Source organism: Amycolatopsis thailandensis (assembly GCF_002234405.1).
In the GTDB taxonomy this organism is placed as follows: Bacteria; Actinomycetota; Actinomycetes; order Mycobacteriales; family Pseudonocardiaceae; genus Amycolatopsis; species Amycolatopsis thailandensis.
Map to the genome: position 1 here is coordinate 1 of NZ_NMQT01000082.1, position 45,326 is coordinate 45,326.

At 70.1% G+C, this 45,326-nt stretch carries 48 protein-coding genes; 25 read left to right on the forward strand and 23 right to left on the reverse strand.

The features are described 5' to 3' along the window. Together CFP71_RS22710 and CFP71_RS22715 are read right to left on the reverse strand one after the other, a co-directional pair. A partial coding sequence (locus CFP71_RS22710) for a serine/threonine-protein kinase (RefSeq protein ID WP_244199793.1) occupies nt 1–422 on the reverse strand: 422 nt, incomplete at its 3' end. 180 nt (nt 423–602) lie between these two features. Continuing rightward, nucleotides 603–1,289, reverse strand: coding sequence for a TVP38/TMEM64 family protein (locus CFP71_RS22715; protein ID WP_093935962.1), 687 nt, complete (start codon nt 1,287–1,289; stop codon nt 603–605). Nucleotides 1,290–1,313: 24 nt separating this feature from the next. Between CFP71_RS22715 and CFP71_RS22720 the strand changes: the two genes are divergently transcribed. After that, nucleotides 1,314–1,871 carry a GNAT family N-acetyltransferase gene (locus CFP71_RS22720; RefSeq protein ID WP_093935963.1) on the forward strand — a complete coding sequence of 186 codons (558 nt, stop codon included), beginning with the start codon at nt 1,314–1,316 and terminating at the stop codon, nt 1,869–1,871. 28 nt (nt 1,872–1,899) lie between these two features. After that, the gene (locus tag CFP71_RS22725; protein WP_093935964.1) at nt 1,900–2,919 is read left to right on the forward strand and encodes a DNA polymerase domain-containing protein; all 1,020 of its coding nucleotides are present in this window, start codon (nt 1,900–1,902) and stop codon (nt 2,917–2,919) included. Between the two features lie 270 nt (nt 2,920–3,189). On the opposite strand, the gene CFP71_RS22730 is transcribed toward CFP71_RS22725, so the two are convergent. The 3 genes from CFP71_RS22730 to CFP71_RS22740 are packed head-to-tail and all read right to left on the reverse strand — an operon-like array spanning nt 3,190 to nt 5,527. Further along, nucleotides 3,190–4,557: an MFS transporter gene (locus CFP71_RS22730; RefSeq protein ID WP_093935965.1), complete on the reverse strand. Its 1,368-nt coding sequence runs from the start codon at nt 4,555–4,557 to the stop codon at nt 3,190–3,192. Continuing rightward, nucleotides 4,554–4,988 (reverse strand): MarR family winged helix-turn-helix transcriptional regulator, encoded by a 435-nt coding sequence (locus CFP71_RS22735; RefSeq protein ID WP_093935966.1) that lies wholly within the window; start codon nt 4,986–4,988, stop codon nt 4,554–4,556. Before CFP71_RS22735 ends, CFP71_RS22730 begins: the two co-directional genes overlap by 4 nt. A 50-nt stretch (nt 4,989–5,038) precedes the next feature. Continuing rightward, nucleotides 5,039–5,527 (reverse strand): Rv1352/Rv1906c domain-containing protein, encoded by a 489-nt coding sequence (locus CFP71_RS22740; RefSeq protein WP_244199792.1) that lies wholly within the window; start codon nt 5,525–5,527, stop codon nt 5,039–5,041. A gap of 183 nt (nt 5,528–5,710) precedes the next feature. On the opposite strand from CFP71_RS22740, the gene CFP71_RS22745 reads away from it, so the two are divergent. From CFP71_RS22745 to CFP71_RS22755, 3 genes are all read left to right on the forward strand, one after another. Then, a complete protein-coding gene (locus tag CFP71_RS22745) occupies nt 5,711–6,103 on the forward strand; it encodes a DUF6221 family protein (RefSeq protein ID WP_093935968.1) in 393 nt (130 codons plus the stop codon). 7 nt (nt 6,104–6,110) lie between these two features. After that, on the forward strand, nt 6,111–7,169 hold the full coding sequence (locus CFP71_RS22750) for an LLM class flavin-dependent oxidoreductase (RefSeq protein ID WP_093935969.1): 1,059 nt from the start codon (nt 6,111–6,113) through the stop codon (nt 7,167–7,169). Between the two features lie 151 nt (nt 7,170–7,320). Beyond that, complete coding sequence (locus CFP71_RS22755; protein ID WP_093935970.1) at nt 7,321–7,557, forward strand: S1 RNA-binding domain-containing protein; 237 nt, start codon at nt 7,321–7,323, stop codon at nt 7,555–7,557. 73 nt (nt 7,558–7,630) lie between these two features. Here CFP71_RS22755 and CFP71_RS22760 read toward each other — a convergent pair whose 3' ends face one another. Next, complete coding sequence (locus CFP71_RS22760; RefSeq protein WP_093935971.1) at nt 7,631–9,145, reverse strand: PucR family transcriptional regulator; 1,515 nt, start codon at nt 9,143–9,145, stop codon at nt 7,631–7,633. Between the two features lie 206 nt (nt 9,146–9,351). Here CFP71_RS22760 and pruA point away from each other — a divergent pair, with 206 nt between their 5' ends. Both pruA and CFP71_RS22770 read left to right on the forward strand, forming a co-directional pair. Beyond that, the gene (pruA, locus tag CFP71_RS22765) at nt 9,352–10,989 is read left to right on the forward strand and encodes an L-glutamate gamma-semialdehyde dehydrogenase (RefSeq protein ID WP_093935972.1); all 1,638 of its coding nucleotides are present in this window, start codon (nt 9,352–9,354) and stop codon (nt 10,987–10,989) included. Between the two features lie 16 nt (nt 10,990–11,005). Further along, nucleotides 11,006–11,935, forward strand: coding sequence for a proline dehydrogenase family protein (locus CFP71_RS22770; protein ID WP_093935973.1), 930 nt, complete (start codon nt 11,006–11,008; stop codon nt 11,933–11,935). A gap of 84 nt (nt 11,936–12,019) precedes the next feature. Here CFP71_RS22770 and CFP71_RS22775 read toward each other — a convergent pair whose 3' ends face one another. Further along, a complete protein-coding gene (locus tag CFP71_RS22775) occupies nt 12,020–12,376 on the reverse strand; it encodes a thioredoxin family protein (RefSeq protein WP_039917837.1) in 357 nt (118 codons plus the stop codon). 90 nt (nt 12,377–12,466) lie between these two features. Here CFP71_RS22775 and CFP71_RS22780 point away from each other — a divergent pair, with 90 nt between their 5' ends. After that, nucleotides 12,467–12,709, forward strand: coding sequence for a DUF2630 family protein (locus tag CFP71_RS22780; protein WP_093935974.1), 243 nt, complete (start codon nt 12,467–12,469; stop codon nt 12,707–12,709). 90 nt (nt 12,710–12,799) lie between these two features. Here CFP71_RS22780 and CFP71_RS22785 read toward each other — a convergent pair whose 3' ends face one another. The 10 genes from CFP71_RS22785 to CFP71_RS22830 form a co-directional block, all read right to left on the reverse strand. Then, nucleotides 12,800–14,320, reverse strand: a complete 1,521-nt coding sequence (locus CFP71_RS22785; protein WP_093936002.1) for an alpha/beta hydrolase — start codon at nt 14,318–14,320, stop codon at nt 12,800–12,802. A 107-nt stretch (nt 14,321–14,427) separates the two neighbouring features. Then, complete coding sequence (locus CFP71_RS22790; RefSeq protein WP_093936003.1) at nt 14,428–15,507, reverse strand: ATP-dependent DNA ligase; 1,080 nt, start codon at nt 15,505–15,507, stop codon at nt 14,428–14,430. Between the two features lie 28 nt (nt 15,508–15,535). Next, a complete protein-coding gene (locus tag CFP71_RS22795) occupies nt 15,536–16,123 on the reverse strand; it encodes an Asp23/Gls24 family envelope stress response protein (RefSeq protein ID WP_093935975.1) in 588 nt (195 codons plus the stop codon). Then, a complete protein-coding gene (locus CFP71_RS22800) occupies nt 16,120–16,656 on the reverse strand; it encodes a DUF6286 domain-containing protein (protein ID WP_093935976.1) in 537 nt (178 codons plus the stop codon). Before CFP71_RS22800 ends, CFP71_RS22795 begins: the two co-directional genes overlap by 4 nt. Before the next feature lie 10 nt (nt 16,657–16,666). Beyond that, entirely contained in the window at nt 16,667–17,023 is a 357-nt protein-coding gene (locus CFP71_RS22805; RefSeq protein WP_093935977.1) for an Asp23/Gls24 family envelope stress response protein, read from the reverse strand. Further along, the gene (locus tag CFP71_RS22810; protein WP_005157087.1) at nt 17,020–17,196 is read right to left on the reverse strand and encodes a hypothetical protein; all 177 of its coding nucleotides are present in this window, start codon (nt 17,194–17,196) and stop codon (nt 17,020–17,022) included. The genes CFP71_RS22805 and CFP71_RS22810 overlap by 4 nt, the downstream gene beginning before the upstream one ends. Then, nucleotides 17,196–17,645, reverse strand: coding sequence for an Asp23/Gls24 family envelope stress response protein (locus CFP71_RS22815; protein ID WP_037343835.1), 450 nt, complete (start codon nt 17,643–17,645; stop codon nt 17,196–17,198). The genes CFP71_RS22810 and CFP71_RS22815 overlap by 1 nt, the downstream gene beginning before the upstream one ends. A gap of 339 nt (nt 17,646–17,984) precedes the next feature. Next, nucleotides 17,985–18,410, reverse strand: coding sequence for an Asp23/Gls24 family envelope stress response protein (locus tag CFP71_RS22820; protein WP_093935978.1), 426 nt, complete (start codon nt 18,408–18,410; stop codon nt 17,985–17,987). Next, nucleotides 18,410–18,967, reverse strand: a complete 558-nt coding sequence (locus CFP71_RS22825) for an RNA polymerase sigma factor (RefSeq protein WP_093935979.1) — start codon at nt 18,965–18,967, stop codon at nt 18,410–18,412. The genes CFP71_RS22820 and CFP71_RS22825 overlap by 1 nt, the downstream gene beginning before the upstream one ends. Then, entirely contained in the window at nt 18,964–19,710 is a 747-nt protein-coding gene (locus CFP71_RS22830; protein WP_093935980.1) for a pyrimidine reductase family protein, read from the reverse strand. Before CFP71_RS22830 ends, CFP71_RS22825 begins: the two co-directional genes overlap by 4 nt. A gap of 98 nt (nt 19,711–19,808) precedes the next feature. On the opposite strand from CFP71_RS22830, the gene zapE reads away from it, so the two are divergent. Then, complete coding sequence (gene zapE / locus CFP71_RS22835; protein ID WP_093935981.1) at nt 19,809–20,843, forward strand: cell division protein ZapE; 1,035 nt, start codon at nt 19,809–19,811, stop codon at nt 20,841–20,843. On the opposite strand, the gene CFP71_RS22840 is transcribed toward zapE, so the two are convergent. Continuing rightward, the gene (locus CFP71_RS22840; protein WP_093935982.1) at nt 20,797–21,405 is read right to left on the reverse strand and encodes a phosphatase PAP2 family protein; all 609 of its coding nucleotides are present in this window, start codon (nt 21,403–21,405) and stop codon (nt 20,797–20,799) included. The two genes, zapE and CFP71_RS22840, sit on opposite strands and share 47 nt — an antisense overlap. Before the next feature lie 64 nt (nt 21,406–21,469). On the opposite strand from CFP71_RS22840, the gene CFP71_RS22845 reads away from it, so the two are divergent. Continuing rightward, complete coding sequence (locus tag CFP71_RS22845) at nt 21,470–22,345, forward strand: FAD-dependent oxidoreductase (protein ID WP_093935983.1); 876 nt, start codon at nt 21,470–21,472, stop codon at nt 22,343–22,345. A 443-nt stretch (nt 22,346–22,788) separates the two neighbouring features. On the opposite strand, the gene CFP71_RS22850 is transcribed toward CFP71_RS22845, so the two are convergent. Together CFP71_RS22850 and rocD are read right to left on the reverse strand one after the other, a co-directional pair. Next, nucleotides 22,789–24,150, reverse strand: a complete 1,362-nt coding sequence (locus tag CFP71_RS22850; RefSeq protein ID WP_093935984.1) for a DUF2252 domain-containing protein — start codon at nt 24,148–24,150, stop codon at nt 22,789–22,791. A gap of 31 nt (nt 24,151–24,181) precedes the next feature. Beyond that, complete coding sequence (gene rocD, locus CFP71_RS22855; protein WP_093935985.1) at nt 24,182–25,384, reverse strand: ornithine--oxo-acid transaminase; 1,203 nt, start codon at nt 25,382–25,384, stop codon at nt 24,182–24,184. 156 nt (nt 25,385–25,540) lie between these two features. Here rocD and CFP71_RS22860 point away from each other — a divergent pair, with 156 nt between their 5' ends. Genes CFP71_RS22860 through CFP71_RS22870 form a run of 3 tightly spaced genes read left to right on the forward strand, consistent with a single transcriptional unit; the run spans nt 25,541 to nt 29,475 of the window. Further along, nucleotides 25,541–26,395, forward strand: a complete 855-nt coding sequence (locus tag CFP71_RS22860; RefSeq protein WP_093935986.1) for a PPK2 family polyphosphate kinase — start codon at nt 25,541–25,543, stop codon at nt 26,393–26,395. Between the two features lie 12 nt (nt 26,396–26,407). After that, nucleotides 26,408–28,525 (forward strand): S9 family peptidase, encoded by a 2,118-nt coding sequence (locus CFP71_RS22865; RefSeq protein ID WP_167406239.1) that lies wholly within the window; start codon nt 26,408–26,410, stop codon nt 28,523–28,525. Continuing rightward, the gene (locus CFP71_RS22870) at nt 28,522–29,475 is read left to right on the forward strand and encodes an LLM class F420-dependent oxidoreductase (RefSeq protein WP_093935988.1); all 954 of its coding nucleotides are present in this window, start codon (nt 28,522–28,524) and stop codon (nt 29,473–29,475) included. Before CFP71_RS22865 ends, CFP71_RS22870 begins: the two co-directional genes overlap by 4 nt. A gap of 295 nt (nt 29,476–29,770) precedes the next feature. Here CFP71_RS22870 and CFP71_RS22875 read toward each other — a convergent pair whose 3' ends face one another. Further along, nucleotides 29,771–30,847 carry an NAD(P)/FAD-dependent oxidoreductase gene (locus tag CFP71_RS22875; RefSeq protein ID WP_093935989.1) on the reverse strand — a complete coding sequence of 359 codons (1,077 nt, stop codon included), beginning with the start codon at nt 30,845–30,847 and terminating at the stop codon, nt 29,771–29,773. An 87-nt stretch (nt 30,848–30,934) separates the two neighbouring features. Between CFP71_RS22875 and CFP71_RS22880 the strand changes: the two genes are divergently transcribed. Further along, nucleotides 30,935–31,360 carry a MarR family winged helix-turn-helix transcriptional regulator gene (locus CFP71_RS22880; RefSeq protein WP_093935990.1) on the forward strand — a complete coding sequence of 142 codons (426 nt, stop codon included), beginning with the start codon at nt 30,935–30,937 and terminating at the stop codon, nt 31,358–31,360. 16 nt (nt 31,361–31,376) lie between these two features. Here CFP71_RS22880 and crcB (CFP71_RS22885) read toward each other — a convergent pair whose 3' ends face one another. Both crcB (CFP71_RS22885) and crcB (CFP71_RS22890) read right to left on the reverse strand, forming a co-directional pair. After that, complete coding sequence (crcB, locus tag CFP71_RS22885) at nt 31,377–31,751, reverse strand: fluoride efflux transporter CrcB (RefSeq protein WP_093935991.1); 375 nt, start codon at nt 31,749–31,751, stop codon at nt 31,377–31,379. Continuing rightward, a complete protein-coding gene (gene crcB / locus CFP71_RS22890) occupies nt 31,748–32,158 on the reverse strand; it encodes a fluoride efflux transporter CrcB (protein ID WP_093935992.1) in 411 nt (136 codons plus the stop codon). Before crcB (CFP71_RS22890) ends, crcB (CFP71_RS22885) begins: the two co-directional genes overlap by 4 nt. Nucleotides 32,159–32,329: 171 nt before the next feature. On the opposite strand from crcB (CFP71_RS22890), the gene CFP71_RS45390 reads away from it, so the two are divergent. The 11 genes from CFP71_RS45390 (at nt 32,330) to CFP71_RS22940 (ending at nt 45,173) form a co-directional block, all read left to right on the forward strand. Beyond that, on the forward strand, nt 32,330–32,461 hold the full coding sequence (locus CFP71_RS45390) for a hypothetical protein (RefSeq protein ID WP_005157133.1): 132 nt from the start codon (nt 32,330–32,332) through the stop codon (nt 32,459–32,461). Continuing rightward, nucleotides 32,462–33,643: a cupin domain-containing protein gene (locus tag CFP71_RS22895; RefSeq protein ID WP_093935993.1), complete on the forward strand. Its 1,182-nt coding sequence runs from the start codon at nt 32,462–32,464 to the stop codon at nt 33,641–33,643. A gap of 85 nt (nt 33,644–33,728) precedes the next feature. Continuing rightward, entirely contained in the window at nt 33,729–34,691 is a 963-nt protein-coding gene (locus tag CFP71_RS22900) for a sucrase ferredoxin (protein WP_093935994.1), read from the forward strand. Nucleotides 34,692–34,780: 89 nt separating this feature from the next. Beyond that, entirely contained in the window at nt 34,781–36,688 is a 1,908-nt protein-coding gene (locus CFP71_RS22905) for an intein-containing Rv2578c family radical SAM protein (protein ID WP_208636016.1), read from the forward strand. 223 nt (nt 36,689–36,911) lie between these two features. Continuing rightward, nucleotides 36,912–37,490: an organomercurial lyase gene (gene merB, locus CFP71_RS22910; protein WP_093935995.1), complete on the forward strand. Its 579-nt coding sequence runs from the start codon at nt 36,912–36,914 to the stop codon at nt 37,488–37,490. A 117-nt stretch (nt 37,491–37,607) separates the two neighbouring features. Beyond that, on the forward strand, nt 37,608–39,380 hold the full coding sequence (gene aspS / locus CFP71_RS22915; RefSeq protein ID WP_093935996.1) for an aspartate--tRNA ligase: 1,773 nt from the start codon (nt 37,608–37,610) through the stop codon (nt 39,378–39,380). Next, nucleotides 39,380–40,321: a DUF389 domain-containing protein gene (locus CFP71_RS22920; RefSeq protein ID WP_093935997.1), complete on the forward strand. Its 942-nt coding sequence runs from the start codon at nt 39,380–39,382 to the stop codon at nt 40,319–40,321. Before aspS ends, CFP71_RS22920 begins: the two co-directional genes overlap by 1 nt. Nucleotides 40,322–40,400: 79 nt before the next feature. Further along, nucleotides 40,401–41,588, forward strand: a complete 1,188-nt coding sequence (locus tag CFP71_RS22925) for a phosphotransferase (RefSeq protein WP_093935998.1) — start codon at nt 40,401–40,403, stop codon at nt 41,586–41,588. Nucleotides 41,589–41,663: 75 nt separating this feature from the next. Further along, the gene (locus CFP71_RS22930) at nt 41,664–42,512 is read left to right on the forward strand and encodes an SGNH/GDSL hydrolase family protein (protein ID WP_093935999.1); all 849 of its coding nucleotides are present in this window, start codon (nt 41,664–41,666) and stop codon (nt 42,510–42,512) included. Nucleotides 42,513–42,555: 43 nt separating this feature from the next. Beyond that, on the forward strand, nt 42,556–43,926 hold the full coding sequence (locus tag CFP71_RS22935; RefSeq protein ID WP_093936000.1) for a replication-associated recombination protein A: 1,371 nt from the start codon (nt 42,556–42,558) through the stop codon (nt 43,924–43,926). A 191-nt stretch (nt 43,927–44,117) separates the two neighbouring features. Next, nucleotides 44,118–45,173, forward strand: coding sequence for an ALF repeat-containing protein (locus CFP71_RS22940; RefSeq protein ID WP_093936001.1), 1,056 nt, complete (start codon nt 44,118–44,120; stop codon nt 45,171–45,173). Nucleotides 45,174–45,326 lie beyond the last annotated feature (153 nt).

Below are 45,326 nucleotides of genomic sequence, written 5' to 3' on the forward strand. Positions count from 1 at the left end.
GCGCGCGAGATGCCGAAGTCGGTGATCTTCGCGGTACCGGACTCGTCGATCAGGATATTCCCTGGCTTGACGTCGCGGTGCACGATCCCGGCGCGGTGCGCGGCGACCAGCGCCGACGCGACCTGCTCGCCGATCTTCGCGACGCGTCCCAGTGGCAGAGTGCCCTCTTCGGAGATGATCGCCGAGAGGCTCGGGCCGTTCAGGTACTCCATCACCAGGCAGGGGTCGCCGCCGTGCTCGGCGATGTCGAACACCACGATCGCGTTCGGATGCTGGAAGCGGGCCGCGTTCTTCGCCTCGCGCATGGCACGCTGGCGCATGTTGTCGCGTTCGGCCTCTGAGACACCTGGCTGCGGGAGGATCTGCTTGACCGCCACCGAGCGCTCGAGGCGGACATCGATGGCACGCCAGACCACCCCCATGGCACCGCTACCAATTTGCTCGACCAGGCGGTAATGCCCAGCGATCAGCTGACCGGTGTCGATGGCGACTGCTCCTGACACATTCTTTGACGAACACATCCCGGGTGATGGTGGCGTTCCGCGGCCTGAGAGGCCCCGCGCACCCGATCGAGTGTAGCGGGCGGCGGTTTCGGCTCCCCGTCAGCTCGCCGGTGCGGAGGCGGGCAATTCTTCCTCGCCGCTCGATTCGGGCGCCGGAACGGCCTTCCGCCGGAAGACCTTGACCAGCCCGATGGCCCCCGCGGCGGCGAACACGGCGTAACAGATCAGCAGGGCGGGAGGCGTTTCCCCGGTCAGCGCGTCACCGAGGACGACGACCGCGACCGTGCCCGGCAGGCTGCCGAGCGCGGTCCCGATCAGATACGGGGCGAAACGGACCGATGACACTCCGCACAGGTAACTGAACGGAGCGAACGGCACCATCGGGATCAGCCGCAAGGAGGTGATCGCCAGCACCCCGCCGTCCGAAAGCCGGTCGTTGACCGCGCGGACCTTGGCCCGGTGCAGGTGCCGGGTGACCAGATCGCGGCCGAGCGCCCTCGAAAGGGCGAACGAGAGCCCGGAGGCGACCGTGGTGGCCAGGATGCCGACGACGATGCCCGTCGTGGCGCCGAGCAGCAGCCCGCCCGCGAGGTTGAACACGGTGCGCGGGATCGGCGCCACGGTCAGTACCGAATAGACCAGGAAGAACACCAGCGGCGTGGCCGGGCCGGTCTCGGCCGCCCAGGCCCGCAGTCCGGCCGGGCTCGGGATCGGCAGCAGCACCGCGGCCGTCACGAAGAGGGCGAGCACGGTGAGCGCGAGGATTAATTTGGTACGGCCGGACACTGCGTCCACCGTACGGTATTCGCCGTGGTCGACATCGAGGCGCTGCGGACGCAGCCCGAACTCACCGGCGAGAACGTCTTGCTCACGCAGCTCGACGAAACGTACTTCGAGACCGGGTGGGAAGCCCTGCGCGAACCGGAAAGCCGCAGGCTGACCGGTACGCACACCGATTTCACCGAAGAACAGGTCCGGACCTGGCTGGCCGGTCGGCCGGGCCTGGCCGATCGGGCGGATTACGCGATCGTGCGTAAGGAGGATCGCGTCCATGTCGGCGATCTCGCGCTCACCGACGTCGACAAGGACAACCGCTCCGGATCGTTCCGCATCGCGCTGAACGGCCCGGAGTTCTTCGGCAAGGGCTACGGCACCGAGGCGACCAAGCTGCTGCTGGCCTACGCGTTCGACGTCGTCGGCCTGCACCGCGTCTCGCTCGAGGTCTTCGACTACAACCCGCGTGCCCAGCGCGCCTACGAGAAGGCCGGGTTCGTCCGCGAGGGGCTCCAGCGGGAGGCCCTGTGGTGGGACGGCGAGTGGCATGACGTCATCACGATGGCAATTTTGAAGAACGATCCGCGGCCCTGAGCGGCGCCGGACTGGCTACGGTGGGCGCATGCCCAAGAACGGTGAGCCGATCGAGGTCGAGGTAGGCGAGCGCAAGGTCCGGGTGTCGAGCCCGGACAAGGTGTACTTCCCGGCCCGGGGGATCACGAAGCGCCAGGTCGTCGAGCACTATGTCGCGGTCGGCGAGCCGCTGCTGCGCGCGGTCGGGGAGCGGCCGACGACGCTGAAGCGCTACGTCGACGGCGTCGAGGGCGAGTGGTTCTACGCCAAGCGCGTGCCGAAGGGCGCGCCGGAGTGGGTGGAAACCGCGAAGATCACCTTCCCGTCGGGCCGCACGGCCGAAGAGGTCTGCCCGACCGAGCCCGCCGTGTTCGCCTGGGCGGCGAACCTGGGCACCTTCGACTTCCACCCGTGGCCGGTGCGGCGGCCCGACGTCGATCACCCGGACGAACTCCGCATCGACGTCGACCCGCCGGACGAGGCCGGGTTCTCCGACGCGGTCGAGGTCGCCGGCGTGGTGCGCGAGGTCCTCGACTCGGCGGGGCTCGTCGGCTATCCGAAGACCTCGGGCGGCCGCGGCGTGCACGTCCTGGTGCGGATCCGGCCGGAATGGGACTTCATCGACGTCCGGCACGCGGTGATCGCGCTGGGCCGCGAGGTCGAGCGCCGGATTCCGGACAAGGCGACCATCGCGTGGTGGAAGGAAGAGCGCGGCGGCCGCGTCTTCATCGACTACAACCAGGCCGCGCGCGACCGCACGGTGGCGTCGGCCTGGTCGGTGCGCGGAACCGCCCGTGCGACGGTGTCGACCCCACTGACCTGGGACTTGCTGACCGAGGTCGACCCCGACGACTTCGACGTCCTCACCGCGGGCGCCTTCTACGCCGAGCGCGGCGACCTGCACGCGCCGATGGACGAGCAGGCGTTCGGCATCGAGTCCCTGCTGGAGTGGTACGCGCGGGACGAGCGCGACCACGGCCTCGGTGAGATGCCGTATCCGCCGGACTACCCGAAAATGCCCGGGGAGCCGAAGCGGGTGCAGCCCAGCAAGGCGCGGGACGACACCTAAGCCTCCCGAGGGGCATCAGGTCGACGTGTTCTCGGGGTGGTCGTGAGTGATAAGTGTCGTTAGAACGACCCAAAACACTCACGACCACCCCGGCCGACGCCACACCTGCCTCGGCGGTCCCATCGGCCCCATAAACGCTCGCCGCAGCCAGTCGTGGTGCACCTGCGGCGCGGAGGGCATCAGGCCTGGAGCGAAGGGGACTTTCCGCGCATGGGATGCGGGGAAAGTCCCCTTCACGCCGTGCGGCACGCCACGCTCGGCCGGTAGCTCTTAATGAGCCCGGCCGACGCGGGAAAGCGAGCGGTCGGCGACGGTCAGCGCGAGGAACAGCACGCTGACCACCAGCATGAACGCGGCCAGATGGTGCAGCCCGGCGCTGTCGGCACGCTGTCCGAAGAACGCGCCGCCGGCCGCGGACGCGACGATGGCGCCGAGGTAGCCAAAGGTGCGCAGCAACCCGGCCGACGAGCCCATCCGTTCGGCGTGGGCCTGGTGGTACACGGAATTCTGCAGCGCGAGGTTGTTCAACCCCTGCGGGACCCCGAGGACGATCACGACGGCCAGCAGTGTCCACAGCGGACTGCCGTCGTTCAGGAACAGCAACAGCGCGCAGGCGACGACCTGGCCGAGCGAGCCGACCAGGAGCTTGCCGCGGACGGCTTTGCTGCGCCCGGTGACGGTGGAGGCGATGATCCCGACGCCGAACAGCGGGAGCAGCACCAGTCCGGCTTCCGACGCGGACAGCCCGTGGCCCTGCTCCATCCACTGCGTGTAGCCGTAGAGGAAGGCGTAGCTGACGACGAAGCTGAGCAGCGCCCGGCCGTAGGTGGCCAGTAGCGGCAGGTTGCCGCCGAGCAGGCGCACGTCGATGAACGGCTGCCGGGTCCGCAGTTCGCGCCAGGTGAATCCGGCGGCCGCGACGACGGTCACGGCGAGCAGCCACCAGTCGCCGCCTCGCGGGTCCATCAGGAACAGCAGCAGGCAGACGAGCGCCGCGGCGAACAGGCCCATGCCGGGCAGGTCCAGTTCGCGAACCAGGCCGTCGCGGCGGGTGACAGGCGTCGTGGGGAGACGGCGGAAGCCGAGGTACAGGCCGGCCAGGGCGAGCGGGATGTTGATCGCGAGTGTGGCGCGCCACCCGCCGATCCCGATCAGCAGGCCGCCGAGGCTGGGCCCCACGACGGCGATGGTCTGTGTGGTGATGGCGAGCGCCGTGAGGACCCCGGCGGGGCTGTCCTTCCCGGTGCGCTGGGCCTCGCTCCGGATGAGGTACATCGCCGCGGGATAGCCGGCGCAGGTGCCGAAACCGAGAAGCACCCGGGAAGCGACGAGCACGCCGAAGCTCGGCGCGAGCATCCCGGCGACGCCGGCGATCCCGGTCAGCGCCGCGCCGGCCAGGAACAGGCGGCGGGGGCCGAAGAGGTCGATGAGCCGCCCCACCACGGGCTGACCGATCGCGGTGGCCAGGTACAGCGCGGAAACCAGCCAGGCCGTCTCGGCGGGCGGCGCCCCGAAGGCCACACCGATCGGCACCAGGGACACGGAGATGATCGACGAGTTGACCGGGTTGAGGGCCGCGCCCAGCATCATCGGGGGCAGGAGCCGCCGTTCGAAGCCCGTTTCCGGCACGGTGCTCACCGCCGCACCACCCGTTCCAGCAGCGCCGCCGCTTCGATCAGCGTGCGGCGCTCGGCCTCGGTGCACCGCGTCTCCAGAACCTGCGCGAGCCAGCCCTCCCCGGCGCGGCGGCGCTCTTCGAGGAAGGCGTGACCGCTGTCGGTGACGAAGATCAGCTGACGCCGTCCGTCCTCGGGATCCGGGCGGCGGGCGGCGAGTCCTCGATCCACGAGGACACCGACGGTGGTGGCGATCGATTGATGGCGGATGCCTTCCAGCGCCGCCAGATCGCTGACGGACGCTTCACCGTCCTTGTCGAGCCGGCTGAGGACGGACGTCTGGGACGGCGTGAGGTCACCGCTGCCGTAGTTCTCCCGCAGGCGGCGCCGCAGCCTGCTGAAGGCGACGCGGATGTCGTGGGCCGCGCGGGCGCTGGAGGCGTTCTCGGTCATGTTCGCAGGCTAACTTGCGCAGTTCAGGCTGCGCAATTTTGCCTGCGTATCTAGCCGCGGGTGAACTCGCAGCCCGCGACCTGCACGTACTCGCCCCTGCGCGCGGCGAACCGGGCGGCGCCCGAGGTCAGCTGGTCGGCCACGATCTTGGACGCGCCGGTGGCCCGCAGTCTCGCCCAGTAGCAGTGCCCGTTACCGTCCGGCGCCGGTCCGGGGGAGTGGTACGAGCCCGCTTCGATGTCGGTGCCGACCAAGTAGGTCCCGTCGGCGAACCGGTCCGCCGGGGTGGTGGCGGCGGTGTGTCCCGAAGTGACCGGCGGCGCCGGGACCGTCACCGTCGGCGCGGGCGCGGCTTCGGCCGTGACGGTCACCGTCGCGGGGGCCGCCGGGGCCGTGGTCGTGTCGGGTGATCTCGGGTGAGTGGCCGCCACCACACCGACACCCGCGCCCAAAGTGAGCGCGACGGTGAGCCCGGCCACGAGCGGGAACGCATTTCGTGACGACGCGTGCGGCGTCGGTGACCAATTCGTGCTCGGCATCCGTCTCTTCAATCGATTTGCTCGCGGAGTGATTGCGCTTTCGTGTCGATCTAGAAACCTGTTACCGCTCCGCGGCGGACCGATACGAGACTGTGTGACGCACGGGACCTTGCCGTAACGGCAAGCTTCCTGCCAGCGACAGTTCCCTCCGAACACTAAGCTGGGGGAGACGAAGGAGTACCTGTGGACGACCTGATCGCCTTTCTCGCCGCGCGTGTGGGGCAACGCCAGGCGCTGATCATGCAGGCGGTCAAGAAAACCGAGATCAGCGAATCGCTCAATCGTGGTGAGACCAAGGTCGTCATCGAAAAGAAGATCCGTTCGCTGAACGACATCGAACTCGACGCGGTCAATCAGATGATCAACGAGATCGAAGCGACCCGGCGGCTCATGCAGGCGCATCGCACCACGGTTTCGGAGAAGGTCCCGGGATTTCCCCTGTACGGCAACGAGTATTGGTGCGAGACCTGCCACGTGCCCGCCGACGAGGCCGGGACGAACTGGTGCCTGACCCTGCGGCTGCTGGCTCTCCCGTACGCCGACCACGCGGACTACAGCGAGCGCTGGCGTCCCTGAGCGGGGAATGCCCGCCGGGCCGGGACGCGTTGACCCGGAGGTGATCACGCTTTCGGTACTGGACCGGTCCCCGACCCGCCGCGGCGGCGACGCGCCCCGCGCCCTGCGGGACACGGTCGCCTTCGCGCGTGACATCGAAGCGCTGGGTTACCACCGGTTCTGGGTCTCCGAACACCACAGCGTGCCCGGTGTCGCCGGATCGGCACCCACCGTGCTGGCGGCCGCCGTCGCCTCGGCGACCGAGCGGATCCGGGTCGGTACGGGCGGGGTGATGCTGCCGAACCACCGGCCGCTGGTGGTCGCGGAACAGTTCGGCGTCCTCGAATCCCTCTTCCCCGGCCGGATCGACATGGGGCTGGGCCGGTCCGTCGGGTTCACCGGCGGGGTCCGGCAAGCGCTCGGGCACGAGAAGGACGACGCCGACCGGTTCGGCGACCAGGTCCGGGAGCTGCTGGGGTTCCTCGCGGGCGACCAGACCGCGTATCCGGGCGTGCACGCCATCCCCGCCGAAGGTCTTCACGTGCCCGCGTTCCTGCTGGCCACCGGTGCCGGCGCTCGGCTGGCCGCGGAACTGGGGCTGCCGCTGGTGATCGCGCCGGTCCGGGGCGAGGGTCCGCTGCTCGAAGCCATCGAGGGCTACCGCTCCGGCTTCCGTCCCTCCGCGCGGGCTTCGCGGCCGTACGTCGTGGTGTCCACGGCGATCGCGGTCGCCGAAACGGCCGAACGGGCCCGGCGGTTGCTGATCCCCGAGGCCTGGTCGACCGTCTACTCGCGAACGCACGGCGTCTTCCCGCCGCTGTCGCCGGTGGAGGAGATCCTCGCCGGACCGCTTTCGGACCGCGATCAGGAGCGGCTGGACCGCGCGCTCGACGGCCAGATCGCCGGCACCCCGGACGAGGTGGGCGGCAGGCTGGCCGATCTCGTCGCCAAGACCGGCGCCGACGAGATCCTCGTGACCACCAGCACCTTCGACCAGGCCGAGCGGCTGGAGTCCTATCGGGCACTGGCCGAGGTCGCCGGACTTCCCGATTACGCCGGAAAACAGAGTCTCGCCGCGGTGTCGTGACTTTGCTAGTGTCACGGCCATGACTGCCGGGTCGGCCTTGTGCCGTGAGCGGACGGGTTCCCCGGCCGCCGCTTGATCTCCGGGCGGGCCCGAAGCCCGCCTCCGCGTACGTGTCCTGTTGTGGACCATGCGCGGAGAGGAGGTGAATCGCATGTCCCCCAACGAAAACTGGCGCGAGTTCGTCCTCGCGCACGTCGATGGCGGAGCCCTGGACGGTGTCGTCACCCGGGTGCTGCCGTTCGGCGCGTTCGTCGAAGTGGCCCAAGGGATGGAGGGGCTGCTGCCGACCGTCGGCGGCACCGGCCCGCTCACCGCGGGCGCGGCCGTGTCCGTCCGGCTGGACAAACTGGACGTCCAGAACCGGCGGTTCAGCCTGACCCTGGCCTGACACCGCTCGCGTTTAGTCCTCTGGATGCGGTACTTGCGTGTGCAAGTACCGCATCCAGAGGACGAAATGCGTTCTAGAGGCGCAACAAAAGCTGGGTGAGGACGCGCTGCGCGGGGTCGTCGAGGTCGATCCCGGACACCTCGCCGGCGCGGCGCACCCGGTAGCGCACCGTGTTCGGATGGATGTTCAGCTCGCGCGCCGCGCGCCGGACATCGCCGAACGCGTCGAGGTAGGCGAGCACGGCGGGCACGAGGATGCCGCCGTGCTCGGCGTCGTGCGCGACCAGGTCGGTCAGCCGGGGGTCGCGGATCCTCGGCTGCTCACCGAGGAACGCGAGGACCTCCGAGAGCAGGACCTCGGCGCGCACGTCGGCCAGTGAGGCGACGTCCGCGGTCCCGTGCCCGCGCGCCATCGTCGCCAGCACACGATCGGCGTCGCCCCGCGAGGCCGCCGCGTCGGACAGGCGCGGCACGGCACCGCCCAGCGCCGCGCGCACCCGGACGTCGAGATGCCGTTGCGCGGTGCCGACGATTTCCTTGGCCAGCGCGAGAATCCGAGTCTCGGCGTGTTCCGGGAGGTCGGGGAGCAGCGCGTAGACGCGGCCGCCGATCACGCTCACCAGCGCGCTGCGCCGATACGCGGCGGTGTGCACGGTGATCAGGTGCACCAGTTCCGCGCGCCGCAGCTGCCGGTCGGTCGCGGCGCGGTCGCGGGGGAGCGAGAACGCCAGCACCATGGCCGGTTTCCCGGGATCCGCGCCGATGTCGTCCGCGACGGACTCGACGTCGAGACGGCCGTCCAGCAGTCCCGCCAGCAGGTCTTCGCGCAGCCGGAGTTCCGGGCTGGGCAGGGTCCGGTGCCGGATCAGCTGGGGCGCGAGCGCCCGGCTCGCGCCGAGCAAGGCGACTTCCGCGCTTTCGGTGAGCGGATGCGCGCCCTCCTGGACCCAGATCGTGCCCAGCGGCTGCGATCCGGCGTGGATCCCGGCCGCGATCCGCCGCCGGATGCCGAGATCGGGCCGCTCGTCGATGCGGACGATGCCTTCACCGGCGCGAAGCCGCTGGTAGACGCCCCATTCGCGGAGCATCGCGAGGTACCGTTCCGGGCCTTCGCGGCCGAGGATCGAAAGCCTGCGCAGCTCGTCCACCTCGTCGCCCGCCCGCGAGTAGGCCAGCACGCGGCTCGCGGTGTCCTCGATGCTGACCAGGCCGCCGGTGAGGGTCGCGATGGTCTGCGCGAGCGAGAACAGATCGCCCAGCACCTCACCGCTGTCCGCCTCGCCTCCCGCGCGAGCCGCGTCGACGACGCCCCTGGCCAGCGCTTCCACCTGCTCCCAGCGGGCCTCGTGGCCGACCTCGATCAGCGCGATGCCGGAGTCCGTCGCGACGTTCACGACGGACGAGCCGCTCTTGATCGCGACGGCGGCCGCGCCGGATCGCCCCGCGGCCCGGATCGCCCCGGCCGCCGACCGTCCGCGGGCCCCGATCACCAGGACGAGGTCCCCCGGATGGGCGTCCGGCGGATCCTCCGGATCGTGGATGACGACGTCCGCCACCTCGACGCCCAGTCCGCCGGGCGCCGCGAGCACTCTGACCAGCGGTTCCCCGAGCGTGGCCAGAACATGCCGAAGGGACGCGCCGGTGGTCGAATCAGTAGTCAGGTCATCACCGAATTAAGCCGATCGGACAAGATGGTCACCCTGATTCTAGCCAGTCGGACAAGCCGCAGGGCTGCCGTCGGGTCTACCGTTCGGGATGAGACCTCTACCCGGCGACGTGAAGTCAGGAGCAGTCAGTGGACGCCGTGACCCAGACCCCCGCCCCGAAGAACGAGCCGGTGCTGAACTACGCACCGGGCAGCGCCGAGCGCGCTGAACTCGAGGGCGCGCTCAAGTTGCTGGGTGACGCCGACCCCATCGACATCACCGCGACGATCGGTGGTGAGCAGCGCAAGGGCGGCGGCGAGAAGATCGAGGTCGTCCAGCCGCACAACCACAAGGCCGTGCTGGGTGTCATCCACAGCGCGACCGCGCAGGACACCCACGACGCGATCGCCGCCGCCAAGGCCGCCGCTCCCGGCTGGCGCGCGCTGTCCTACGACGACCGCGCCGCGATCATCCTGCGCGCCGCCGACCTGCTGGCCGGCCCGTGGCGCGCCAAGCTGAACGCCGCCACCATGCTCGGCCAGTCGAAGACCGCGTTCCAGGCCGAGATCGACTCCGCCTGCGAGCTGATCGACTTCTGGCGCTTCAACGTCGCCTTCGGCCGTCAGATCCTCGCCGAGCAGCCGGTCAGCTCGCCCGGGATCTGGAACCGGATGGAGCACCGCCCGCTCGAGGGCTTCGTGTACGCCATCACCCCGTTCAACTTCACCGCGATCTCCGGCAACCTGCCGACCGCGCCCGCGCTCATGGGCAACGTCGTGCTGTGGAAGCCGTCGCCGACGCAGAGCTACGCCGCGCACCTGCTGATGCGCCTGCTCGAAGAGGCCGGTATGCCGCCGGGCGTGATCAACCTGCTGCCGGGTGACGGCAAGGCCGTCTCCGAGGTCGCCCTGACCCACCGCGACCTGGCCGGGATCCACTTCACCGGGTCGACCGCGACCTTCCAGCACCTGTGGGCCACCGTCGGCGCCAACATCTCCGGCTACCGCACGTACCCGCGCCTGGTCGGCGAGACCGGCGGCAAGGACTTCGTGCTCGCGCACCCCTCGGCCGACATCGACATCCTGCGCACCGCGCTGATCCGCGGCGCCTTCGAGTACCAGGGCCAGAAGTGCTCGGCCGCGTCCCGTGCCTACGTCCCGCGTTCGCTCTGGGCGAGCCTGAAGGACAAGCTCGTTTCCGAGACCGAGGCCATCACCTACGGCGACGTCAACGACCTGAGCAACTTCGGTGGCGCCGTGATCGACCGCCGCGCCTTCGACAAGCACGCCGCCGTGCTGGCCAGTGCCGCCGAGGACGCCGAGATCGACGTCATCGCCGGTGGCACCGCGGACGACAGCGTCGGCTACTTCGTGCGCCCGACGATCCTGGTGTCGGACAACCCGAACCACGAGATCTTCCGCACCGAGTACTTCGGCCCGATCCTCGCGCTGCACGTCTACGACGACAGCACCGACGAGAGCTTCGACAACGTGCTCAAGCTGATCGACGAGACCGCCGACTACGCGCTCACCGGCGCGGTCATCGCGAACGACCGCACGGCCGTCGCGAAGGCGTCCGAGGCGCTGCGCTTCGCCGCCGGCAACTTCTACGTCAACGACAAGCCGACCGGCGCGGTCGTCGGCCAGCAGCCCTTCGGCGGCGGTCGCGCGTCCGGCACCAACGACAAGGCCGGCTCGGTGTTCAACCTGCTCCGCTGGACGAGCACGCGCTCGGTCAAGGAGACGTTCGTTCCGCCCACCAGCGTCCGTTACCCCCACCAGGGCTGAGAACCAGGAGTTCGTGATGTTGCGTGCCCCGTTGCTCGCCGCCGCCCGATCCCGGCGGATGCGCAAGCTGGTCGAGGTCGTCCCCGCCACCCGATCGGTGGTGAGCCGGTTCGTCGCCGGTTCGAAGACGCCCGACGCCGCCCGGGTGGTCCGCGAGCTGGCCGACGACGGCCTCCGGGTCACCCTCGACCACCTCGGCGAGGACACCACCGACGCCGAGCAGGCCGCGACGACCGTCCGCGCCTACGAGGAACTGCTGTCCGCGCTGGCGGCCGACGGCCTCGCGTTCGGCGCGGACGTCTCGGTGAAGCTGTCCGCGGTCGGCCAGTTCCTGCCCGCCGAGGGCGAGAAGGTCGCGTTGGAGAACGCCCGCAAGATCTGCGCGGCGGCCGAAGCGGTCGGCGCCACGGTGACCCTCGACATGGAGGACCACACCACCACAGACTCGACGCTGGGCATCCTGCGGGAACTGCGCACCGAGTACCCGTGGGTCGGCGCGGTGCTGCAGGCCTACCTGCGGCGCACCGAGCAGGACTGCCGCGAACTGGCGGCCGAGGGTTCCCGCGTGCGGCTGTGCAAGGGCGCGTACGCCGAACCCGAAGAGGTCGCGTTCCAGGACAAGTCCGAAGTGGACAAGTCCTACGTGCGCTGCCTGAAGATCCTCATGCGGGGCAAGGGTTATCCGATGGTCGCCTCGCACGACCCCCGGATGATCGCGATCGCCGAGAAGCTCGCGTCGGACGCGGGCCGCAAGGCGGACGACCACGAATTCCAGATGCTGTACGGGATCCGTCCCGAAGAGCAGCGCCGGATCGCGGGTGACGGGAAGACGATGCGCGTCTACGTCCCCTACGGCGACGAATGGTACGGCTATTTCATGCGCAGGCTGGCGGAACGCCCGGCGAACCTGGCGTTCTTCCTGCGCGGACTCGCCACCCGGGGCTGACCCGGTCCCCGGTGGCAAAGTTCCGCTGAAGTACAAAGGGGCCCTTCCCGGCGAAACCCGCCGGGAAGGGCCCCTTCTTTCGCGTCAGGCTTCCTGCGCTTCTTCCTTGAGCTTGTCCATGTCGATGTCGCGCGCCTGCTGGATGAGGTCTTCGAGCGTCTTCTCCGGGAGCGCGCCCGGCTGCGCGTAGATGACCGTCTTGTCGCGGATCACCGCGAGCGTGGGGATCGAGCGCACGTCGAAGGCTGCGGCCAGCTGCTGCTCGGCCTCGGTGTCGACGCTGGCGAAAACGATGTCGTCGTGGTTGCCCGACACCTTTTCGTAGGTCGGCGCGAACTGGCGGCACGGCACGCACCAGCCCGCCCAGAAGTCGATGATCACGAAGTCGTTCTCGGACACGACCTGATCGAAGTTCGCGGCCGTCAGCTCCACAGTGCTCATGCCCTGGGTAACGGATCGGGCGCTACGCGCATTCCCGGGAATGCGCGTAGCGTCTCGGATGGAGCAACCCAGGTTTCGCAGGAGGTGCGTATGGCCGACGGGGACATCCTCAGCCGGATCGACGAGCTGGTCAGCGTGGAGCACGAGCTCCGTTCGCGGGCGATCGGTACCGGGCTCAGCTCGGACGACAGGTCCCGGCTCGCGAGTGTGGAGCAGCAACTGGACCAGTGCTGGGACCTGCTGCGGCAGCGGCGGGCGCGCGTCGAGTTCGACGAAGACCCCGATGGGGCCACGACGCGGCCGATCTCCGAGGTGGAGGGTTACCGGCAGTAGCGGTTTTCGCGCCCGGCGCGTGTCATGAGGGGTCCCCGTGGGACATTTTTCGTCCCATGGGGACCCCTCATGACACGGGAGTGACTGGGGTCAGGCCGGGCAGAGGGTGCCGTCGACGGGGACCTTCCCGTCGATCAGGAACGCCCGCGTCGCGTCGGCGACGCAGGGGGACAGGCTCAGCGCGCCGTGCCCGGCACCCTGCCAGGTGATCGTCACCGCGCTCGGCATCTGGTCGGCGGCCCGGCTGGTGCCCTGCTCCGGCGTGACCGGGTCGGTCGCGGTGCCCGCGACGAGGATCGGCGGGGCACCCGGGGCGCCGGCGGGCGGAAGCGGTTCGCGGCGCACGGGCCACGGGCTGCACCACGCCAGCTGCTGCGCGGCGAGAACGCCGAACTGCGGGTACTTCTCGCGCAGGGTCGTGGTCACCCGGGTGAGTTCTTCGGCCGAGAGCCGCGTCGCGCTGTCGTTGCACTTGGTCGCGAGCGTGCCGTCCAACCGCGACGGCCGCGCGCGGGAATCCTTCAGCACCGGCTCGGCGAACGCGGCCAGCGGCGTGACGTCGCCGGTCTGCGCGGACTTGAGCGCTTCGGCGAGTTCCACCCAGCGCGAGCGCTGCGCGAGTCCGGAGTAGACGGCGTACAGCGCGATCCCCGGCGTGATCTCCGCCCCGTCGGTGGTGGTCACGGAGGCGGAGCGGAGCCTGTCGGCGACGGCGGTCACGGCCGACCGGGCGTCGCCGATCGGGCAACCCCTGGCGATGCAGTCGGCGCCGAAAGCGTCGAGGGTGGCCTGCGCGCTCGCGGCGACGGCTTCCTGCACGGCGGTGCCGTCGGGGGCCGGATCGGGCAGCCCGTCGAGCATCATGCGGCCGGCCTGCGCCGGGAACCGCACGGCGTATTCGGCGAGGACCTTCGAACCGTCACCGCGGCCCAGCGCGTGCAGCTTGTCCAGCCCCAGTTGCTGACGGAGTTCTTCGAGGTCGCCCGCCGCCCGCCAGCTGTCCATCGCGACCTGCGAGTCGTCCAGTTCGATGGCGCATTGCTGGCCCGCCTTGCGCGCCGCGTCGACGACGCTTTCGAGGTCTCCCGCCGCCGGGTCGCCGCCGAGCAGGTCGGTGCGGATCTCCGCCGGGACGCACTGCACCGGCGCGGAGGTCCCGGTCCCGCGCCGGTCCACGCCGATCAGGGAGAACTTCTGCAGGAACTCGGGCGGCAGCGTCGCGGCCAGGCGCGCGGCGTACAGCGATCCGGGCTCACCGTCGACGTCGTTGACCACGACGAGCGGGATCGGCCCGCCCCCGGTCTTGACCACCGACAGCCGCGAGAGCCCGCGGCCGGGCAGGTCCGGCGCGTCGAGCGTGGTGGGCACCCTGGCGCAGGCGAACTTCAGCGTGTCCGGCACGGACGGCTGGCCCAGCCGCTGCCGGGTCGCCTCGTCGCAGTCGTCCCATTTGATCGACGGCGATCGCGGTTCGGTGAGCGGCGGCAGCGGCACCGGCTGGGCGGACGCCGACGAGCCGGGATCGGGCTTGCCGTCGTTGTCGATCACCGCGGGCCGGACCGACGGCCCGGCCGTGCAGCCCGCGACCACGGCCGCGACCACGGTCGTCATCAGGATCAGCCGTGGCGTGCGGCGGGCGGTGCTCACGGGCTGGTCCTCACTTCCAGGGCATGACAAAGCTCGTGGGTGAGCTTCGCAGGTGACGTGTCAGGCCCCGGTTAGCGGGTGCGTTTCACTTCGCCGCGGAACACCGCGTCCAGGTCGTAGCGGGCGACCTCGTCGAGCTGGGCGTAGGTGCAGGAATCCGGCTCGCGGTCGGGACGCCAGCGCTTGAACTGCGCGGTGTGGCGGAACCGCGACGGGTATCCGCCTTCCGTGTGCTCGTAGCCGACCTCGACCACCTTCTCCAGCTTCAGCGGCACCCACGGGGCTTCCTTGGACTTCCACCGGGTGATCCCGCCGGGGATCCGCTGCTTCTCCCGCACGTTGTCGCCGAGCCAGGGGTGATCGGAACCGTCGGTGATCAGCGGGGCCAGCTCTTCGGCCAGCTCGCGTCGCCGGGTGACCGGGAACGAGCCGACGACGCCAGGATGGTGCAGCACGCCGTCCTCGTCGTAGAGCCCGAGCAGGAACGAGCCGACCATCTCGCCCGCTTCGCCGTCGACGTGCCAGCGCAGCCCCGCGAGCACACAGTCGGCGGTGCGCGAGTGCTTGTACTTCAGCAGCACGCGTTTGCCCGGCGTGTACGGCTCGTCGAGCGGTTTGCCGATGACGCCGTCGAGCCCCGCGCCCTCGAACAGTTCGAACCAGTGCCGCGCGATCGCCGGATCCGAGGTGGCCGGGGTCAGATGGAAGCCGTCGGAGGCCAGCTTCTCCAGCCGTTCCCGGCGCTTCGACGTCGGCTCGTCCAGAAAGGACTCGTCGCCGAGCGCCAGCAGGTCGAACGCGACGAACTCCGCCGGGGTCTGTTCCGCCAGCAGCTTGATCCGGCTCTCGGCGGGGTGGATCCGGTCGGTGAGCGCGTCGAAGTCGAGCTTCCCGTCCCGCCCGACCACCAGTTCGCCGTCGAGCACGATCCGCTCGGGCAGGGTCGCCTTCAGCCGCTCGATGACCTCGGGGAAGTACCGGTTGAGCGGCTTCTCCGACCTCGACTGGAGGGTCAGCTCGTCACCGTCGCGGAAGACCAGGCAGCGGTATCCGTCCCATTTCGGCTCGAACAGCAGCCCGCCGGAATCGGGGATCGCCTTCGCCGGTTTGGCGAGCATCGGTTTGACCGGTGGAGTCAAGGGAAGCGACATGACGGCCATTCTTGCCGCAAGGACACGCTCAGCGCACCCGTTGCGGTGCTGCCGTGTCGAGTTCGATCCGGACCGCGGTCGGCAGCACTTCCACGCCGAGCGATTCCCGGGCCCTGGCCAGCACGGTGAGATCGAGCTGTTCCCAGACCCGTTTCAGGTCGGTGCCCTCGCTCAGCCAGAGCGTGATCCGCAGCGCCGGGTGCTCCTTGTCGCCGACCGCGCGGACCCGGGCGCGCCCGACGCCGTCGACCGTCTCGGCGTCGAGGCGGACGGCTTCGGAGATGGCGGAAGACGTGACCACCAAGTCGTCGCCGAGGTCGAGGTCCGGACGGCCCTCCGTGCGCAGGGACCGGAAGAACCACCACAGGCCGAGCCACAGCAGGAGGACGCCGAGCACGATCGCGCCGATCCGGGCGGCGAGCGCGTGCTGCGACAGCCAGTCGAGCGCGATCGGGTCCATCAGCGCGCGGCCGGCGCGATACGTGCCGAGCCAGCCCGCGCCGACCACGAGCATCGCCGCGCCGCCGAGCAGCGCGACGAGTCCGATGAGGACGGTCAGCGTCCGTTCCGTGCCGGTGGACCGGCCGAGTGCCTTGGCGGAGACCGAACGGGTCATCGGCGGTCCTTCGGGGAGTCGACGACGACGGACACCTTCGGCCGCCGCACCAGGGGGACGTCGTCGAGCAGACCGGAGACCGTCTCCAGCAGCCGCGGTCGCAGCTCGCCTTCGGTCTCCAGCCTGCTCGTCGCGCGGACACGGATCTTCTTGGCGGTGGCGGTGACCTTCGCGCCCGCGACGTTGTCCTGGGCGCGCACGCTCACCCCCACCAGCCGGGCCAGCGCCCGCGGCGACGTGGTCACGCTGACCTCGTTCGCCGGATCGGTCAGCCGGATGGCGCGCCGCCCGGCCGAGGCCGACGCCAGGATCAGCAGCAGCCCCACGACCGCGACGGCGATCGCGAGGTAGCGGACCTCGTCGGTGTTCCAGGACAGCTCCGCGAGCCTGTCGCGCCAGTCGTCCCACGGGACGAACAGCGGCCCCCGCCCCGGCCGCCACCAGCCCCAGCCGACCTCCAAGGCCAGCAGGACCCCCGCGGCGGCCAGCGCCAGCCCGATCAGGGCGGACAGCAGGCGGACGAACAAACGCATGATGCTCCTTCTAGCGGACGCGGGGCGCGATGTCGGGCAGGAGCGCGGAAACCGTCACCGAGATGTCCCGGACCTCGTACGAGGTGATCCGCTCGACCTCCTCGGTGACCCGGGCGCGCAGATCGCCGACGATCCGCCGCACCGGCGCCGGGTAGTGCAAAGCGACGTCGAGCACGAGATCGACGTCGTTGCCCTCACCGCCGACCTTCGCGCTCGCGCCGTGCGTCCCCAGCCCGAGACCGGCGATCCGCCGCTCGGCGCGCGTGGTCCCGTCGACCTGGTCCGCGGCGTGCTGCGCGATCTTGCGGACCACGGACGGCGCGATGGTGAGGGTGCCGCGATCCTCCGGTCCGGCCGGGAGGGTCATTTGTCGCGGCCCCGGCCGAACAGGTCGCCGAGGTCGAGTTCGCCGTCGAGCACGCGGCCGAGGACGAGGCCGATGACGCCGACGGCCAGCGTCACCAGGAACGCGGTGAAGCCCTGGGTCGCGGCGAGGCCGAGGATGAGGCCGGCGAGCAGGCCGGTCTGGGTCCCGTTCATCACTCGACCCGCGAGGTCTCGGTCTCGCCGCCGTTCTCGTCGGGCAGGTGGATGTCGTTGACCGCGATGTTGACCTCGATCACCTCCAGGCCGGTGATCTGCTCGACCTGGCCGATCACGTTGCGGCGCACCGCGCGCGCGACGTCGACGATGCGCGCGCCGTACTCGACGACGACGTCGAGGTCGATCGCCGCCTGCTTCTCGCCGACCTCGACCGAGACACCGGACGTGGTGACGGTGCCGGAACCGGGGATGCGCTCGCGGATGGCGCCGAAGGCCCGCGAAACCCCGCCGCCCAGCGCGTGGATCCCGGTGACCTCGCGGGTGGCGAGACCCGCCACCTTCTGGACCACCACCGACGAGATCGTGGTCTTGCCGGCGGCTCCTTCCTCGTTGAGGGACGACCCCGCCACGGGGGTGTCGGGCTTGCTCGCGCTCGGCTGCGCCATGAAGTTCGCTCCTTCTCGGCCTGTGCCGCGCGACCTGCGCGCGCGGCGGTCCCTACGCTCTCACCGACCAGGACACGCGCGCATGCCGAGTCGTCACGCGATGTCCCCCGGATGGGGTAATCACTTCCGGGGTTCACCTTGACGGGGTGGGCCGGGCGGTTCGCGTGCCTGAACGGACGACACGCGTGATCAGGCGGACGACACGTGTGACTGGACGGACGACAGGCGCGCGGCCGGGTCCCGCCGTGAGTCGTCCGTCTGGACACGCGTGTCGTCCGTCCAAGCACGCGTGTCGTCCATTCGGTCACGCGAAACGCCCTGCCGGGCCGGAACCCCGCGTCAGTCGGGGTGCACGTCGACGACGTGGACGTTGATCGCGGGCGGGGTCGTTCCGAGCTGTCCGGTCAGCGCCGCGCTCACCCGGTACCGCAGCAGTTCCGCGACCGCCGCTTCGACGCCGAACCGGACCGTCACCAGCACCTGGAGCACGTCGTCCTCGAGCGCGACGGCCGAGACGTGGACCCCGCCGAGGTCGCGGCCGATCCCGGCGGCCAGCTTCCTGGTCATCAGCACCAGCGCCCGTTCCGACACCTGCGTCTTCCCGCCCGCCGAGGGCAGGTCGAGCGGCGGGGTGGTGTGCTTGCCGCGGACGCCGCCGACCGACCGGAGCACCCGCTCGACGAGTCCTGGCGGCGTCGGCACCGGACGGCTCGCGGCGGCGCGCACCTGCTCCCACCGCGGGTCGTCGCGCGGATCCTCGCTCATCACCGTTCCCGGGGTCGGAAGTTGTCGCCGAGTTTCGCCAGCAGCGCCACCCGCGCGCGGTGCAGTCGAGCGCGCAGCGCTGGCACGCTCACTTCCATCACCTCGGCCACCTCGTCGTAGGTCAATCCTTCGAATTCTCGCAGAATCAGCGGGATCCGCTGGCCGACGTCGAGTTCGGCGATCGCGCGCAGCACCGTGTCGACCTGCTCGGCACTCACCACATGTCCCTCCGGACCAGGCACGACACCCGCGTCGCCCTCGTCGAGCGGCACGGTCGGTTTCCGGCGCCGGACCTGTCCGAGCGCGCCGTTCGTCGTCACCCGATAGAGCCAGGTGGACACCGCGGACTCGTACCGGAACCCGGGCAGCGCGCGCCACGCGGAAAGCCAGGCTTCCTGGACGACGTCCTCCGCTTCCGACGCGCTGCCGGTGATCCGCAGCGCCACGCGATACATCCTGGCCGTGTGCCGCCGCACCAAGGTGTCGAAGGCACCGTGGTCCCCGGCGGCGGCCCGGGCCGCCAGTTCCTCGTCCGGAACCGGCGCGGGGTCGCTCACCCGCCCTCCCGGCGGCGGTAGCGCAGCATGGTGAAGCCGTCTTCGAACAGCACGGACGCGAGGTCCATCCGCCGCGGTCGCGGGGACGGGCGTCCGTCGGCGATCCGGCGTTCGCCCGCGCCCGCCAGCAGCGGGGCGACGGTCAGGCACAGCTGGTCGACGAGGTCGGCCGCGATCAGGTCGGCGAACAGCGCCGGCCCGCCCTCGCAGTCGACACGGCGCAGCCCTCGTTCGGCCAGCAGCGCGAGCGCGCGGTGGAGGTCGACGTCGTCTGTCCCGGCGACGAGCACTTCGGCCCCCGCGCGCTCCAGCGCGGCCCGGGGCGCCTTCTCGGTGGTGATGACGATCGGCGGGACCTTGGTGTCGGTGAACAACGGGCCCGCGGGGTCGAGATCACCGGAACGGGTCACCACCGCGATCGGCGGGACTTCCGACAGTCCGAGCGAAACCCGGCGGGCGGCGCGTTCGGGATTGATCCGCGCGCCGCGGTAGCCCTCGGCGCGCGCGGTGCCGGCGCCGACCAGGATCACGTCGGAAAGCAGCCGTCCCGTCAGGAAGATCCGCTTGTCCGCGGGATGCGAGAGGCCCTCGGACAGCTGGTCGACCGCCACGGCGCCGTCGGCCGAGCTGACGAAGTTGACCTGGACCCAGGGACGGCTCAAATCCTCGGGGTACCCGTAGAGCCGTTCGAGGTCGGCATCCGAGACGGGATCCGCCGGTGTCGTTGGCCACAAAAGCTGCACACCAACATCCCAGCACGGGCCCGGCGGCACCGCTGAGCGGGGGATACGCTCGGTCAGGGAGAGTGAACGGCCGCCACCGGTGCCGTTACTCTCGGCGAATGCCCGCCCGCCTGATCGATCGCCGTCCGGAGCTGTCCGCCGACGAGCTGATCACCGCGCTCGTCCCGCCGCCCCGGTTCGACGCGGTCCGGTTCTCCACCTACGTGCCCAACCCGGACGAACCGAGCCAGGCCGAGGCCGTCGTCGACTGCGTCGCGTTCGCGAAGCGCGTGTCGGAAGCCGCGAACCGGAAGCCGAAGTCGAAGCTGCGCGCGCTGTTCGGCGGCGGGGACGAGGAGCCGGACGGGCCGAGGGGCCTCTACCTCGACGGTGGCTTCGGCGTCGGCAAGACGCACCTGCTCGCCTCGACGTGGCACGAAACGCCGTCGCCCAAGGCGTACGGGACGTTCGTGGAGCTGACCCACCTCGTCGGCGCGCTGGGGTTCGCCGAGGCGGTGCGGCGGCTTTCCGAACACCGCTTCCTGGCGATCGACGAGTTCGAACTCGACGACCCCGGCGACACCATGCTCGTCACCCGGTTGCTCCAGGAGCTGATCTCGAACGGGGTCTTCGTGGCGGCCACCTCCAACACGCTGCCGGACAAACTCGGCGAGGGCCGGTTCGCCGCCGCGGACTTCCTGCGCGAGATCCAGTCCCTGTCCGCCAAGTTCGGCGTCTGCCGGGTCGACGGCCCGGACTACCGTCACCGCGGCCTGCCGGACGCGCCGCCGCCCGCGAGCCCCCAGGAGCTGGAAGCCTCCGCCGCCGCGCACCCCGAGTCCACTGTGGACGATTTCGACGCGTTGTGCGAGCACCTCGGCGGGCTGCATCCTTCGCGCTACGGCAGGCTTCTCGACGGCGTGACCCGGGTGCACCTGCGCGACATCCACCCGGTTCCCGACCAGAACGTCGGGCTGCGGATGGTCGCCTTCGCCGACCGGCTCTACGACCGCGCGATCCCGCTGGTGGTCTCCGGCGAGCCGGTGCCGCTGCTGTTCACCGAGGAGATGGTGAACGGCGGCTACCGCAAGAAGTACCTGCGCGCCGTCAGCCGTCTGACGGCACTGGCTCGCGACGCCGTTCAGCCCAGCTGAGCGAGGACCAGGCCGCGCAGACGGTCGCGACCGCGAACAGCGTGCCGCCCACGACGTCGGTCAGGTAGTGGTAGCCGAGGCCGATCATGCCGATCGTGACCCCGGCGAGCACCACCGCGCCCACGACCGAGATGACGGCCGTCGCGACCCCGGGGCGGGCGAGCAGGACGAGCACGGTCAGCACCGCGACCAGCGCGACGGTGTGCCCGCTGGGATAGGCGAGATAGGTGGTCTTCCAGCGGCCGAAGAGCGGTTTGAGCACCCAGGTGTTCCCGAGGATCGCGACGAGCGGGCCCACGACGGTCAGTGCCGCTTCGAGTCTGCGCCGTCCGATCAGGCAGAGGACGGCGGCGACGGCCGCGACGGGGATGAGGACGTAGGCCTCGGTCGGCAGCACGAGCAGCCGGAGAAGGCCGGGGTCACCGCCGAAGGAGCGCTCCACCCACTTGGCGGCGAGCTGGTCGGGGCCTGCCGGGCCTTCGCCCGGGACCAGCGTCCCGAGTACGACCATGATCACCGCACATGTCACCGCGACGAGCCCGTACGGCGCCCTTCCGCTCATCCGGCGAGATTACGTGAAGGCCGATCAGTCACCATGCAGGGACGGCTTGTGAAAGGGGCTTTCGATGCGGATCACGGTGGTCGGCGGCGGAGTGATCGGGCTGAGCTGCGCGCACCGGCTGGCCGGAGCCGGGCACGACGTCACGGTGGTCACCGCCGACCGGCCCGGTGAGACGACGTCGGCCGTCGCCGGCGGCGTGCTCTTCCCGCCGCTGTCGGTGCACTCCGATCGGGTCGATCGCTGGACCGCGGCGAGCCTGGAGGACTACCGCTCGCTCGGCGCGCCCGGCGTCCGCCTGCGCCGGGGAACGTTCTTCATCCCCCGCGAGGCACCCATGCCGTCCTGGGCGTTCTCGATGCCCGACCTCGACCACGAACCCGGGCGGCTCACCTTCACGACCACGGTGATCGACACCCCGGTGTACCTCGCGTGGCTCGCCGACCGGGTCGCCGGGCTGGGCGTGCGCACCGAGTACCGCACCGTCTCGCGACTGGACGACCTCGACGCGGACCTCGTGGTGAACGCGGCCGGGCTCGGCGGCGGACGGCTGGCGGGCGACGGCACCGTCGTGCCGGTCGGCGGCCAGGTCGTCCACCTCGCCGACCCGGGGCTGACCGAATGGATCGTCGACGGGTCCACGCCGGTGCTGCGCCACGTGATCCCGCACGGGCGGCACGTCGTCTGCGGCGGCACGCAGGAGCCGGGCCGCGACTCCGTCGAGCCGGATCCCGGGGTGACCGCGGACATCGTGCGGCGCTGCCGGGAACTCGTGCCCGCGCTGGCCGACGCCCCGGTGCTGGGCGCGAAGGTGGGCCTGCGGCCGTTCCGCCCGCAGGTGCGGCTGGAGCGGGACGGCGACGTCGTGCACTGCTACGGGCACGGGGGAGCGGGGATCACGCTGGCCTGGGGGTGCGCGGACGACGTCCTGGCCCTGGTGTGAGCCGCATTTAGTCCTCTGAATGCGGCGGACTTGGCGCAAGCGAGGCGTGAGCGAAGGCGTGACTCGCGTGATCAGGGACGTGACTCGCGTGCTGGGAGGCCGCACTCGGTGTTCCGCCGCTGATCACGCGAGTTCCGGCTTCGATCACGCGAGTGCGGCCGATCGGTACAGGTGGTCGTGAGTGGTAAAGAGGGTTAGAACGATCCTCGCCACTCACGACCCTCGGGGAGTGCTGTGCAAAGTGCCCAAATCGGACGTTATGCTCTCGAAAAGTGTCCTTTCGGACAGTCTGAGGGCATGCCAGGCCTCGGTGGCGAGCCCGCTCGCACCGCCGACTCACCCCTCGATAACCCGAACCGCCACTCGCGACCACCGCGAGGAACTCCGCGAAGGTGTCGGATCGGTTTGCCCCTGCCGCATTCAGAGGACGAAATGCGCAGGGGTCAGAGTGCGGCGAAGGCCTCGTGGTCTGCTTCGGTCTGGTCCGCGTAACGCACCGCGTACGCCCCGATGGCCTCGTCGAGGTCTTCGTCGTCCTCGAAGTACCCCGCGAGCATCCGCGGATGCAGTGACCGCGCGTGCGCCCGCGCCAGCAGCGCGCCCGCCAGGCGGCCGTAGTCGTCGAGATGGTCCTTCTTCAGCTCCGCCGGATCGATGTCGCCCTTGAGGTTCCGGAACTGCCGCACGATGTACGGCACGCCGTCGATGGTCGTCCAGCCGAGCAGGATGTCCGTCTCGGCCTGCACGAGCCGTGCGCCTTCGACGATCCGGCGGCCTTCGTGCTCCGGCGCGGCCAGCCCGAGGAACGGCGCGAGCGCCGACGGATTGGCCTGTTTCACTTGCAGGACAAGGTCCTCGCCGCTGTTCCCGTGCAGCAGTGCGACATAGCTCCGCAGGCCGACACTGCCCGTGCCGACGACGCGGAAGGCCACATCGGACACCCGGTAGCGCGAGATCAGCGTCCGCCGTGACTCGCGCAGCGTATCCACATAGGACACCAGTCCGGTGACGACCGCTTCCGCCGTGGCGTCGTCGACGTGGGTGAGCACCGGCGGGTCCTCGACGAACCGGTGCCGTTCGAGACCGGTCTCGTGGTCGTCGATCCGCCGGGTCCACTTCGCGGTGACCTTGGCGCTGGTGTTCTTCCGCGCCTTCTCGGCCGCTTCCTCGAAGTCGTCGATCAGGTCGTGCGCGCGGACCTTGCTCAGCACCGACGCGTCCGGCAGCGCGTTCCACGACCGCAGGAACGGCAGTTCCGCCAGGCCCCGGATGGTGCGCCGATAGGACTTCACCGCGTCTTCGGCGGCCTCCCGGCACCCCGACTCGCCGATGCCGCCCTCACGCCCGGCCAGTACGAGACTCGCCGCGAGCCGTTTGAGGTCCCATTCCCACGGGCCCGGCACGGATTCGTCGAAGTCGTTGATGTCCATGACGATCTGGCCTTCGGGGGTGCCGTACAGCCCGAAGTTCGCGGCGTGCGCGTCCCCGCACAGTTGCGCCGTCAGCCCGGACACCGGGGAGCCCGCCAGATCGGCGGCCATCAGCCCGGCGGCACCGCGGTAGAAGGTGAACGGCGACGCGAGCATGCGCTCACGCCGCAGTTCCACCAGTTCCGGCAGGCGGCCTTCGTTGGTCCGCGCGAAGAACTCCGCCACGCCGGGACGCCCGTCGCCCGCCGCCGCGTGATCGTGCGCGGACGACGGCGCCTTGTCCCGCAGTGCCTTGCCCTTCGCGAACCAGTCCTCCGGCGTCACCGTCTCGGTGCCGACCAGTGGCCGCTCCACCCACTCCCGCGCGTCTCCCATGGACAGGCAACGTACCGGCCGCCCGAAAGGTTCACCGGGTCTTGACGACCTCCGTGATCGCGTCGATACCCCGGTCGAGTTCCTCGCGGGTGATCACCAGCGGCGGCGCGATCCGCAGCGTGTGGTCGTGCGTCTCCTTGCACAGCACGCCGCGTTCGGCCAGCGCGGTGGACGCCTCGCGGCCGGTCGGCCCGCCGGGCGCGATGTCGATCCCGGCCCAGAGCCCGCGCCCGCGGACCTCGGCCAGCCCGTTCCCGACCAGTTCGCCGAGCCGCGCGTGCAGGTGAGCGCCCAGTTCCCGCGAGCGCTCCTGGAATTCGCCGGTCTTGAGCAGCCCGACCACGGCCCGCCCGATCGCGCAGGCGACCGGGTTCCCGCCGAACGTGGAGCCGTGCTCGCCCGGCCGCAGCACGCCGAGCACGTCCTTGCCGCCGACCACCGCCGAGACCGGCATGATCCCGCCGCCGAGCGCCTTGCCCAGGGTGTAGACGTCGGCGCGCACGCCTTCGTGGTCGAGCGCGAGGACGGTGCCGGTGCGGGCGAGGCCGGACTGGATCTCGTCGGCGATCAGCAGGACGTTGTGCTCGTCGCACAGCCGCCGCGCTTCGGCGAAGTAGCCGGCGGGCGGCACGATCACGCCCGCCTCGCCCTGCACCGGCTCCAGCAGGATCGCGGCGGTGCGCTCGGTGATGGCGTCGCGCAGCGCTTCGGCGTCGCCGTACTTGACCGTGACGAAGCCCGGCGTGAAGGGCCCGAAGTCGGCGCGCGCGGTCTCGTCGGTGGAGAAGGACACGATGGTGGTCGTGCGGCCGTGGAAGTTCGAACCCGCGACGACGATCTCAGCGGTGCCGTCGGGGACGCCCTTGACCTGGTACGCCCACTTGCGGGCGATCTTCACCGCGGACTCGACGGCCTCCGCGCCGGAGTTCATCGGCAGGGTCATCTCGGTACCGGTCAGCTCGGCGAGCTCGCGGCAGAACAGTCCGAGCTGGTCGTGGTGGAAGGCGCGCGAGGTCAGCGTCACCCGGCCGAACTGCTCGACCGCGGCGGCGATCAGCCCGGGGTGCCGGTGCCCGAAGTTCAGCGCGGAGTAGCCGGAGAGGAAGTCGAGGTAGGTCTTGCCCTCCACGTCGGTGACCGAAGCGCCTTCGGCGGTGGCGATCACCACGGGCAGGGGGTGGTAGTTGTGCGTGCTCCACTGCTCGTCGAGCGCGATGAAGTCGGCGGTCGTCATGCGTTCAGGTTAGATGCCACAGTGGTGGACTTCATCCGGGAAACGTTGCTTTGACCCGTTGTTCGTTGCGTATCGACTCCATCGAGTGGCGAAATCATGCGGGGGAGTACTCGATCACCGCAGGCGCCGGACACCGGCCGCGGTTATCGTCGCCGGATGGCGAAAAAGGACACCGTCTCCGTCCGGGACACGCTGAGGATCGGCAAGGGGACCGAGCGGCACGACCCGGGCACGTTCCCGATCGGACCGAAGAAGAAGCCCAAGGCGCTCGAATCCCTCGCCGAGGCCGGGGCCAAGCTCGCGAAGCTCCAGGAGGCCCTGTACGCGGAGGGCGTCGGCGGGGGGAACCGCAGCCTCCTGCTGGTTTTGCAGGGGATGGACACCTCCGGCAAGGGCGGCACGGTGGGACACGTCCTCGGCCTGGTCAACCCGATGGGCGTGCGGTACGCGGGGTTCAAGAAGCCGACCGCCGCCGAAGCGCGCCACCACTACCTGTGGCGGATCCGCAAGCAGCTCCCCGTGCCGGGGCAGGTCGGCGTCTTCGACCGCTCCCATTACGAGGACATCCTGGTCCCGCGTGTGCAGAAGCTGGTGCCCGCCGCGGAATGGCGCAAGCGCTACGCCGAGATCAACGCGTTCGAGCGGGAACTGACCGAGGCCGGCACGACGATCGTGAAGGTCTTCCTCGACATCTCGCCGGAGGAGCAGCTGAAGCGGCTCAAGGCGAGGCTGGAGACCCCGGCGAAGTGGTGGAAGTACAACCCCGCCGACCTCGACGCGCGCGCCCAGTGGAACGACTACCAGAAGGCCTACGCGGACATCTTCGCCAAGACGTCGACGGAGACTGCGCCCTGGTACGCGGTCCCGGCCGACCACAAGTGGTACCGGAACTACCTGGTCGCCCGGCTGCTGATCGAGGCGATCGAGGAGATGGACCCGAAGTTCCCGCCCGCCGACTTCGATCCCGAGACGGAGCTCAAGAAGCTGGAAGGCGTTGGCGTATCCACTTGATCGTCTGAAAGAGTGCGAGGCGTGACCAGCTTCGAAGATCTCCCGTTCCTCCGTCGTCAGGCCCGTACTCAGCGCTTCACGCTCGGCGCGCCGAAAGAGTTCAAAGTCGCCCCGGACGGCTCGCGCGTCCTGTTCCTGCGGTCCGAGTCCGGTACCGACCCGCGGCACAGCCTGTGGTCGTTCGACGTCGCGTCGGGCGAGGAGACGAAGCTGGTCGACGCGGCCGAACTGCTGCCGGGTGAAGAGGACCTGCCGCCCGAGGAGCGCGCTCGCCGCGAGCGCAGCCGGGAGACCGGCGGCGGTGTGGTCGGCTACGCGGTCGACGACGCCTTCACCGTCGCCGCGTTCTCGCTCTCGGGCAAGCTCCACACCCTCGACCTGGCGACCGGCGAGGTGTCCGTGCTGGTCGACGGCTCGGTCGTCGACCCGCGGCCCAGCCCGGACGGCGCCCACGTCGCCTACGTCCGGGACCGGCGCCTGCGGGTGATCGACCGGGCCACCGGTGCGGACCGCGTGCTCGTCGAGGAAGACGGCGAAGACGTAACCTGGGGGCTCGCGGAGTTCATTGCGGCCGAGGAGATGGGCCGCACCCGCGGGTACTGGTGGGCCCCGGACGGGAAGAGCCTGCTGGTCGAGCGTTCCGACCGGGCGGACGTGCCGCGCTGGACGATCGCCGATCCGGCCAACCCGCAGTCGGCGGCCAACGTCGTCGCGTACCCGGCGGCGGGGACGACGAACGCGGACGTGACGCTGGCGATCCTCGGTCTCGACGGCTCGCGCGTCGACGTCGCGAAGACCGATTGGGAGTACCTGGCCGCGGTGCACTGGTCGGCGGCGGGCGAGCCGCTGCTGTCGGTGCAGTCGCGGGACCAGCGCACGCTCCAGATCCAGGCGGTCGACCCGGCGGACGGTTCCGTCGAGGTCCTGCACACCGAGACCGACGAGCACTGGGTCGAACTCGCCGCGGGCGTCCCGGCGTGGACCGCCGACGGCCGGCTGGTGCGCGAGAGCGCCGCAGACGGCGACCACCGGCTGGTCGTCGACGGGGTCGCGGTCACGCCGCCGGGGGTGCAGGTGCGGTCGATCCTGCACGTCGGCGAAGAGGTGCTGTTCAGCGCGTCGGAAGCCGACCCGACGCAGATCCACGTCTTCCGCACCGAAGGCGGCGAGCTTCGCCGTCTGTCCACTGAGGACGGTGTGCACGTCGGCTCCGGGAACGCTTCGCTGACCGTGCTTTCGTCCTGGAGCCTGGAGCGCAGCGGTCCGGTGGTGACCGTCGTCTCCGGCGAGAAGACGGTGGCGCGCATCGGTTCGCACACCGTCGACCCCGACGTCGTCCCGAATCTGACCTGGCTGACGCTGGGGGAGCGCGGCCTGCGCGCCGCGCTGGTGCTGCCGACCGGGTACGAGGAGAGCGAAGGCAAGCTCCCGGTGCTGCTGGATCCGTACGGCGGCCCGCACGCCCAGCGTGTCCTCCAGACCCGCAACGCCTTCCTGACCCCGCAGTGGCTGGCGGACCAGGGCTTCGCGGTGCTGGTCGCCGACGGGCGCGGGACGCCCGGGCGAGGTTCGGGCTGGGAGAAGGAGATCGCGGGCAAGCTCGCCGACGTCACCCTCGCCGACCAGGTCGACGCCCTGCACGCGGCCGCCGCGCTGCGTCCGGAACTGGACCTGGGGCGGGTCGCGATCCGGGGCTGGTCCTACGGCGGCTACCTGTCCGCGCTGGCCGTGCTGCGCCGCCCCGACGTCTTCCACGCCGGTGTCGCCGGCGCCCCGGTGACCGATTGGTCCTTGTACGACACGCACTACACCGAGCGCTACCTCGGTCTTCCGCAGAAGGACACGGCCTCCTACGAGCACAACTCGCTGATCGCCGGCGCCGGTGAGCTCAGCCGGGCGCTGCTGATCGTCCACGGACTGGCCGACGACAACGTTTTCGTCGCCCACTCGTTGCGCCTTTCGTCGGCACTGCTGGCCAAGGGGCGTCCGCACGTGTTCCTGCCGCTGGCCGGCGCGACGCATATGACGCCGCAGGCCGAAGAGGTCGCGGAGAACCTGATGCGCACGCAGGTGGACTGGATCGTGCGCGAGCTGTCCGGTGACGCGGCCAAGAGCGAGGAGAACGCATGAAACGGTGGGGCATCACCATTCCGCTGACCGGGGTGCCGCTCGCGGCGCACGAGGGGATGGTGCGGGAGCTGCCGGACCTCGGCTACACCGACGCGTGGTCGGCCGAGACCGCGGGCAACGACGCCTTCACCCCGCTGGTGCTCGCGTCGCAGTGGGCGCCGCAGCTGCGGCTGGGCACCGCGATCGTGCCGGTGTACACCCGCGGTCCCGGTCTGCTGGCGATGAGCGCGGCGACCGTCGCGGAACTGGCGCCCGGCCGGTTCGTGCTCGGCATCGGCGCGTCGTCGCCGGTGATCGTGAAGAACTGGAACGCCGCCGAGTTCGAGGCGCCGTTCGCGCGGTCGCGGGACACCCTGCGGTTCCTGCGGTCGGCGCTGGCGGGGGAGAAGGTCTCGGAAACCTACGAGTCCTTTTCCGTCAGCAAGTTCCGGCTGGAACGGCCCGCCGACCCGCCGCCGTCGATCATGCTCGCCGCGCTGCGGCCGGGGATGCTGCGGCTGGCCGCGAAGGAGGCCGACGGCGCCATCACCAACTGGCTCGCCGCCTCGGACGTGCCGAAGGTGCGGGCCGAGATCGGACCGGACGTCGAGCTCGCCGCGCGGATCTTCGTCTGCCCCACCGAGGACAAGGCCGCCGCGCGCGGGCTCGGCCGGATGCTCATCTCCAGCTACCTGACCGTGCCGGTGTACGCGGCGTTCCACGAGTGGCTCGGGCGCGGTGAGGCTTTGGCGCCGATGCACGAAGCCTGGGCCGCGGGTGACCGGCAGAAGGCGAACCAGGTCATCCCGGACGAGGTCGTCGACGACCTGATCGTCCACGGCAGCCTCGATTCCTGCCGTGAGCAGGTGCAGTCCTATGTGGACAACGGGCTGACGACGCCGATCATCGCGCTGTTGCCGACGGGTGAGGATCCTTTCGCGCACGTGCGGGGTCTGGCTCCGCGCGTTTGATCGGGTCACCGGCTGCTTGTCATGAGGGGTCCCCATAGGACACTTTTCGTCCTATGGGGACCCCTCATGACCGGCTAGGACGGTTGTTGAGGTGTGCGCCGGATGTGGCATTGGGGACGTTGAGTGTCCCCGATGCCACATCCGGGGCGACCCGGGGTCGGGTGACTCGGGGGTCGTGTCTCGAAGGGTCCCTTTGAGACATTGACGTAGCGCGGCCGGAACCCCAGCGGGGTGTGACGCGAAGGGAACCTTCCCCGCGTGCGATGCGGGGAAAGTCCCCTTCACCCCGGGAGCCCTACGCAAGTCCGAAAAGCTCCTCGTACCGGGAAACCATCATGTGCGAACCCTTGATCTCCGACGTCGTCGCCGCGTCCAGGATGCCGACCTCCTCGGCGTAGGTCGCGCCCCCGGAAGGACCGAGCGGCAACGAGATCATCGGTCCGCCCGGCGTGTGGGTCCGCAGTTCGCCGCCCTCGATCAGCGCCCGGATGTTGGCGACGACGACCTCCGCGTGGTCACCGGCCACCTTCGCCAGCTTCCCTTCCGGCAGCGCGGTGATGTCGCCGATCGCGAACACTCGAGGCTGCCCCGGGAGTCGCAGGTCGGCCTCCACGGAAACCTGCCCGCTCGGCTGTCGCGCGGAGGCGAGGGAGCCGTCGAGGTACGCGGTGTGCGGCGCGCCGCCGTAGCACTGGAACCACAGGTCGGCGGTCACCTCGCCGCCCGAGCTCAACGAAGAGGTGAACGTCTTCGCCTGCCCCGGTTCCGAGATCGGCGCCTCGGTCAGTGCCGTGCCGAGCAGGAGTTCGACGCCCAGTTCGTCGAGCTGGCGGCGGATCTCCGCGCGGAAATCCGCCGGGAAGCCGGGCAGGATCTCCTTCGCCGGGTCGACGATCGTCACGGCCTTCTCCGGCCACGCCGCCTTGACCTCGCCCGCCAGTTCGAGGCCCACCGGGCCCGCGCCGAGCAGCAGCACCTTCCCCGCGCCCGCGAGTTCCTCCCGCGTGGCGCGGATCTTCGCCTTCGCCGAAGCGCTGTCCCGGAAGTCGATCTTCGCCGGGAACGGGTACGCCGAACCGGTCGCCAGGACGACGTAATCCGGTGTGAGCCGCCCGCCCGACGCGAGCGTGACACCGTCCTGGTCCACGCTCACCGCGCGGTCGCGGAGCACCCGCCCGCGTTCGAGAAGTCCGGAGTACGGGTAGAAGAGCCGGTCCGTCCACTCGGGATCGACGAGTCCGCGCAACGCGGCGACGTGGTGGACGAAGTCCTCGCGCGGTTCGACGAGGACGACGTCGGCGATCGAGTCCAGTTCCTTCGCGACGGTGGTCCCGCCGTATCCCCCGCCGATGACGGCAACGGTCGTGCTCATGAGAGCCCCCTAGTTCGTAGTGCGTAAAGTTGGTACTGCGAACTACAGTAGTTCGTACTCCGAACCATCGTCAAGTAGACTGAGGACATGACCACGGCCGAAGACCTCGGATTCGCGACGGCGCTGGTGCGGCTCTCGCATCTGGTGCAGCGGGCTTTCATCGACGTCGGCCGGTCCCACGACCTCACGCCGCAGCAGGCGCAGCTGCTCTGCGTGCTGGCACAGGGGGAGACCGGCGTCGGGATGACCGAGCTAGGCAAGCTGCTGAACCTGGAGAAATCCAGTGTCACCGGCCTGGTGGACCGGGTGCAGCGGCGCGCGCTCGTCGAGCGGGTCGCGGATTCGTGTGACCGCCGCGCGCTCAAGATCACGCTGACCGAAGAGGGGCTCCGGCTCGCGAACGCCGCTCACGAAGGCGTCGTCGACAAGCTGGAGGAGATGGCGGCCGGTCTCCCGGCCGAGCAGCGTGAGGCGATCGCGGCGGCCGCGTGGCGGATGGCGCCCGAAGACTGACCGCCCGAAGACCGGCTCAGTGCCAGACGGCGGCGGCGAGCAGGAGCCCCGCCGCCGCGGCGCCGATCCCGGCGACCATCGTGACACCGACGTTCAGCACGGCGCGTGCCTTCGTCTTCTCGGTGAACAGGCGCAGTGTTTCGTACCCGAACGTCGAGAACGTCGTGAGCCCGCCGCAGAAGCCGACGGCCAGCAGCGCGCGGACGCCGTCCGGCTGACCGCCGTGCAGTGCCCAGCCGGTGAGGGTCCCGAGGATCGCCGAGCCCACGATGTTGACCGTCAGGGTGCCCCACGGGAAGGCGGCGCCCCGCCACGCCCGCACCCGCAGGTCGGTCACGAAGCGCAGGATCGCGCCGAGGCCACCGCCGAGCGCGACGAAAAGAGCGGTCATTTCTTCACCACCCGGGTGATCTCGTGTCCGGCGTAGACCGCTACCAGCGCGGCCACCACCGTTCCGAAGGCGTACGCCAACCCGGTGAACGGACGCCCGTTCGTCACGAGATCGAGTGTGTCCGTCGCGTAGGTCGAGAACGTGGTGTAGCCGCCGAGGATCCCGACTCCGAGGAACGGCCGCAGCAGCCGGTGCGGGTCGGCCGTCGCGGTCAGCGCCGCCATCAGGATCCCGATCAGCAGGCAGCCGGAAACGTTGGTGGCGAAGGTGGAAAGCGCGAATTGACCCCGGGAATGGGGGAGAGCGACGGACAGGCCGTAGCGGGCCAGGCTGCCCAGCGCGCCCCCCACGCCGACGGCCGCGAGCACGTCCCATCGCGAACGGGCGAAAGATGCCGCATCAGCCATGGATGGCAGCTTAGAACCGCTGTCCGGGTGAACTCGCACCACGGTGGCGAAGATCGCTCACCGGGCCGTTTTTCCCTGCTGGACAGTGAATTTTCTCGAAACGTGTCGTAGGCTTGGCGGCGCTCCAGGCCGATTTTCGGTCCGTCCGCTCGTCTGAGAAAAGGTGGCAGGATGGCTCAGGAACAGTCAGGTACGCAGGCTCCCGACAGCGGTTTGCTGCTGGAGGTCGAAAAGATCCCGACCGCGGTCGACCGCGGGAAGGCCAACGGCGCGGCCGCCGACAACGACGGCAACGACGGCTGAGTGCCCGAAACGCCGACGCTGGCTGACCTCGTGGCTCCGCTCGGGGTCAGCCAGTTCTTCCAAGACGTCCAGGGCGAGACCTACCGCCGTTTCGAAGGCCCCGCGGGCCGGTTCGCCGACCTGCTGCCGTGGCCGGCGCTGAACGCGATCCTCCGGCAGCATCGCCTGGAGTTCCCGCGGCTGCGCCTGGCGCTCGACGGCACGCCGGTGCCCATGGAGAGCTACACCGATCTCGTCCCCACCCGCCGCAGTGGCACCGTCCCCCGCCTTCAGGCCGCTCCGTTCACCGAGCACCTCCGCGGCGGCGCGACGATGGTGCTCGACGCCATCCAGGAACTCAGCGACCCGATCGGCGACCTCGCCAGGAGTCTCGAACACGACCTCCGCGAGAGCGTCCAGGTCAACCTGTACGCGGGCTGGGGCGTGACCCACGGCTTCGATGTGCACTGGGACGACCACGACGCGTTCATCATCCAGGTCGCCGGCCGCAAACGCTGGCGGATGCACGGCCCGACCAGGCCCGCTCCGCTGCATCGCGACGTCGAACAGCCCGAGCGGCCCGGTGAGCCGATCGACGATTTCGTCCTCGAAGACGGCGATGTCCTCTATGTCCCGCGCGGGCACTGGCACGACGTCACCGCGGTGGGGGAGATGTCGCTGCACCTCACGCTCGGGTTCAGTCCGGCCACCGGGATCGACCTGGTGTCCTGGCTCGCCGACAAGCTGCGGTCGAGCACCGCTTTCCGCCAGGACCTCCCGAGGTTCGGGACGGAGGAGGATCGCGCGGCCCGCGCCGCCGCCCTGCGCGCGGAGCTGGAAGCCGCGCTGACCGGCGACGTCGTCGACAGGTTCCTCGCCGAGCGTGACTCGTCCGCCCCGGCACATCCGCGGGTCGGTCTGCCCTGGGCGGCGACCCCGGGCCTGTTGCCGGACGGCGACGAGACCGAGGTCCGGTTCCTCGTGCCGAGGGCGGTGCTCGAAGAAGGCGACGGCAGGGTGACCCTGCTCGCGGACGGCAAACGGTTCGTTTTCGCGGGCGCCGCGTCGCCGCTGCTGAAGGCGCTGCTCGACGGCACCCCGCAGGCGGTCAAGCGACTCGCCGAGCTGTCCGAACTCGATCGAGGGACGGTCCGGGCCTTCCTTGGCGAGCTCACCACGCAGGGACTTCTTTCGATCGGCTGAATCTCACAGGGCACGAGAAGTGTGAAGGGAGCACGGACGGGGTAAGCTAAGGCATGCCTAAGGTCAAGTCCGGAGGGGTCAGCCGATGACCGCTCAGCTTTCGGACACCTCTGCATCGGATGGTTCGGCGCAGCCCGCCGCGCTGCCGGGCTGCGCGACCGTCGCCCGCATGCTGGGCGCGAGCCCCGCCGGCACCGCGGCCGACATGCGTTGCTGGCTGCTCATCGAGCAGCCGGGCCCCTGGCCCGCGGACGCGCTGGAAAACGTCCTCGACGAGGCTTTCCCCGCCGAGCGCCGCGAGCTGCTCGAGAACTTGAGACGGTCCCACGGGCTCCGTCCGCTGCTGATCCGCCGTCCCGGCAAGCACCGGCGTGACCCGGATCGCCCGCGTTCCGTGTATATAGGCGGGGGCGAACCGGGCAACCGCTGGCTGGAACGCCTGGAGATCCGCGACCTGACCGAACTGGCCGAACTGGACCTCGACCTGATCGCGGACGGTGTCGGCGGGCTCGGCGAGCGCGTGGACGGGCCGCTGTTCCTGGTCTGCACGCACGGCACCAAGGACATGTGCTGCGCGGTGCTCGGCCGCCCGCTGGCCTCGGCGCTCAACACCAACCACCCCGGTCGCTCCTGGGAGGTCAGCCACGTCGGCGGCGACCGCTGGGCGGGCAACCTCCTCGTGGTCCCCGACGGCTTCCTTCACGGCCAGCTCAACCCGGCCGAGGCGGCGCTGGTCGCCAAGGCCGCCCTGCGCGGGCAGGTCGAACCCGAGCAGCTCCGCGGCCGCACGTCCGCCCGGACGGCCTGGGCGCAGTTCGCGGAGATCGCGATCCGCCGCCGGCTCGATCTGTCCGGTTTGGACGACGTGATCGCCGTCCAGGAGGAGCCGCTGCTCGAATCCGACGCGCGGGTGGTCACCGTGCGCGGCGGCGAGGACTTCTACTCGGTGACCGTGCGGCGCCGGTCGGCCACGCCGCGCGGGGAGAGTCGGTGCGCGGGACTGATCCAGCCCGCGGGGTACGTCACGGACGAGATCACCAAGCTCTAACCCGCATTCAGAGGACGAAACGCGCGAAAGATCACCCGCGTTCGAACACCTGTTTGACACCTGTCTAGAACATGTGTTCGACTGACCTCGTGCGATGGGATCGACAGCGGGCGGACGGCGGCGAGCCGGTGCTGCCCGGATTGGACGGGTTGCTGCGCTCGGTGCGCACTCCCGAGTTCGACGGCGTCACCTTTCACGAGGTGCACGCCAAATCCGTGCTGAACAAGGTGCCCGAGGGTTCGGGTGTCCCGTTCGGATGGACCGTGAATCCGTACCGTGGTTGTTCGCACGCGTGTACGTACTGCCTCGAAGGCGGCACGCCGGTCCTGATGGCCGACGGCCGGACGAAGCCGCTGGCGGACCTGGCGCCCGGCGACGCGATCTACGGGACGCGCGGGCGTGGCGCGGGCAGGCGGCTGGTGCCGACGGAGGTGCTGGCGCACTGGTCGACGCTGAAACCGGCGTACCGCGTGACCCTCGAAGACGGAACGTCCATCGTGGCCAGTGGCGACCACCGTTTCCTGACCGGACGCGGGTGGAAACACGTCACCGGCACCCGGTTCGGCGCGGCGCAGCGGCCGCATCTGGTCGGTGGTACCGAACTCGTCGGCGTCGGGAAGCTCGCCCGCACCCCGGACGACACCCTCGGCTATCGCGCCGGGTTCCTCTGCGGGATGTTGCGCTCCGGCGGGTTCTCCGCCGAGAAGGACGCCGCGGACCGCGCGCTCGGGTATCTGCCCGACTTCGGCGCGTCGGTCGGCTTCGTCCAAGTGCCGCCGTCGCCGGATTCCCATTGGCGGCGCGGCTTCCTGGCGGGATTGTTCGACCTCGCCGGGAGTTACCGGCACGGCGCGCTGCGCGTCACCCACGACGAGCAGGACATCGTCTCGACCTTCTGTGCCGCTCTCGACAGTTTCGGCTTCCGTTACGTCAAAACCGAAAACGCCAAATTCCGTCCGTTGTGGACGGTCCAGCTGCTCGGCGGGCCGTCGGAGGAGCTGCGGTTCTTCCATCTCGCCGATCCCGCCGTCGGCTGGAAACGGTCGCTCGACGGGCTCGCGATCGGCAGGACCAGACGGAAGGTGTCGTCCATCGAAGCGCTCGGCATCGAGCTGCCGCTGTTCGACATCACCACCGGGACGGGCGACTTCATCGCCGACGGCATGGTCACGCACAACTGTTTCGCGCGGAACACCCACACGTACCTGGATTTCGACGCCGGACGCGACTTCGACACGCAGGTCATCGTGAAGGTCAACGCGCCCGAAGTGCTGGCCGCGCAGCTGCGGCGCCCGAGCTGGACGCGCGAGCACGTCGCGATGGGCACGAACACCGATCCCTATCAGCGCGCCGAAGGCCGGTACGAGCTGATGCCGCGCATCATCACCGCGCTCGCGGATTCGGGTACGCCGCTGTCCATCCTGACCAAGGGGACCATGCTGGCCAGGGACCTGCCGTTGCTGGAGTCGGTGTCGAAGGACGTGCCCGCCGGGCTGGCGATCTCACTCGCGTTGCTGGACGACGGCCTGCGACGCCGTCTCGAACCCGGCACGCCCAGCCCGCGGGCGAGGCTCGACCTGATCCGCAAGGCGCGGGACGCCGGGCTCCCGTGCTCGGTGCTGGTCGCCCCGGTGCTGCCGTACCTGACCGACTCGGTGGACGCACTCGACGCCCTGTTCGCGCGTCTCGCCGAGGCCGGCGCCACGCGCGTCACCGTCCTCCCGTTGCACTTGCGGCCGGGCGCGCGGGAATGGTTCGCCCGCTGGCTCGGCCGGGAACATCCCGGACTGGTGCCGAAATACCGTGAGCTGTACTCGCGCGGCGCCTATCTCCCGAAGTCCTATCGAGAGCGGCTGGGAGCCCGCGTCGGCCCGCTGCTGCGCCGTCACGGCTTCGGGTCCCGTGCCGATGACGGGGAACGAACGCAAGTGACGATGCCCGTGCAACGGACGGAGGAGGCGGTGATTCCCGAACCTGAGCAGCTCAGGTTGCTGTGAGGAGCAAGTCCGGTGGTGGCTGGTCTCCGCTCGCCACCGCAACTTTTGCCCCATCCGACCGAAAGATCGTCTCTTTTCGGGCAACCCGGAAAACGACTTCCCGATGCGCGGTGCGCAATGTGAATTTTATTACCGCACAACGGATTCGGCCGTTCGGCGCAGTCACTTGGCGGAATTCCCCTTCGTGCTTAATCTCTGAGGGAGGAAGGCGAGGAGGTGCCTGTTGACCACCCGTACGGATCGCACCGCCGCTGTCCGCATCGCTTGGACCGCGACCAAGCTGACGAGAGCGGGAAGACACCCCATCGCCATCGGCAGACTCGCCGCCACCGTCGGCATGGACCCCGCCGAGGCCCACCGGCTGATGGATCTCATGGGTTTCGTCATCCGTGACGGCCTGGTCGTGATGGACCGCGGTTCCCGGCCCGGCCCGGCCAGGGCAGGCTCCGACCGGTACCAGGTGGACCTGTTCCTGCTGGCCGTCGCCACCGGCGAACCCGTGCACGCGGATTCGGTCTGCCCGGCGACCGGGGCACGCGTCCGGGTCCACTTCACCAGCGCTCGCGTTTTGAGCGTCGACCCGCCGCACGCGGTCGTCGCCGCGTCGCGGCTGCCCGGCATCGATCTCACCCTCGGCCAGGACTACGTCGAGGCGCTGGTCTGCACCCAGTTCTTCGCCTCGAAGGAGGCGGCCGCGGGCTGGCTGCTGGAGAACATCGACGGCAGGGTCCTGTCCGTGCCCGACTACCTGGCCCACACCCGGCGGATGGTCGCGGCGCTGGAGGCGTGGCCGACGATCTGAGAACACCTGGTCGCGAAGCATCCGGGGCGATTCGTTAGCCTTTGACGTTGGCGCAGAGCAGTCGAACCGCAGCGCCGTCAAATCGCAGAATCGTGATGCCGAAGGAGAGCACCCGCAGTGCTTCGCACCCACAAAGCCGGCACCTTGCGTGCCGAGCACGCCGGTCAGACGGTCACCCTCACCGGATGGGTTGCCCGGCGGCGCGATCACGGCGGCGTCATCTTCATCGATCTGCGCGACGCCAGCGGCGTGAGTCAGGTCGTCTTCCGCGAGGGCGAGATGGCCGAGCGCGCCCACCAGCTGCGCTCCGAATACTGCGTCCGCGTCGTCGGCGAGGTCTCGAAGCGGCCCGAGGGCAACGCCAACGCCGAGATCCCCACCGGTGAGATCGAGGTGCTGGTCACCGAGCTCGAGGTGCTGTCCGAGGCCGCCGTGCTGCCGTTCCCGATCGACGACCGGGTCGACGTCGGCGAGGAGACGCGTCTCAAGCACCGCTACCTCGACCTGCGCCGCAGCGGCCCCGCCGCCGCGATGCGCCTGCGCAGCGAGGTCAACCGTGCCGCCCGCGAGGTGCTGCACGCGCAGGAGTTCGTCGAGGTCGAGACCCCGACCATGACCCGCTCCACCCCCGAGGGCGCCCGCGACTTCGTGGTCCCGGCCCGGCTCAAGCCCGGCTCCTGGTACGCGCTCCCGCAGTCGCCGCAGCTGTTCAAGCAGCTGCTCATGGTCGGCGGGCTCGAGCGGTACTACCAGATCGCGCGCTGCTACCGGGACGAGGACTTCCGCGCCGACCGGCAGCCGGAGTTCACCCAGCTCGACATCGAGATGAGCTTCGTCGAGCAGGACGACGTCATCGCCCTCGGCGAGGACATCGTGACAGCGCTGTGGAAGCTGATCGGCGCCGAGATCCCCCGGCCGTTCCAGCGGATCACCTACGCCGAGGCGATGGAGAAGTACGGCTCGGACAAGCCGGACCTGCGCTTCGACCTCGAACTCACCGACATGACGGCGTTCTTCGCCGACACCCCGTTCCGCGTGTTCCAGGCGCCGTACGTCGGCGCCGTCGTGATGGCGGGCGGGGCCGACCAGCCGCGCCGCACCCTCGACGCCTGGCAGGACTTCGCCAAGCAGCGCGGGCACCGCGGGCTCGCCTACATCCTGGTGAACGAGGACGGCACGCTCGGCGGGCCGGTCGCGAAGAACCTGTCGGAGAAGGAGCGCGAGACGGTCGCCGAAGCCGTCGGCGCCAAGCCCGGTGACTGCGTCTTCTTCGCCGCTGGCAAGCCCGCCGACGCGCGTGCGCTGCTCGGCGCCACCCGGCTGGAGATCGGCAGCCGCCTCGGCCTGATCGACGAGAACGCCTGGTCGTTCGTGTGGGTCGTCGACTTCCCGATGTTCATCTCGGCCGACGAGTCCGACGACGTCGCGGTCGGCGGCGGCAAGTGGAAGGCCCTGCACCACGCCTTCACCTCGCCGACCCCGGAGTGGATCGGCAAACTCGCCGACGACCCCGGCAACGCGCTGGCCTACGCCTACGACATCGTCTGCAACGGCAACGAGATCGGCGGCGGCTCGATCCGTATCCACCAGCAGGAACTGCAGAAGCAGGTCTTCGAGCTGATGGGCCTCGGCGAGGAGGAGGCACAGGAGAAGTTCGGCTTCCTGCTCGACGCCTTCGCCTTCGGCCCCCCGCCGCACGGCGGCATCGCCTTCGGCTGGGACCGGATCGTCATGCTGCTGGCCAAGGCCGACTCGCTGCGTGACGTGATCGCGTTCCCGAAGACCGGCGGCGGGTTCGACCCGCTGACCGCGGCCCCGGCGCCGATCACGCCGGAACAGCGCAAGGAGGCGGGCATCGACGCCAAGCCCGCGCCGCCCGCCAAGAACTGATGCTCCATCTCAGGGCCGTGTGCCCGCCGGACCGGACCGAAGAAGCGCTCCAGGTCTTGCGGGCACACGCGGGGACCGCGCACCTCGTCGTGCATCACGGGGTGGCGGTCTCACCCGAGGGCGATCTGATCGAAGCGGACATCGCCCGTGAGGCGGCCGACGAGATCATCGAGGCGCTGTGCGGGCTCGACCTCGACCACACCGGCGGCATCACGCTGGAGGCGCTGGACACCGCGGTGTCCGACGCCGCCGACAAGGCCGAGGAGCGGGCACCGGGTGAGGCAGCGGACGCCGTGGTGTGGCAGGAACTCGTCGGCCGTTCTGGTGAGGAGTCCCGGCTCACCTGGACGTTTCAGGCATTCCTGACCATCGCGTGCCTGCTGGCGTCGGTGGGGGTGATCACGAACTCGTCGGTCACCATCGTCGGCGCGATGGTCGTGGGGCCGGAATTCGGCCCGCTGGCGGCGATGGCTGTCGGCCTGGTGCTGCGTCGCGGGGATCTCGTGCGGCAGGGCGGGATCGCGCTGCTCGGCGGCTTCCCGATCGCGATGGTGATCACCCTCGGTGTGGTGCTGGTGGGCAACGCCACCGGCGTGCTGGAGGTCAGCAAGCTCGCGGAGAACCACGAGGTCGATTTCGTTTACCAGGTGGGAATCGCGTCCCTCATCGTGGCACTGCTCGCCGGCGCGGCGGGAATGCTTTCCATGACCTCGGCCAAATCCGCCGCGCTCGTGGGCGTTTTCATCTCGGTGACCACGGTGCCCGCGGCCGGATACGCGGTGGTGGCCGGGGTTGCCGGTCAGTGGGACCGGTGCCTGTATTCGACCGGTCAGCTGCTGGTCAATCTCATCGGAATCGTTGCAGCTGCGGCCATTGTGCTGACATTGCGCCGTCGTGGGCAACGATCGAGGGTGACGGAACGTCCGCTTTCACGCGGATGACTCCCAGATCGCGCCAGGGCGCGCGATTGCCCGGATCTCAGTGGTCATGGTTGCTCAGTCACGAGTAGGGTCGGTGGTAATGACAGTCGATACCTCCTCTGCCGACGATTCGACCGTCGGAGCTGGAGCCGAAACCCTCGCCGTCGCGACCGCGGTCGCCGCCGGCGAGTCGGTCCTATCACGCCGCTTCGGCAGCGCGATCACCCTCGTCGCCCCCGAAGACCTCGCGGGCAGCGGCCCGGCGACGGTCGTGCGGGCACGGGTGGCGTCCTCGCCGTTCGCGCTGCCGCGCACCCTGGTCATCAAGCACTACCCCGATCCACCGGAACCGGGCCGTCCCGATCCGTTCGCGCAGGAGGCGGTCAGCTACCAGCTGTTCACCGCGCTCTCGCCGGAGGACCGGATGTGCCCCGAGCTGCTGGCGCACGACGGCCGGGATCGCGTCCTGGTGATCGAGGACCTCGGCGGCGTCCCGACGCTGCACGACAAACTCCACGCCCGTGACGCGCGCGGCGCCGAACGCGCGCTGCTGTCCTGGGCGCGGTCGCTGGGCAGGCTGCACGCGAGCACCGCGAGCCGCGAGCCCGATTTCAACGCGCTGCTGCGCCGTCTGGGCGGTCCCGTCAAGAACGAGGACGCGCCGTTGCCCGCGGTCTGCGCGCAACTGCCGGGTCTGCTGGAAGAACTGCTCGACGTCGAGACGCCGGAGCCGGTACAGCGACGGGTCATGACGGTGGCGGAGCGGGCGGGCTCGCCGTCCTACCGCGCGTTCAGCCCGGTCGACCTCAGCCCGGACAACAACCTCGTGACCAGCAGCGGAGTGCGATTCCTCGACTTCGAACGCGGCCGCGTGCGCAGCACCCTGATGGACGCGGCGTACCTGCGGCTGCCGTTCGCGTCGAGCGCGGACGCCCTGGCGCTCCCGCCGGGGATGAGCGAGGCGATGATCGCCGCCTGGCGGGCCGAGGTCGTCTCGGTCTGGCCCGCGCTCGCGGACGAGGACGCGCTGGCCGAGCACCTGATGGACGGTCAGCTGCTCCTGCTGTGGGTCATCACCTGGGAGATCCTCCCGGAGCTGGACCTGGACAGGCACGCCACACCGATCAGCCGGGAGGCCGCGCTGGTCACCTGGTGGCGGGAGCTGGCCAAGCACTCGCTGCGCGCCCGCCTGACGGACATCTCCGAACACGCCACCCGGGTCGCCGCGGCGCTCGGGGCCAGGCTGGGGCCGCACGCGGATCTCGCGTTCTACCCGGCGTTCCGGTAACCGCCGCACGGACTTTTCGCTCGACCGTCCTCGCCGCGTTACCCAGGCATCACCGCAGGTGAGTCTGCGTGGCCGATGGTGGCTACCGTGACCGTGATCAGTGTCGAAGTCACTCCGAGTCCCGAACCTCTCCTTCCTCCCGCGCCGGCCGTACCCCGGTCCGCTCGCAGACTGGTCGTACTCGGCGATTCCACGGCCGTCGGCCTGGGTGACCCGTTGCCGGACCGCGGCGGCTGGCGCGGGGTCGGCCCGCTCGTCGCCGAGGCACTGGGCGTCGAGCCGGACGGCTACCTGAACCCGTCGTTCACCGGAGCGCGCATGGGGTGCGTGCTCACGAAGCAGCTGCCCGCCGCCGTGGCGCACCGACCGGACGTCGCGCTGGTGGTGGCGGGCATGAACGACACGCTGCGTCCCGATTTCAGCGCCGCGAAGATCGCCGCGGACCTCACCGAGGTGATCCGTTCGCTGGCCGCCGTCGGCACCACCGTGGTCCCGGTGCGCTACCACGACCACGGCAAGGTGTTCCGGCTCCCGCAGTCGCTGAGGCGGGCGTTGAGCGAGCGGGTGGCGGAACTGAACGCCGCCATCGACGGCGTCGTCGAACGCGAGGGCGTGCCGTGCCTCGACCTCGAACTGCTGCCCGGCGCCTACGACCTCACCGCGTGGAGCGTCGACCGGCTGCATCCGTCGGAACTCGGGCACCGGATGCTGGCGACCGGGTTCACCGAACGGCTCGCCGAGGCCGGGTTCGCGGTACCCCGGCCGGTCAGCCTGACCTGCTCGGGAGGTGTCGAGCCGAGCACCGCCGGGCATCTCGGCTGGCTGGTGCTGAAGGGCGTCCCGTGGGTGTGGCGGCGGGGCCGTGAGTTCGTGCCGTACGCGGCCGTGATCATGTGGCACTCGTTCCGGGAGCGGCTGCGCTGACCTGTGGCCGGAACCGTCGGTGGCAACGGCTACCGTCGACACCGTGGCACAGGACGAACTCTTCACCGTGAACCCCGACCTCGGGCCGCCTCCTGAGGAGCCGGCCGAGCCGAGGGAGGTCGCGATCCCGGCAGGCTCGCCGCTGGCCGTGCGGATGCGGCCGCGGTCGCTCGGCGAGGTCGTCGGCCAGCAGCACCTGCTGCGTGAGGGCGCGCCGCTGCGGCGGCTCGTCGAAGGCGCCGCGCCCGCTTCCGTGCTGCTCTACGGACCGCCGGGAACGGGCAAGACCACGCTGGCGAACCTCGTCTCGGCCGCGACCGGACGCCGGTTCGTGGCGATGTCGGCGCTGTCGGCCGGGGTGAAGGAGGTGCGCGGGGTCATCGAAGAGGCCCGGCGCCGCCGGAACTACAACGCCGAGAACACCGTCCTGTTCATCGACGAGGTCCACCGGTTCTCCAAGACCCAGCAGGACGCCCTGCTGGGCGCCGTCGAGGACCGGACGGTGCTGCTGGTGGCGGCCACGACGGAGAACCCGTCGTTCTCGGTGGTCTCGCCGCTGCTCTCGCGTTCGCTGGTACTGCAGCTACGGCCGCTGACCGATGCCGACATCGTCGCGCTGATCGAGCGCGCGATGACCGACGAGCGCGGTCTCGGCGGCGAACTCACCCTGACCGAGGACGCGCGGGCGCATCTGGTGCGGCTGGCCTCCGGGGACGCGCGGCGCGCGCTGACGGCGCTGGAGGCGGCCGCGGACGCCGCGAGCGCGACCGAGGCGAAGACGATCGACCTCGCCATCGTCGAGTCCACAGTGGACAAAGCGGCGGTGCGGTACGACCGGGACGGCGATCAGCACTACGACGTCATCAGCGCGTTCATCAAATCGATCCGCGGGTCCGACGTGGACGCCGCGCTGCACTACCTGGCGCGGATGATCGAGGCGGGGGAGGACCCGCGGTTCCTGGCCCGGCGCCTGGTCGTGCACGCGAGCGAGGACATCGGCATGGCCGACCCGACGGCGTTGCAGTCGGCCGTCGCGGCGGCGCACGCGGTGCAGTTCATCGGGATGCCGGAAGGCCGCCTCGCGCTGGCGCAGGCGACAGTGCACCTGGCGACGGCGCCGAAGTCGAACGCCATCGTCACCTCCATCGACGCCGCGCTGTCCGACGTCCGGTCCGGGCGGATCGGGACGGTGCCGCCGCATTTGCGCGACGGGCACTACGCGGGAGCGGAGAAGCTCGGCAACGCGAAGGGGTACCGGTATCCGCCCAACGCGCCGGAAGGTGTTCTGGCGCAACAGTATCCGCCGGACGAGCTGGTCGGCCGGGACTACTACGAACCGACCCAGCGCGGGGCGGAGCGGACTTTGCACGAGCGGGTGCCGAAGCTGCGGCGGACCATCCGAGGGGAACGTTAGTTTCGCGTTCGGAGCAATGCCGGGAAAATCGGTAACACCCGTCGATCATGAGGCTATATCGTGAGTGGCTGGGGGATCACCGGGTTGTCGTGCTGGATGGGATTCCCCGTGCTCGACCACGATGGCGAGCAGAACGAAACTGACAACCTCTACCTATGACAAACTGGGGAAATTTCAGGGTTCGCAAGGTGATGGTGTCTTCCGTCGCGGTTTTCGCCGCGGTGACCGGAGTTCTCGTCCCGGGCACGGCGACCGCCGCTCCGGCAGGGTCCTCCTCCGTCGTGACGCAGACGCCGGACGAGGTGCGCACCAACGCCGCCGCCGTCGTCGGGCTCACGGTCACGCCGGAGCTGCTGCGGCTGAGTGAGAGCGACTTCGTCTACGCGATCTACCAGGCCGCGAAGCGTCAAGGCGATATCGCGGTGGAGGTTCAGTACGCGGCGTTCGACGCCTACCGCAGCGGGTGGACTTCGTTGTTCCTGCAGACCGGGATCTACGAGGCGCACCAGCGGGATTTGGACCGTGAAGCCGTCTATCAGGTCCGGCGTGGGGAACGGCAGCCCGCCGCCGCGCTGCTCGGTTTCGAGCTGACCTCGATCCTGCTGGCCCAGGACGACAAGAACTTCGTGTTCGAGTTGTGGGAACGGGCCGCCAGGGGATCGTTCGTGAGAGCCGCCGCGGGTCAGGTTTTCGGCGGAACACCGGTGGAGCAGAAGGACTTCATCGTTCGCGGCATCTTCGTCGAGCACCAGCGTGACGTGGACGCGGCGAAGGAAGCGGCCGAGAAGGAAGCCGCGGAAAAGAAGCTCCGCGACGCCCGGGTGAAGGCAGCCGCCGTCGTCGGCATGGACCCCGCGCTGGCCGCGCAGCTGACGGACGAGATGTTCGTGGAGCAGATCTGGTTCTACAACCTGGCGCCCCAGGACTCGGAGGTGTGGTACCGGGCTTACCAAAGCCGGACACCGGAGCAGTGGCGGGCTTTCATCGACACCGGCATCTTCGAGGCCGCCGCCAAGGACAAGGTGAACGCCATCAAGGTGCGCGCCGCCGCCGTCGTCGGTATCGAGGCCGGATACGCCAGGTACCTGGAGGAAGGCCCGCTGGTCCGCGAGATCTGGAACAGGGCGAGGTCCGGCAGCCGGGTCCAGGCCGCTGCCCGTCGTGCCCTGGACAGCGGATCCGCCGCCCAGTGGCGGATTTTCCTGGAAACGGACATCTTCGCCGCCGCGGAGGCGGACAAGCACTGAGGCTCTCCGGCCGGCCGGATGACCTCTGTCTTTTGGCCGTGAGCACCGAACTCACGTGATCAGACACGGATCTCGCGTGCTTGAAGGCGGATCTCGTGATCAGGCGCCGCAAACGTGAGTTCCGCTTCCAAGCACGCGAGTCCCGCCCTCAAT

Excerpts from the sequence above, each read along its gene's own strand:
- crcB (WP_093935991.1), bottom strand. The coding sequence starts at position 31,751 with ATGACCGCTCTTTTCGTCGCGCTCGGCGGTGGCCTCGGCGCGATCCTG.
- crcB (WP_093935992.1), bottom strand. The coding sequence starts at position 32,158 with ATGGCTGATGCGGCATCTTTCGCCCGTTCGCGATGGGACGTGCTCGCG.
- CFP71_RS22845 (WP_093935983.1), top strand. The coding sequence starts at position 21,470 with ATGCGGATCACGGTGGTCGGCGGCGGAGTGATCGGGCTGAGCTGCGCG.
- CFP71_RS45390 (WP_005157133.1), top strand. The coding sequence starts at position 32,330 with ATGGCTCAGGAACAGTCAGGTACGCAGGCTCCCGACAGCGGTTTGCTG.
- CFP71_RS22735 (WP_093935966.1), bottom strand. The coding sequence starts at position 4,988 with ATGACCGAGAACGCCTCCAGCGCCCGCGCGGCCCACGACATCCGCGTC.
- CFP71_RS22805 (WP_093935977.1), bottom strand. The coding sequence starts at position 17,023 with ATGACCCTCCCGGCCGGACCGGAGGATCGCGGCACCCTCACCATCGCG.
- CFP71_RS22840 (WP_093935982.1), bottom strand. The coding sequence starts at position 21,405 with ATGAGCGGAAGGGCGCCGTACGGGCTCGTCGCGGTGACATGTGCGGTG.
- CFP71_RS22795 (WP_093935975.1), bottom strand. The coding sequence starts at position 16,123 with ATGACCCGTTCGGTCTCCGCCAAGGCACTCGGCCGGTCCACCGGCACG.
- CFP71_RS22820 (WP_093935978.1), bottom strand. The coding sequence starts at position 18,410 with ATGAGCGAGGATCCGCGCGACGACCCGCGGTGGGAGCAGGTGCGCGCC.
- CFP71_RS22785 (WP_093936002.1), bottom strand. The coding sequence starts at position 14,320 with ATGACGACCGTGGTCGCGGCCGTGGTCGCGGGCTGCACGGCCGGGCCG.
- CFP71_RS22900 (WP_093935994.1), top strand. The coding sequence starts at position 33,729 with ATGACCGCTCAGCTTTCGGACACCTCTGCATCGGATGGTTCGGCGCAG.
- CFP71_RS22780 (WP_093935974.1), top strand. The coding sequence starts at position 12,467 with ATGGCCGACGGGGACATCCTCAGCCGGATCGACGAGCTGGTCAGCGTG.
- CFP71_RS22930 (WP_093935999.1), top strand. The coding sequence starts at position 41,664 with ATGGTGGCTACCGTGACCGTGATCAGTGTCGAAGTCACTCCGAGTCCC.
- CFP71_RS22790 (WP_093936003.1), bottom strand. The coding sequence starts at position 15,507 with ATGTCGCTTCCCTTGACTCCACCGGTCAAACCGATGCTCGCCAAACCG.
- CFP71_RS22850 (WP_093935984.1), bottom strand. The coding sequence starts at position 24,150 with ATGGGAGACGCGCGGGAGTGGGTGGAGCGGCCACTGGTCGGCACCGAG.
- CFP71_RS22770 (WP_093935973.1), top strand. The coding sequence starts at position 11,006 with ATGTTGCGTGCCCCGTTGCTCGCCGCCGCCCGATCCCGGCGGATGCGC.
- CFP71_RS22740 (WP_244199792.1), bottom strand. The coding sequence starts at position 5,527 with ATGCCGAGCACGAATTGGTCACCGACGCCGCACGCGTCGTCACGAAAT.
- CFP71_RS22725 (WP_093935964.1), top strand. The coding sequence starts at position 1,900 with ATGCCCAAGAACGGTGAGCCGATCGAGGTCGAGGTAGGCGAGCGCAAG.
- rocD (WP_093935985.1), bottom strand. The coding sequence starts at position 25,384 with ATGACGACCGCCGACTTCATCGCGCTCGACGAGCAGTGGAGCACGCAC.
- CFP71_RS22880 (WP_093935990.1), top strand. The coding sequence starts at position 30,935 with ATGACCACGGCCGAAGACCTCGGATTCGCGACGGCGCTGGTGCGGCTC.
- CFP71_RS22920 (WP_093935997.1), top strand. The coding sequence starts at position 39,380 with ATGCTCCATCTCAGGGCCGTGTGCCCGCCGGACCGGACCGAAGAAGCG.
- zapE (WP_093935981.1), top strand. The coding sequence starts at position 19,809 with ATGCCCGCCCGCCTGATCGATCGCCGTCCGGAGCTGTCCGCCGACGAG.
- CFP71_RS22810 (WP_005157087.1), bottom strand. The coding sequence starts at position 17,196 with ATGAACGGGACCCAGACCGGCCTGCTCGCCGGCCTCATCCTCGGCCTC.
- CFP71_RS22925 (WP_093935998.1), top strand. The coding sequence starts at position 40,401 with ATGACAGTCGATACCTCCTCTGCCGACGATTCGACCGTCGGAGCTGGA.
- CFP71_RS22800 (WP_093935976.1), bottom strand. The coding sequence starts at position 16,656 with ATGCGTTTGTTCGTCCGCCTGCTGTCCGCCCTGATCGGGCTGGCGCTG.
- CFP71_RS22940 (WP_093936001.1), top strand. The coding sequence starts at position 44,118 with ATGGTGTCTTCCGTCGCGGTTTTCGCCGCGGTGACCGGAGTTCTCGTC.
- CFP71_RS22860 (WP_093935986.1), top strand. The coding sequence starts at position 25,541 with ATGGCGAAAAAGGACACCGTCTCCGTCCGGGACACGCTGAGGATCGGC.
- CFP71_RS22870 (WP_093935988.1), top strand. The coding sequence starts at position 28,522 with ATGAAACGGTGGGGCATCACCATTCCGCTGACCGGGGTGCCGCTCGCG.
- CFP71_RS22875 (WP_093935989.1), bottom strand. The coding sequence starts at position 30,847 with ATGAGCACGACCGTTGCCGTCATCGGCGGGGGATACGGCGGGACCACC.
- CFP71_RS22750 (WP_093935969.1), top strand. The coding sequence starts at position 6,111 with ATGCCCGCCGGGCCGGGACGCGTTGACCCGGAGGTGATCACGCTTTCG.
- CFP71_RS22775 (WP_039917837.1), bottom strand. The coding sequence starts at position 12,376 with ATGAGCACTGTGGAGCTGACGGCCGCGAACTTCGATCAGGTCGTGTCC.
- CFP71_RS22815 (WP_037343835.1), bottom strand. The coding sequence starts at position 17,645 with ATGGCGCAGCCGAGCGCGAGCAAGCCCGACACCCCCGTGGCGGGGTCG.
- CFP71_RS22755 (WP_093935970.1), top strand. The coding sequence starts at position 7,321 with ATGTCCCCCAACGAAAACTGGCGCGAGTTCGTCCTCGCGCACGTCGAT.